Source organism: Pseudaquabacterium inlustre (genome assembly GCF_038066595.1).
GTDB classification, from domain to species: Bacteria; Pseudomonadota; Gammaproteobacteria; order Burkholderiales; family Burkholderiaceae_C; genus Pseudaquabacterium; species Pseudaquabacterium inlustre.
In genome coordinates this window covers 568,051-623,824 of record NZ_JBBUTH010000007.1, presented here as the reverse complement: position 1 = coordinate 623,824, position 55,774 = coordinate 568,051, and the positions used below count along the sequence as shown (strand labels likewise).

48 protein-coding genes (1 of these 48 cut by a window edge) are annotated in these 55,774 nt (G+C 71.0%); 20 read left to right on the top strand and 28 right to left on the bottom strand.

The window, feature by feature from the left end; translation table 11 throughout:
- On the top strand, nt 1-427 hold the 3' portion of the coding sequence (locus AACH10_RS14345) for a class II aldolase/adducin family protein (RefSeq protein ID WP_341411112.1). Its footprint begins 446 nt before the window's first position; the window shows 427 of its 873 coding nt (coding positions 447-873); its start codon lies off the left edge, out of view; it ends in the stop codon at nt 425-427.
- Between the two features lie 430 nt (nt 428-857).
- Here AACH10_RS14345 and AACH10_RS14340 read toward each other — a convergent pair whose 3' ends face one another.
- Nucleotides 858-2,483 (bottom strand): AMP-binding protein, encoded by a 1,626-nt coding sequence (locus AACH10_RS14340; RefSeq protein WP_341411111.1) that lies wholly within the window; start codon nt 2,481-2,483, stop codon nt 858-860.
- A gap of 190 nt (nt 2,484-2,673) precedes the next feature.
- Here AACH10_RS14340 and AACH10_RS14335 point away from each other — a divergent pair, with 190 nt between their 5' ends.
- Nucleotides 2,674-3,717: an NADPH:quinone oxidoreductase family protein gene (locus tag AACH10_RS14335; protein ID WP_341411110.1), complete on the top strand. Its 1,044-nt coding sequence runs from the start codon at nt 2,674-2,676 to the stop codon at nt 3,715-3,717.
- Nucleotides 3,718-3,795: 78 nt separating this feature from the next.
- Nucleotides 3,796-4,266 (top strand): MarR family winged helix-turn-helix transcriptional regulator, encoded by a 471-nt coding sequence (locus AACH10_RS14330; protein WP_341411109.1) that lies wholly within the window; start codon nt 3,796-3,798, stop codon nt 4,264-4,266.
- Between the two features lie 19 nt (nt 4,267-4,285).
- Here AACH10_RS14330 and AACH10_RS14325 read toward each other — a convergent pair whose 3' ends face one another.
- Both AACH10_RS14325 and AACH10_RS14320 read right to left on the bottom strand, forming a co-directional pair.
- Nucleotides 4,286-6,952, bottom strand: a complete 2,667-nt coding sequence (locus AACH10_RS14325) for a protein kinase domain-containing protein (protein WP_341411108.1) — start codon at nt 6,950-6,952, stop codon at nt 4,286-4,288.
- An 18-nt stretch (nt 6,953-6,970) separates the two neighbouring features.
- A complete protein-coding gene (locus AACH10_RS14320) occupies nt 6,971-7,567 on the bottom strand; it encodes a nitroreductase family protein (protein ID WP_341411107.1) in 597 nt (198 codons plus the stop codon).
- Nucleotides 7,568-7,736: 169 nt separating this feature from the next.
- Between AACH10_RS14320 and AACH10_RS14315 the strand changes: the two genes are divergently transcribed.
- Nucleotides 7,737-8,765, top strand: a complete 1,029-nt coding sequence (locus AACH10_RS14315; RefSeq protein WP_341411106.1) for a sulfate ABC transporter substrate-binding protein — start codon at nt 7,737-7,739, stop codon at nt 8,763-8,765.
- 60 nt (nt 8,766-8,825) lie between these two features.
- A complete protein-coding gene (locus AACH10_RS14310; RefSeq protein WP_341411105.1) occupies nt 8,826-9,578 on the top strand; it encodes a dienelactone hydrolase family protein in 753 nt (250 codons plus the stop codon).
- A gap of 73 nt (nt 9,579-9,651) precedes the next feature.
- Here the strand turns inward: AACH10_RS14310 and AACH10_RS14305 are convergent, their stop codons facing one another.
- From AACH10_RS14305 to AACH10_RS14275, 7 genes are all read right to left on the bottom strand, one after another.
- Nucleotides 9,652-10,899 carry an acyl-CoA dehydrogenase family protein gene (locus tag AACH10_RS14305; RefSeq protein ID WP_423228608.1) on the bottom strand — a complete coding sequence of 416 codons (1,248 nt, stop codon included), beginning with the start codon at nt 10,897-10,899 and terminating at the stop codon, nt 9,652-9,654.
- 135 nt (nt 10,900-11,034) lie between these two features.
- Complete coding sequence (locus AACH10_RS14300; RefSeq protein WP_341411103.1) at nt 11,035-11,844, bottom strand: SDR family oxidoreductase; 810 nt, start codon at nt 11,842-11,844, stop codon at nt 11,035-11,037.
- 31 nt (nt 11,845-11,875) lie between these two features.
- Nucleotides 11,876-13,351, bottom strand: a complete 1,476-nt coding sequence (locus AACH10_RS14295) for a VWA domain-containing protein (RefSeq protein WP_341411102.1) — start codon at nt 13,349-13,351, stop codon at nt 11,876-11,878.
- A gap of 28 nt (nt 13,352-13,379) precedes the next feature.
- Nucleotides 13,380-14,357, bottom strand: a complete 978-nt coding sequence (locus tag AACH10_RS14290) for an AAA family ATPase (RefSeq protein WP_341411101.1) — start codon at nt 14,355-14,357, stop codon at nt 13,380-13,382.
- 87 nt (nt 14,358-14,444) lie between these two features.
- Nucleotides 14,445-15,575 (bottom strand): acyl-CoA dehydrogenase family protein, encoded by a 1,131-nt coding sequence (locus AACH10_RS14285; protein WP_341411100.1) that lies wholly within the window; start codon nt 15,573-15,575, stop codon nt 14,445-14,447.
- Nucleotides 15,576-15,588: 13 nt separating this feature from the next.
- Nucleotides 15,589-16,767 carry an acyl-CoA dehydrogenase family protein gene (locus AACH10_RS14280; protein ID WP_341411099.1) on the bottom strand — a complete coding sequence of 393 codons (1,179 nt, stop codon included), beginning with the start codon at nt 16,765-16,767 and terminating at the stop codon, nt 15,589-15,591.
- Between the two features lie 19 nt (nt 16,768-16,786).
- Nucleotides 16,787-17,395, bottom strand: coding sequence for a DUF2889 domain-containing protein (locus tag AACH10_RS14275; protein WP_341411098.1), 609 nt, complete (start codon nt 17,393-17,395; stop codon nt 16,787-16,789).
- Nucleotides 17,396-17,638: 243 nt separating this feature from the next.
- On the opposite strand from AACH10_RS14275, the gene AACH10_RS14270 reads away from it, so the two are divergent.
- From AACH10_RS14270 to AACH10_RS14250, 5 genes are all read left to right on the top strand, one after another.
- Nucleotides 17,639-18,670, top strand: a complete 1,032-nt coding sequence (locus AACH10_RS14270) for a sulfate ABC transporter substrate-binding protein (RefSeq protein ID WP_341411097.1) — start codon at nt 17,639-17,641, stop codon at nt 18,668-18,670.
- 31 nt (nt 18,671-18,701) lie between these two features.
- A complete protein-coding gene (cysT, locus tag AACH10_RS14265) occupies nt 18,702-19,532 on the top strand; it encodes a sulfate ABC transporter permease subunit CysT (protein WP_341411096.1) in 831 nt (276 codons plus the stop codon).
- Nucleotides 19,533-19,544: 12 nt separating this feature from the next.
- Nucleotides 19,545-20,408 carry a sulfate ABC transporter permease subunit CysW gene (gene cysW / locus AACH10_RS14260; RefSeq protein ID WP_341411095.1) on the top strand — a complete coding sequence of 288 codons (864 nt, stop codon included), beginning with the start codon at nt 19,545-19,547 and terminating at the stop codon, nt 20,406-20,408.
- A complete protein-coding gene (locus tag AACH10_RS14255; RefSeq protein ID WP_341411094.1) occupies nt 20,405-21,493 on the top strand; it encodes a sulfate/molybdate ABC transporter ATP-binding protein in 1,089 nt (362 codons plus the stop codon). Before cysW ends, AACH10_RS14255 begins: the two co-directional genes overlap by 4 nt.
- A gap of 143 nt (nt 21,494-21,636) precedes the next feature.
- Nucleotides 21,637-23,607 (top strand): acyl-CoA synthetase, encoded by a 1,971-nt coding sequence (locus AACH10_RS14250; RefSeq protein WP_341411093.1) that lies wholly within the window; start codon nt 21,637-21,639, stop codon nt 23,605-23,607.
- Between the two features lie 21 nt (nt 23,608-23,628).
- Here the strand turns inward: AACH10_RS14250 and AACH10_RS14245 are convergent, their stop codons facing one another.
- The 3 genes from AACH10_RS14245 to AACH10_RS14235 form a co-directional block, all read right to left on the bottom strand.
- Entirely contained in the window at nt 23,629-24,585 is a 957-nt protein-coding gene (locus AACH10_RS14245; RefSeq protein WP_341411092.1) for a CysB family HTH-type transcriptional regulator, read from the bottom strand.
- 110 nt (nt 24,586-24,695) lie between these two features.
- A complete protein-coding gene (locus tag AACH10_RS14240; RefSeq protein ID WP_341411091.1) occupies nt 24,696-26,360 on the bottom strand; it encodes a rhodanese-like domain-containing protein in 1,665 nt (554 codons plus the stop codon).
- A gap of 7 nt (nt 26,361-26,367) precedes the next feature.
- Nucleotides 26,368-26,994: a cysteine dioxygenase family protein gene (locus AACH10_RS14235; RefSeq protein ID WP_341411090.1), complete on the bottom strand. Its 627-nt coding sequence runs from the start codon at nt 26,992-26,994 to the stop codon at nt 26,368-26,370.
- Nucleotides 26,995-27,087: 93 nt separating this feature from the next.
- Here AACH10_RS14235 and AACH10_RS14230 point away from each other — a divergent pair, with 93 nt between their 5' ends.
- Nucleotides 27,088-28,734, top strand: a complete 1,647-nt coding sequence (locus tag AACH10_RS14230) for a GGDEF domain-containing protein (protein WP_341411089.1) — start codon at nt 27,088-27,090, stop codon at nt 28,732-28,734.
- Nucleotides 28,735-28,743: 9 nt separating this feature from the next.
- Here AACH10_RS14230 and AACH10_RS14225 read toward each other — a convergent pair whose 3' ends face one another.
- The 8 genes from AACH10_RS14225 to AACH10_RS14190 all read right to left on the bottom strand — a co-directional run bounded on the left by AACH10_RS14225 (nt 28,744) and on the right by AACH10_RS14190 (nt 38,319).
- On the bottom strand, nt 28,744-29,625 hold the full coding sequence (locus AACH10_RS14225; protein ID WP_341411088.1) for a polysaccharide deacetylase family protein: 882 nt from the start codon (nt 29,623-29,625) through the stop codon (nt 28,744-28,746).
- Nucleotides 29,625-30,530, bottom strand: coding sequence for a glycoside hydrolase family 16 protein (locus tag AACH10_RS14220; protein ID WP_341411087.1), 906 nt, complete (start codon nt 30,528-30,530; stop codon nt 29,625-29,627). The genes AACH10_RS14225 and AACH10_RS14220 overlap by 1 nt, the downstream gene beginning before the upstream one ends.
- Nucleotides 30,531-30,592: 62 nt before the next feature.
- A complete protein-coding gene (locus AACH10_RS14215; RefSeq protein ID WP_341411086.1) occupies nt 30,593-31,870 on the bottom strand; it encodes an ABC transporter substrate-binding protein in 1,278 nt (425 codons plus the stop codon).
- 1 nt (nt 31,871) lies between these two features.
- Nucleotides 31,872-33,224 (bottom strand): GH1 family beta-glucosidase, encoded by a 1,353-nt coding sequence (locus AACH10_RS14210; RefSeq protein WP_341411085.1) that lies wholly within the window; start codon nt 33,222-33,224, stop codon nt 31,872-31,874.
- 35 nt (nt 33,225-33,259) lie between these two features.
- Nucleotides 33,260-34,099 (bottom strand): carbohydrate ABC transporter permease, encoded by an 840-nt coding sequence (locus tag AACH10_RS14205; RefSeq protein WP_341411084.1) that lies wholly within the window; start codon nt 34,097-34,099, stop codon nt 33,260-33,262.
- On the bottom strand, nt 34,096-35,049 hold the full coding sequence (locus AACH10_RS14200) for a carbohydrate ABC transporter permease (RefSeq protein ID WP_341411083.1): 954 nt from the start codon (nt 35,047-35,049) through the stop codon (nt 34,096-34,098). The genes AACH10_RS14205 and AACH10_RS14200 overlap by 4 nt, the downstream gene beginning before the upstream one ends.
- 647 nt (nt 35,050-35,696) lie before the next feature.
- Nucleotides 35,697-36,887, bottom strand: coding sequence for an ABC transporter substrate-binding protein (locus AACH10_RS14195; RefSeq protein WP_341411082.1), 1,191 nt, complete (start codon nt 36,885-36,887; stop codon nt 35,697-35,699).
- Nucleotides 36,888-37,038: 151 nt separating this feature from the next.
- Nucleotides 37,039-38,319 (bottom strand): acyl-CoA dehydrogenase family protein, encoded by a 1,281-nt coding sequence (locus AACH10_RS14190; protein WP_341411081.1) that lies wholly within the window; start codon nt 38,317-38,319, stop codon nt 37,039-37,041.
- A 349-nt stretch (nt 38,320-38,668) separates the two neighbouring features.
- On the opposite strand from AACH10_RS14190, the gene AACH10_RS14185 reads away from it, so the two are divergent.
- Nucleotides 38,669-41,020, top strand: a complete 2,352-nt coding sequence (locus tag AACH10_RS14185; protein ID WP_341411176.1) for a YgiQ family radical SAM protein — start codon at nt 38,669-38,671, stop codon at nt 41,018-41,020.
- A gap of 8 nt (nt 41,021-41,028) precedes the next feature.
- Here AACH10_RS14185 and AACH10_RS14180 read toward each other — a convergent pair whose 3' ends face one another.
- Nucleotides 41,029-42,126, bottom strand: coding sequence for an NAD(P)-dependent alcohol dehydrogenase (locus tag AACH10_RS14180; protein WP_341411080.1), 1,098 nt, complete (start codon nt 42,124-42,126; stop codon nt 41,029-41,031).
- Nucleotides 42,127-42,482: 356 nt separating this feature from the next.
- Between AACH10_RS14180 and AACH10_RS14175 the strand changes: the two genes are divergently transcribed.
- Entirely contained in the window at nt 42,483-42,827 is a 345-nt protein-coding gene (locus AACH10_RS14175; RefSeq protein WP_341411079.1) for an H-NS histone family protein, read from the top strand.
- 90 nt (nt 42,828-42,917) lie between these two features.
- Here AACH10_RS14175 and AACH10_RS14170 read toward each other — a convergent pair whose 3' ends face one another.
- The gene (locus AACH10_RS14170) at nt 42,918-43,829 is read right to left on the bottom strand and encodes a DMT family transporter (RefSeq protein ID WP_341411078.1); all 912 of its coding nucleotides are present in this window, start codon (nt 43,827-43,829) and stop codon (nt 42,918-42,920) included.
- 31 nt (nt 43,830-43,860) lie between these two features.
- On the bottom strand, nt 43,861-44,538 hold the full coding sequence (locus AACH10_RS14165) for an NADPH-dependent FMN reductase (protein ID WP_341411077.1): 678 nt from the start codon (nt 44,536-44,538) through the stop codon (nt 43,861-43,863).
- A gap of 213 nt (nt 44,539-44,751) precedes the next feature.
- On the opposite strand from AACH10_RS14165, the gene AACH10_RS14160 reads away from it, so the two are divergent.
- From AACH10_RS14160 to fahA, 5 genes are read left to right on the top strand one after another with little or no spacing between them, the layout of a single operon-like run.
- On the top strand, nt 44,752-45,765 hold the full coding sequence (locus AACH10_RS14160; RefSeq protein WP_423228605.1) for an MBL fold metallo-hydrolase: 1,014 nt from the start codon (nt 44,752-44,754) through the stop codon (nt 45,763-45,765).
- Between the two features lie 29 nt (nt 45,766-45,794).
- Nucleotides 45,795-46,340: a VOC family protein gene (locus AACH10_RS14155; RefSeq protein ID WP_341411075.1), complete on the top strand. Its 546-nt coding sequence runs from the start codon at nt 45,795-45,797 to the stop codon at nt 46,338-46,340.
- Nucleotides 46,341-46,358: 18 nt separating this feature from the next.
- On the top strand, nt 46,359-48,032 hold the full coding sequence (locus AACH10_RS14150; RefSeq protein ID WP_341411074.1) for an FAD-dependent oxidoreductase: 1,674 nt from the start codon (nt 46,359-46,361) through the stop codon (nt 48,030-48,032).
- A 37-nt stretch (nt 48,033-48,069) separates the two neighbouring features.
- The gene (locus AACH10_RS14145) at nt 48,070-48,321 is read left to right on the top strand and encodes a DUF2783 domain-containing protein (RefSeq protein ID WP_341411073.1); all 252 of its coding nucleotides are present in this window, start codon (nt 48,070-48,072) and stop codon (nt 48,319-48,321) included.
- A complete protein-coding gene (gene fahA / locus AACH10_RS14140) occupies nt 48,318-49,646 on the top strand; it encodes a fumarylacetoacetase (protein ID WP_341411072.1) in 1,329 nt (442 codons plus the stop codon). The genes AACH10_RS14145 and fahA overlap by 4 nt, the downstream gene beginning before the upstream one ends.
- A 73-nt stretch (nt 49,647-49,719) precedes the next feature.
- Here fahA and AACH10_RS14135 read toward each other — a convergent pair whose 3' ends face one another.
- Nucleotides 49,720-50,706 carry a TerC family protein gene (locus AACH10_RS14135; protein ID WP_341411071.1) on the bottom strand — a complete coding sequence of 329 codons (987 nt, stop codon included), beginning with the start codon at nt 50,704-50,706 and terminating at the stop codon, nt 49,720-49,722.
- A gap of 128 nt (nt 50,707-50,834) precedes the next feature.
- On the opposite strand from AACH10_RS14135, the gene AACH10_RS14130 reads away from it, so the two are divergent.
- Nucleotides 50,835-51,728 (top strand): LysR family transcriptional regulator, encoded by an 894-nt coding sequence (locus AACH10_RS14130; RefSeq protein ID WP_341411070.1) that lies wholly within the window; start codon nt 50,835-50,837, stop codon nt 51,726-51,728.
- A 98-nt stretch (nt 51,729-51,826) separates the two neighbouring features.
- Here the strand turns inward: AACH10_RS14130 and AACH10_RS14125 are convergent, their stop codons facing one another.
- Complete coding sequence (locus AACH10_RS14125) at nt 51,827-52,288, bottom strand: TerB family tellurite resistance protein (RefSeq protein ID WP_341411069.1); 462 nt, start codon at nt 52,286-52,288, stop codon at nt 51,827-51,829.
- Between the two features lie 188 nt (nt 52,289-52,476).
- On the opposite strand from AACH10_RS14125, the gene AACH10_RS14120 reads away from it, so the two are divergent.
- On the top strand, nt 52,477-53,091 hold the full coding sequence (locus AACH10_RS14120; RefSeq protein WP_341411068.1) for an exopolysaccharide biosynthesis protein: 615 nt from the start codon (nt 52,477-52,479) through the stop codon (nt 53,089-53,091).
- Nucleotides 53,092-53,115: 24 nt separating this feature from the next.
- Here AACH10_RS14120 and AACH10_RS14115 read toward each other — a convergent pair whose 3' ends face one another.
- Together AACH10_RS14115 and AACH10_RS14110 are read right to left on the bottom strand one after the other, a co-directional pair.
- A complete protein-coding gene (locus AACH10_RS14115) occupies nt 53,116-54,291 on the bottom strand; it encodes an MFS transporter (protein ID WP_341411067.1) in 1,176 nt (391 codons plus the stop codon).
- Nucleotides 54,292-54,296: 5 nt separating this feature from the next.
- The gene (locus AACH10_RS14110) at nt 54,297-55,766 is read right to left on the bottom strand and encodes a M28 family metallopeptidase (protein WP_341411066.1); all 1,470 of its coding nucleotides are present in this window, start codon (nt 55,764-55,766) and stop codon (nt 54,297-54,299) included.
- Nucleotides 55,767-55,774 lie beyond the last annotated feature (8 nt).

Here is a 55,774-nt window from a genome sequence, read left to right as displayed (position 1 = left end):
CGCCCATTCGGTGTACGGAAAGGCCTTCAGCGCGCTGGGTGTGCCGCTGGACCCGCTGACCCAGGACAGCTGCGCGTTCTACGAGTGCAACACCGTGATCGCCGACCATGGCGGCGCGGTGGTGTTCGAGGAACAGGCCGGCCGCGACTTTGCCACCGCTTTTGGCAGCAACCGCGCCGCCATCCACCAGAACCACGGCCACTTCACCGTGGGCGCCTCGGTGGACGAGGCGGTGTTCTGGTACGTGTGCTTCGAGCGCTGCGCCCAGGCCCAGCTGCTGGCCATGGCGGCGGGCACGCCCAAGCACATTCCGCATGCATCGGCGGTGTACACGCGCGAGAACGCCGGCAGCGCCCAGGTGGGCTGGATCCACTTCCAGCCGCTGTGGCAGGAGATCTGCCGCACGGATCCTGAACTGTTCGAGTGAGTTGGCGGGTGCCGCGGCGGCTTGCGGCTTGCGGTTGGGCTTTCCCATGGTTCGGGGCAGCCCGCCGGTCTCGCCCGGCCGGCGAGGTCCTTTCTTGTCGCGACAAGAAAGGACCCAAAGAAACGCTTCCTGAACTTTCCGGTGACGCCCTGCTGCCCGTCCACCACCGAGGCGGGCGCCTCGCCCGCCCGGCGGGCGCCTCGCCCGCCCGGCGGGCTCGAACAGGCTGCCGGACAAGGGCTGGGTGACGGAGGCGTTGCCGCCGATGGCAAGACCGTCGCCTCGCACCGTTCTGGCAGCCCCCGTGCCCTGCGGCGTTCCGCGCGCAAGTTTTGATCGGGGTCGCCCGCCGGGGCGACATCCCGGCGCGCTGCAAGGCGCCATGGGAACCCGCGCCGCAAGCGCTCTCGCAGTTGCAAGCAGGGTCTGATTACCCCGCCGGCCCCTCGGCCTCCAACATCACCCGCAACTGCGCCTTCGCCACCTTCTCCAGCGTCGAGCGCGGCATCGCGTCCACCAGCCGCACCGCGTGCGGCCGCTTGAAGTCGGCCAGCTGCTGCCCGCAGGCCGCAGCGATGGCGCCCCGCAGCACGTCGGCCGGCACCTGGCCGGTCGGGATCACGAAGGCCACCGGCACTTCGTCGAGCATGCGGTGGCGCTGGGCCACCACCGCGCATTCATGCACCCCCGGCACCGCGGCGATCACGCGCTCGATCTCGCTGGCAGCCACGTTCTCGCCGCCCACCTTCAGCATGTCCTTGGTGCGGTCGCCGAAACGGATCGAGCCGTCGGCCAGCAGGTCCACCCGGTCGCCGGTGCGGAACCAGCCGTCGGCGGTGTAGCTGGCGGCCGTGGCCGCGGCGTTGCCCAGGTATTCCTGGAACAGGCTCAGGCCGCGGATGCCGCGCACCAGCAGCTGGCCCGAGCCGCCCGGTGTCACCGCGCGGGCCTGGGCATGCGGCACCTCGTCGTCCTCGACGATGGCGATGCCGTACTCGGGCGCCGGGCGGCCGATGGCCAGCGACGGGCTGGGCACGCTGGGGCTGCTGACGATGCCGTGGCTGATGGTCTCGGTCATGCCCCACCAGCCCAGGGTGTGCACGCGGAAGTGCGCGTCGCTGGGCAGCGCGCAGGCGCCCGCGCCCCACAGGCGGTAGCGGTGCGCGGGCGGCACCGGGTGGGCCATCAGCGCCTTGATGCAGAACGGAATCATCGACACCCAGGTGCAGCCATGCTTCAGGCTGAGCGGCCAGAAGCGGCTGGCCGAGAACTTCGGCAGCACCACCGCCGTGGCGCCGGCCCACAGCGCGGCCAGCACCGAGTAGGCCTGGGCATTGGTGTGGAACAGCGGCAGGTGCACCAGGTGCACGTCGGTGGGGCGCAGGTCCTCGTGCACGGCGTTGATGCGCGCGCCCCACAGCGCATTGGCATGCGTCCACAGCACGGCCTTGGGCCGGCTGGTGGTGCCGCTGGTGTACTGCACGCTGCACGGCGCCAGCGGATCGGGTGCGCGGCGGGGCGCACGCTCGGCCGCCAGCAGCGTGTCGAAGCGCTGGCCGGGCTCCACCGGCTGCGCGGGCGGCTGGCCGTTGTCGGTGGCTGTCACCACCATCCAGCGGATGCCCCGGCACTGCGCCGCCACGCGCTCGGCAAACCGCGGCTGCGTGATGGCGGCCACCGCGCCGCAGTGCTCGGCGTAGTAGGCCAGCTCGTCGTCGGCGGCGCGGGCATTGGTGGTCACGGCCACCGCGCCCAGCCAGGCGCAGGCATACCAGGCCAGCAGCGCCTCGGGGCCGTTGTCCAGGTGGATCAGCACGCGCTGGCCGGCCAGCACGCCGCGCCGCGCCAGGCCGGCGGCGATACGGCCAGCCTCGTCGTGGAAGCGGGCGTAGGTCCAGGTGTCGCCGGGGCTGGCGCCTTCGTCGGTGAAGGGTTCCCACACGATGAACGGGTGCTCGGGCCGCGTGGCCGCGCGCTGGGCCAGCAGCGTGGGCACGTCCATGCCGTTGAACGGGTGCAGGTCGTGGGCGGCCAGGGCGGGGGGCGGTGTGGGCATGGCGTGGGGGGGTGTGCAAGGGCCGGCGTGGCGCATCCGATGCTGCCCAGCCCCGGCCCCAGGCGCCATGGGGCAAGTGCCCAGGCGAGGTGTCGCGCAGGCGTCGCGCCGCCGTGCTGACCGGGGCCGGCGCGGTGCCGGCGTCACCCGCGTGCCAGGGGCCGCCGGATCGGCTGGCTAGACTGGCCCGATGCCTGCCGAACCGACCGACTTCCACGCCGCCGCGCAGACCCGCGAGCCGGCCGACGCGCCGCTGGCCCTGGTGTGCGAGCACCTGGCCGACGACCTTTCCGGCCTGGTGTGGCGGCCGCAGCCGCGCCGCGCGCTGGCGCCGCGCGAGGTGCGCCTGCGCGTGCTGCGCGTGGCACTGAACTTCCCCGACCTGCTGATGACCCAGGGCCTGTACCACCTGCGCCCGCCGCTGCCCTATGTGCCGGGCATGGAGGGCGTGGCCGAGGTGATCGAGGCCGGGGCCGACGCGGCCGCCACGCTGCACCCCGGCCAGCGGGTGTGCTTCGGTGCCAAGACCGGTGGCCTGGCGCAGGAAACGGTGCTTCCCGCCAGCGCGCTGCACCCCTGCCCGGCCGGCCTGTCGCTGGACGAGGCGGCGGCGTACATGGTCATCGGCCTGACCGCCTGGGTGGCGCTGGCCCGCGTGGGCCAGCTGCGCCGGGGCGAGACGCTGCTGGTGCACGGCGCGCGCGGCGGCGTGGGCATCGCCTGCGTGCAGTTGGGCCTGCACCTGGGTGCACGGGTGATCGCCACGGCGCGCGAGCCGGCGCGCCTGGCCGGCCTGGTGGCGCAGGGCGTCACCGTGCTGGCCAGTGACGAGCACCTGGCCGATGCCGTGCTGGCCGCCACCGGCGGCCGCGGTGTGGACGTGGTGGCCGACCCGGTGGGCGGCGAGGTGTTCGACGCCTCGCTGCGCTGCGCGGCCTATGGCGCGCGGCTGCTGGTGCTGGGCTTTGCCAGCGGCCAGCTGCCCAAGGTCAAGCTGCAGCGGGTGCTCAACAAGGGCCTCACGCTGCACGGCGTGCGCGCCGGCGAATACGGCCGCCAGTGGCCTGAGCGCGCGGCCGAGAACGCACAGGCCGTCACCCGCCTGGCCGAGGCCGGCGTGCTGCGCCCGCCGGTGGGCGCGGTGTACCCGCTGGCGCAGGCGCTGGACGCGCTGCGGGCCATGCGCGACCGCCAGGTGAGCGGCAAGATCGTGGTGCGCGTGGCGGCTGACTGACCGGCCCGGCGTCCGCCGGCCGATGACCCGTGCGGTGCTAGCATCCGCCGCCCGGTGTGCTCCCGTGCCCTGCCTGCGATGAAGAAGGCCCGCTCCCCCGTCGACCTCGATGCCCTGCCCGGCTTCCACATCCGCCGTTTGCAGCAGATCGCCGTGGCGCTGTTCCTGCAGGAGACCGAGGCGCACGGCATCACGCCGGTGCAGTACGCCGCGCTGCAGACCGTGCACGACACGCCGGGGCTGGACCAGCGCTCACTGGCCCGCACGATCGGCTTCGACACGTCCACCATCGCCGGCGTGGTCGACCGGCTGGAGGCGCGCGGCTGGGTGCGGCGCAACGCCTCGCCCACCGACCGCCGCGTGCGCTTGCTGACCATCACCGACGAGGGCGCGGCCCTGCTGGGCGCCGTGCTGCCCGACATGCTGCGGGCGCAGACCCGCATGCTGGCGCCGCTGCCGGCGGCCGAGCGCACCGAGTTCATGCGCATGCTGCGCGTGCTGGTGACCGCGAACAACGAGTTGAGCCGCGCGCCCAGCGACGCCGCCTGAGGGCGCGCAGCGGCCCGGCCTACTGGAACCAGCCCGCCAGCGGCCAGCCCACCGGCTGGCCGTAGGCGGCGTCCAGCGCCGGTTGCGCAGCGCGCCAGGCCTCGCCGTCGGGGGCCGCCAGCCGCGCCTGCAGCAGGCCGGCCACGGCGTCCATCGGGTGCCCGGGCGGCCAGCCGCGTGGCCGGGCCGCCTGGGCCTGGGCCAGCGCCTCGGCAGCGCGGGGCGCGCGCTGCTGCACCAGCGTGGCGGCCAGGTTCAGCCGCGCGTGCCAGGTGGCGGGCAGGGTCTTGTCGGCGTCACGTTCCAGCCATTGCACGCGCTTGCCCAGCAGCTCGGCGCTGCGCGGCAGATCGCCATGCACGCGGCGCAGTTCGCCTTCGAGCTGGTTGACGCGGCTGCCGCGCGACTCGTCGTCGCGCAGGTTCAGCGCCGGCGCGGCGGCGCGCAGTGTCTGCACCGCCCGCTCGGCCAGCGCCGGATCGCCCAGCAGCAGGCCGGCGCGGCCGAGCGCGATCCAGGTGTCCACCGCCAGCGCACCGATGGCCTCGCGGTGCGTGTCGGCCTCGGTGGCGATCTGGCGGGCTTCGGCGCGCAGCGCCGCCGGTGGCGCCGCATGCGCCAGCGCGCGGGCCAGCAGGCGCGCGGCCCGCGCCGGCACCTGGCCGGTGCGCAGCGCCGCGGCATCGGGATTGCCGGTGTCGATCACCGCGTCGCGGTGCACCAGGGCCTTGGCATGCTCGCCGCGGTCGGCATGCCAGCGCGCCATCTCGCTGTGCAGGCTCAGTGCCAGGCCGCTGCGCGGCCCCAGCAGCTGGTCGATCTGCGTGAACAGCGCGGCGGCGCGGGCCTCGTTGTCGTCGATCTCGCCCAGCCGCTGCTGCATGGCCAGGGTGTTGCGTCGCAGCACCAGGGCCAGGCGGCGGTCGGCGGGGTCGGTGCTGCGCTGGAAGACGGCGGTCTTGCGCAGCTCGTTCAGGGAGTCGCGGGTGCGGCCCAGCTCGGAGTACAGCACCGACAGGTGGTTGTGGTGCTCGGCGGTCTGGTGGCTGTCGTCGCCGTAGATCGCACGCGTGACCCGGCCGCCCTGCAGCAGCGTGGCCTCGGCCTCGGCCAGGCGGCCCACCTTCACGTAGGCCGCGCTCAGGGCGTACAGCAGCTGCCGCGTGGGCTGGGTGTTCAGCCCGTGCTCGGCGATCACGCTGTCGCGGATCGGCTCCAGCAGCGCCACCACCTTGTCCCACGGGCCCAGCGGCGCATACACGCGGGCCAGCATCAGCTGGGCGTCGAGCGTGGCGCGGGCCCGCGGGCCGAGGCGCTGGCGCGCATCGTCCAGCGCGCGCTCGGCCAGCGGCAGCGCCAGGTCGTAGCGGTTCAGCGAGATGTAGGTGTCGGCCATCACGTCCAGCAGGCGCAGGCGGGTGTCCGGCGCGTCGGCGAACTGGCGGTCGATGTCGGCGCGGCTCTTTTCCAGCAGCTGCAGCACATTCGGCCATTGGCCGCCATGGGCGTCGGGCCCGGCGCTGGCCAGCAGGTCGGTGAGGTAGCCGGTCACCTGGTCGGACAGCTGCGCCGCGGCCTCGGCCCGCCGCCACTGCTGCACGCTGACCGCCAGGCCGGTGGCCAGGGCCAGCACGGTGGCCGCCGACAGGCCGGTGATCAGCGCATTGCGCTGCAGCCACAGCCGGGCGCGGTGGCGCCAGTCGTCGCGCCGCGCGCTCACCGGCAGGTGCTCGCGCCAGCGCTGCAGGTCGTCGATCAGCGCACGCACGCTCTCGTAGCGGTCTTGCGGCCGCTTGCGCAGCGCCTTGGCGACGATGGCCTCCAGGTCGCCGCGCACCACGCGGGCGGCGTCCTGCGGGCGGTCGGGCGGCTGCGCGCGGCTCTGGCTGGCGCGGCGCGGCGGCTCGTGCAGCACCGCATGTTCCAGCTCGGTGCGCGGCGCGTCGTTGCGCGAGAACGGCAGCTCGCCGGCCAGCAACTCGTGCAGCATCACGCCCAGCGAGAACACGTCGCCGGCCACGCCCACGCTGCCGCCGGTGATCTGCTCGGGCGGCGCATACCCCAGCGTGTGGCCACGCCCGGTCATGCGCGTGAGCTGGCTGCTTTCCTCGTCATCGTCGTCCAGCATCGCGGCGATGCCGAAGTCCAGCAGCTTGGGCACGCCCTCGGGCGTGACCATCACGTTGGTGGGCTTCAGGTCGCGGTGCACGATCAGCTGTGCATGGGCATGGGCCACCGCCTCGGCCACCTGCATCAGCAACGCCACGCGCTGCGCCACCGTGGGGCAGCGCCGGCGCACATGGGTGTGCAGCGCCCAGCCCTCCACGTACTCCAGCACCAGCCAGGCCTGGTGGTCGTCGGTGATGCCGGCGTCCAGCAGCTTGGCAATGTGCGGATGGTTCAGCCGCGCCAGCACGCGCCGCTCGCGTGCAAAGCGTGCGGCCAGGCGGGCGCGTGGCAGGTCGCTGCGCAGCAGCTTGATCGCGGCCTCGGCCTGGTACAGGCCGTCGGCACGCCGGGCCAGCCACACCTCGCCCATGCCGCCCTCGCCGATCTTGGCCTCCAGCTGCCACGGGCCCAGGCGGTCGCCGGCGCGTGGCGGCCGGGCGTCGGCGGGCGGCGCAGGGGCCGGCATGGCGTCCGCGTGGGCCGGTGTGGGCTCGGTCGGCGGGTGGCCGGCGGGCATGGTGCAGCTGCGCGGGCGTCAGCCGCCGAAGCTGAAGCGGCCCTCGGCCGCCCACTCGGTCTGCGGCCGGCGCGGGCTGGGCACCTCGCGCGCGCGCAGCGCCTCGGGCAGCGTGGCGGCGTCGCCCAGGCGGCCGATGGCCACCATGGCCTGCAGCGCATGGGTCTCGGGCACGCCCAGCGCGGTGCGCAGGCGGTCGCGGTCGAAGCCGCCCATGGCATGCGTGTGCCAGCCCAGGGCCTGCGCCTGCAGCGCCAGCAGGGCCCAGGCCGCGCCGGCGTCGAAGGCATGCGAGCCCAGGGCCTGTGGCTCGGTCTTGCACGCAGCGGTGAACTGCGTGGCCGAGATCACCGCCACCAGCGCGCCGGCACGGTGCGCCCAGGCCTGGTTGGCCGGCGCCAGGGTGTCGAACAGGGTGGCGAAGGCCGGCGTGCCGGCCAGGCCGTAGACGAAGCGCCAGGGCTGGGCATTGAAGGCCGAGGGCGCCCAGCGCGCGGCCTCGAACAAGCTTTGCAGCGTGGCCAGTGGCAGGGCTTCGCCGGTGAAGGCGCGGGGCGACCAGCGCTCGGTGAACTGGGCCTGGATCGGGTGCTCGGCGGTGCGGGTTGGGCTCATGGTGTCGGAACGGCAGATCGGCTGGGTGACGGGATGCCCCGGAGTGTCGCAGCCCGGCGCCCGCTTATGCGCAAAGCAAGGATCGATGCGCCCAAGCCTTCGTTCCGGCCGCCGAGGTGGCTGCCTAGCATGACCGGCATTCCCTCCACTGGCTTCCGTCGGGTCCGTCATGCATGCTTCCACCCTGTCTTGGCTGCGCCGCAGCCTGGTCCTCGCCCCGCTGGCCATCGGCCTGCTGGCCGCCGTGCTGCCGGTGTCGGCCAAGGACCTCACCCTGCTGAACGTCAGCTACGACCCCACGCGCGAGCTGTACCAGGATTTCAACAAGGCCTTTGCTGCGCACTGGAAGAGCAAGACCGGCGACACCGTGAGCGTGAAGCAGAGCCACGGCGGCTCGGGCAAGCAGGCACGCACCGTGATCGACGGCCTCGATGCCGACGTGGTGACGCTGGCCCTGGCCTACGACATCGACGAGATCTCGGACAAGGCCAGGCTGCTGCCCCCCGACTGGCAGAAGCGCCTGCCGCACGGCAGCGCGCCCTACACCAGCACCATCGTGTTCCTGGTGCGCAAGGGCAACCCCAAAGGCATCAAGGACTGGGACGACCTGGTCAAGCCCGGCGTCGGCGTGATCACGCCCAACCCCAAGACCAGTGGTGGCGCGCGCTGGAACTACCTGGCCGCCTGGGGCTTTGCCAAGAAGAAGTACGGCAGCGACGACAAGGCCCAGGCGTATTTGCAGAAGCTCTTCGCCAACGTGCCGGTGCTGGACACCGGCGCGCGCGGCGCCACCGTCACCTTCGTCGAGCGCGGCATCGGCGACGTGCTGCTGGCCTGGGAGAACGAGGCCCTGCTGGCGCTGAAGGAGCTGGGCCCGGGCAAGTTCGACATCGTGGCGCCGCCGCTGTCCATCCTGGCCGAGCCGCCGGTGGCCGTGGTGGACAAGGTGGTCGACAAGAAGGGCACGCGGGCCGTGGCCCAGGCCTACCTGGAGTACCTGTACACGCCCGAAGGCCAGAAGATCGCCGCGGAGAACTACTACCGCCCGATCGACGCCAAGGTGGCCGCGCAGTTCGCCAGCCAGTTCCCGAAGCTGGAGCTGTTCAAGCTGGACAGCGTGTTCGGCAGTTGGCGCGAGGCGCAGAAGACCCACTTCGCCGATGGCGGCATCTTCGACAAGGTGGTGACGCGGCGGTGACCACGGCCGGCCAGGCAATCCCCGAGAGGCGCACCGGGGCCGGTGGGCGATGATGACACCATGATCGAACACCACCTCGACCTGATCAGCGATGGCAGCCCGATGGCCACCTTCATCGTCCACCCCGATGTCGGGCCCGGCGAAGGCGGCCCGCACCCGGTGCTGCTGTTCTACATGGACGCGCCCGGCAAGCGCGAGGAACTGCACGGCTTCGCGCGCCGCCTGGCCAGCGCCGGCTACTGCGTGCTGCTGCCCAACCTGTACCACCGTCAGCGTTACGCGTATGAGCTGAAGGAGCGCACCGAGCCGCAGCTGCAGGAGATGTTCGGCCTGATGCACAGCCTGAACCGCGACACCAACCGCGCCGACACCCAGGCCCTGCTGGACTGGGTGGACGCAAACCCGCAGGTGGCCGACGCCCAGCGCATCGGCATCCTGGGCTACTGCATGAGCGGCCCGTTCGTCGTGTGGGCCGCGCTCGACTTCGCCGACCGCATCCAGGCCCTGGCCGCCATCCACGGCGCCAACTGGGTCACCGATTCGCCCGACTCACCGCACCGGGTGGCTGCGGGCCTGCGTTGCGAGGGCTACTACGGCTGCGCCGAGATCGACCAGTGGGCCTCGCCCGAGCAGATCGCGCAGCTGGAAGCCGGCCTGAAGGCCAGCGGCGCGCCGTACCGCATCGAGTGGTATGCCGGGGCGCAACACGGCTTCTCGTTCCCGCAGCGGGCGGTGTATGAGCGGGCGGCGTCGGAGCGGCATTTCGAGCGCATGCACCGGCTGTTCGGGCGGGTGCTGAAGCCCTTCGCTTGAGCGGTTGAAAGCACAGCGGGCGCACCGTCTCGCGACAGTGCGCCCGCTGCTTGGTGCTTCTGATCAGCTCAGATCACGAACGCCACACCATCGAGCCCTGCATCTCCTCGGCCGCGCCCTCTGTAGCACGCACCTCGCTGCGGCCCACCACCATGTGGTGCACCTCGTCGGGGCCGTCGGCCAGGCGCAGCGTGCGCTGCTGGCTGTACATGTGGGCCAGCGGGGTGTGCTGGCTGACGCCGAGTGCGCCATACATCTGGATGGCCTGGTCGATGATCTTGCACACGCGCTCGGGCACCATGGCCTTGACCATGTGCACCCACAGGCGGGCTTCCTTGTTGCCCAGCACGTCCATGGCCTTGGCGGCCTTCAGCACCATCAGGCGCATGGATTCGATCTCGATGCGGGCGCGCGAGATGATCTCCACATTGCCGCCCAGCCACACCAGCTGCTTGCCGAAGGCCTGACGCGACAGGCCGCGCTTGACCATCAGATCCAGCGCCACTTCGGCCGCGCCGATCGAGCGCATGCAGTGGTGGATGCGGCCCGGACCCAGGCGCAGCTGGCTGATCTCGAAGCCTCGGCCTTCGCCCAGCAGCATGTTGCTGGCCGGCACGCGCACGTTGTTGAAGCGGATGTGCATGTGGCCGTGCGGCGCATGGTCTTCGGCAAAGACATGCTGGCCGCCGACGATCTCGACCCCCGGCGTGTCTTTCGGCACCAGGATCATGCTCTGCTGCTTGTGCGGCGGCGCGTCGGGGCTGGTGCGCACCATGGTGATCAGGATCTTGCAGCGCGGGCTGCCAGCGCCCGAGATGTAGTGCTTCTCGCCGTTGATGACCCATTCGTCGCCTTCCAGCACGGCGCTGGTGGCCACGTTGCGGGCGTCCGAGCTGGCGTGGTGCAGCTCGGTCATCGCGTAGGCCGAGCGGATCTCGCCCTTGAGCAGCGGCTCCAGCCACTGCGCCTTCTGCGCCGGCGTGCCCACGCGCTCCAGCACCTCCATGTTGCCGGTGTCGGGGGCCGAGCAGTTCATGCACTCGCTGGCCATCGGGCTCTTGCCCAGCTCGCTGGCGATGTAGGCGTAGTCGAGGTTGGACAGGCCTTCACCGGTCTCGGCGTCGGGCAGGAAGAAGTTCCACAGGCCCTCGGCCTTGGCCTTGGCCTTGGCGGCGTCCAGCAGCTCCAGCTGGCCGGGGGCGTAGCTCCAGCGGTCGGCACGGTTGCGGCCCAGCTTCTCGTACTCCACGGCCATCGGATCGACCGTTTCCTTGATGAAGCGCTTGACGTGTTCGTACAGCGGCTTGGCCTTCTCGGACATGCGCAGGTCGTTCAGCGGATCGCTGGGGTCCAGGCTGAAGGCGTTGGCGGGAATCTGGGGCTGACTCATGGTCGGGGGTCTCCGGGAAAGCCTGCTTTTTACAGGCAGGAAGGATGGGAAGGAATCGGGGGGAATTCAGAGCGAGGCGACGATGCCGCCATCGCTGGCGATCGTCTGGCCCACCACGTATTCGCCGGCGCGCGAGCTCAAGAAAATGGCCAGGCCGGCGATGTCCTCGGGCGCGCCCACCCGGCCGCTGGGGTTGCTCTGGGTCACGGCGCTCCAGTCGACGCCATCGGTGGCGCCGCCGTGGCCCACGCCGGTGGACAGCATCCAGGTGGGGTACGGCCCCGGTGCGATGGCGTTGACCAGGATGCGTTCGGGCGTCAGCCGCTTGGCCAGGAAGCGGGTGAGGTGGTGCACGGCGGCCTTGGACGCGCCGTAGCTGAAGCTGTCGAAGGTGGCCGACTTGATGCCGTCGATCGAGCCGATGTTGATCACGCGCGCCGGGGCGCCATCCTTCGCCGCCGCGCGTAGCAGCGGCAGGCATTGCTGGGTGAGGAAGAACACGCCCTTGACGTTGGTGTCCATCACCTTGTCCCAGCCCACCTCGGGGAAGGTTTCGATCGGCGCGCCCCAGGCGGCACCGGCGTTGTTGACCAGGATGTCGAGCCTGGCTTCCCGCTTCGCCAGTTCGGCCGCCAGATGGGTGCAGCCTTCCACCGTGGACAGGTCGGCCGGCAGCGCGATGCAGGTGCCGCCGGTGCCTTCGGAAAGTCGCTTGGCCGTGGCCTCGCACACCTCGGCCTTGCGCGACGAGATGTAGACCTTGGCGCCCTGCGCCAGAAAGCCCGCGGCGATCATCTCGCCGATGCCGCGCGAGCCGCCGGTGACCAGGGCCACCTTGCCGCGCACCGAGAACAGGTCTTGGAAGTTCGTGTTCATGGTCTCCTCTCTTCGTGGGTTGTTGATGGCTTCAGCCATACGCGGCCAAGGCTTCGTCAATGGCCCGCTCAAGATCCGCCGCACTCGCCACATGCGTGGCCAGCGTGCAGAACGGCGCGTACTTCGGCATCACGCTGTCGCCGCTGCCCCAGCGGCTCTTCGGCTCCGGGCACAGCCACATCACGCGCTTGGCGCGGCTGGCGATCTCGGCCAGGATGTCCACGCGCGGCTCGGCATGGTTGCTGCGGCCGTCGCCCAGGATGATCACCGTGGTGCGGCGGTCGATCACGTCCCAGAACTGGTCCTGCAGGTCGGTGAAGGCCTGGCCGTAGTCGGTGCTGCCGGCGTGTTCGTGCAGGATGCGGTCGAAGGCTTCATCAAACGGCAGGTTCTCCAGCAGCGGGCTCACATCGCCCAGCTGGTTGGCGAAGGCGAAGCTGCGCAGGTCGGCCACCGAGCCGTGCAGCGCATACAGGAACAGCAGCAGGAAGCGCACATGCGCGGCCACCGAGCCCGACACATCGCAGATGGCCACGAACTTGGGCTTGTCCTTGCGGCGGTATTTGAACCGCAGCCGGTGCGGCACGCTGTCATGGCCCGCGCTGCCGCGGATCATGCGGCGGAAGTCGAGCTGGCCGCGCAGTTGCACGCGGCGGCGGCGCGAGTGCTTGACCGCCATGCGCTTGGCCATGCGCGCCACCACCACGCGCATGCGCTCCATGTCGTGCGGGGCCAGGCGCCCCAGCGTGCGCTGGGCCACCACGTCCTGCATGAAGGCCTCGGTGGCCGGTCGACCGTAGAGCTCGAAGCGCTGCTCCACCAGCGCACGGGCGGCGCGGCGCAGTGATTCGCGCGCGGCCTGCAGCGTGGCCAGCTCGGCCTGCGGGTCGGGTGAGCCGCTGCTCTGCGGCTCCAGCAGCAGCTGGCGCACGCGGGCGTCCAGCGGGGCGATGCCCAACTCTTCGAGCAGGCGGCGGGTCAGCGGGCCGACCTGGGTGTGGAACTGGATGTCGTCGACGTTGGCCGCTTCGGCAGCACGGTTCAACGCCGGGCCCAGCGAGGGCATGCGCTCGCCGCTGGCGCCGCCGCGGGCCTCGGCGGCCATCGCGATCAGCTGCTGCAGCGCGTCGCCGCCGCTGGCGGCGGTGGGCGATGCCGGGCGATCGGCGTGCGGGCCGCCGCCGGCGTCCTGGCCGGGCTGACCGGGTTGGCCGGATGCCGCGCCCGCGGGCTGGGCGTCCTGGAGATCGGATGCACCGCGCTTGCCTTCGCTGCGCGCCTCGGCCGATGCATCCACGGCGCCGAAGAACTGGTCGAACACCCGCTCGTGGATCAGCTTCTCGGCCGGCGTCTTGGCCAGCACCACGCCCAGGCCGTCCTTCAGTTGGCGGCGGTCGGCATAACCCAGCAGCGCCACGGCGCGCGCGGCGTCGATGCTCTCGGCAATCGACGCGTCGGCCCCGGCCGCGCGCAGTGCGCGAACGTAGTTGACCAGGGTGCGGTCCATGGACGGAGGGGCCTGTGGATGAGGGGCGTCAGGCGGACAGCGCGTCGCGCGTCAGCTGCGGCAGCCGGGCCTGCACGGCCTGGATGTCGCTCTCGCGCTTGAGCAGCACGTTCAGCGTGTCGCGCACCAGGGTTTCGTCCAGCGCGCCGGCGTGCAGCAGCAGCAGCGTGCGCGCCCAGTCCATGCTCTCGGCCACGCTGGGCGGCTTGCGGATGTGTTCCTGGCGCAGCGCCTGGACGAAGTGCACCAGCTGCTTCAGCAGCGCTTCATCAATGCCCGGCACGCGGGCACGCAGCACCTGCTGCTCGAAGGCAGGCTCGGGGAAGCCGATGTGCAGGTGCAGGCAGCGGCGCTTGAGCGCATCGCCCAGCTCGCGCGTGTTGTTGCTGGTGAGGATGACCAGCGGCGGCACTTGGGCCTTGATGGTGCCGATCTCGGGCACCGTCACCTGGTAGTCGGCCAGCACCTCCAGCAGCAGGGCCTCGAAGGACTCTTCGCTCTTGTCGATCTCGTCGATCAGCAGCACGCTGCCGCCGGCCTGCTCCATGGCCTGCAGCAGCGGGCGGGGTTGCAGGAAGTCGCGCGAGAAGAACAGGTCTTGAAACCCGGTGAGCTTGGTGTAGGCCTGGCCCAGGGTGTCGGCATCGGCCATCAGCTGGCCGATCTTCTCCTTCAGGATCTGCGTGTAGAGCAGCTGCTTGCCGTACTGCCACTCGTACAGCGCACGGCTGTCGTCCAGGCCCTCGTAGCACTGCAGGCGGATCAGCGCATGGCCCAGCGCCTTGGCGGCCGAGACGGCCAGTTCGGTCTTGCCCACGCCGGCCGGGCCTTCGATCAGCACCGGCTTGCGTAGGTGGTGGGCCAGGTACACGGCCGTGGCCACCTGCCGGTTGGCGATGTAGCCCACCGAGGCCAGCGCGGCGGTGATGGCCTCGATGGACGACAGCGCGGCCGGGGCGGTGACAGGGGTGCTGGCGATGGCGGCCGGAGCTACGGGTGCATTCATGCAGCCAGTGTGCGCAAGACAGGCGGGTGGCGCTATTGCCTGTGCGACACCGGCGGCCCCGGGTTTTCACCCGAGGTCCGCCGGCCTTCAGCTCACGCGGGCGAAGCGCGCCAGGTGGTGATCCGCATCGCCAAAGCGCTGCGCCAGCATCGTGAGCCGGCGGAAGGTGTGCGAGACCTTCATCTCCTCGGTCATGCCCATGCCGCCGTGCAGTTGCACGGCCTCCTGGCTGACCAGGCGGGCGGCGTCGGCGATCTTCACCTTGGCGGCCGAGACGGCCCGCTGGCGTTCGCGCACCGCCGCCGGGCTGGCATCCGTGCCGTCCACGCGGCTGGCGGCCAGGATGGCCATCGAGCGCGCCTGCTCGGTGTGGATGTGCATCTCCACCATGCGGTGCTGCAGCACCTGGAAGGACGCGATGGCCACGCCGAACTGCTTGCGGGTCTTGGTGTACTCCAGCGTGGCGTCCACGGCGTAGCGCATGGCGCCCACGGCCTCGGCGCACAGCAGCGCGGTGGCGAAGTCCAGTGCCTCGTCGATGGCGGCTTGTGCGCCGCCCGCCGTGCCCAGCAGCGCGTCGGCACCCAGGCGCACACCCTCGAAGCGCAGGTCGGCCGCGCGCTGGCCGTCCACCGTGCGGCAGGGGCTGGCTGCCACGCCGGTCGCGGCCGGATCGACGATGAACAGGCTGGCGCCCTCAGGCGTGGCGGCGCTGACGATCAGCGTGTGCGCCAGCGGCGCGCCAATGACCACGGTCTTGGCACCGTTCAGCACCCAGCCATCGCCATCGCGCTTTGCGGTGGTGGCTTGCGGATCGGCCGCATAGCGCCGGCCCGGCTCCAGGTAGGCGAAGGCCAGGCGGCGCGTGCCGTCGGCCAGGCCGGGCAACAGTGCGGCGCGCTGGGCCGCACTGCCGGTGCGCGCCACCAGGCGGCCGGCCAGGCCCACGTTGTCCAGCAGCGGCTCCACCACCAGGGCTTCACCGCAGGCTTCCATCGCGGCCATCAGGTCCACCGCACCGCCGCCGAAGCCGCCGTCTTCCTCGGGCAGCGCGATGGCGGTCAGCCCCATCTCGGCAAAGGTGGCCCAGACGGAATCGCTGGCGCCGCTGGCCGAATGCACGATGGCCTTGCGCTGGTCGAAACCGTACTGCGCGCCCAGGAACTTGCGCAGCGATTCGGCCAGTTGCTGCTGTTCGTCGGAGTAGTTGAAATCCATGTGCTGCTCCTGCTCACAGACCCAGGGTGGCCTTGGCGATGATGTTGCGCTGGATCTCGTTGGATCCGGCGTAAATGCTGGTCTTGCGGTAGTTGGCGTAGCGCGGTGTCAGGCGCGAGGCCAGCGCGTCCACCTCGCCGCCCTCCACGGCCATGAAGGGCTGGGCCTGCGGGCCCACGGCCTGCATCATCAGCTCGGTGATCGCCTGCTGCAGCTCGCTGCCGCGGATCTTCAGCATCGACACATCGGCGCCCGGTGGCTGGCCGCTGCGGCGCATCTGATCCAGGAAGCGCATCGACGTGAGTTCCAGCGCCTCCAGCTCGATCTCCACGCGCGACAGCCGGTCGCGAAAGCGCGGATCGTCCATCAGCGAGCGGCCGTCCACCTGCTGCTCGGCGGCCAGGCGCTTCAGGGCCGCCAGTTCGCGCTTGCTGCCACCCACATTGCCCGAGCCCATGCGCTCGTGGCCCAGCAGGTACTTGGCCACCGTCCAGCCCTTGTTCTCCTCGAAGATCAGGTTCTCGGCCGGCACCTTGACGTCGTCGAAGAACACCTCGTTCACCTCGTGGCCGCCGTCCATCAGGATCAGCGGGCGCACGGTGATGCCGGGCGTCTTCATGTCGATCAGCAGGAAGCTGATGCCCTCCTGCTTCTTGGCCGCAGGGTCGGTGCGCACCAGGCAGAAGATCCAGTCGCCGTAGTGGCCCAGCGTGGTCCAGATCTTCTGGCCGTTGACGACGTAGTGGTCGCCCTGCTTCTCAGCTCGGGTCTTGAGCGACGCCAGATCGGAGCCCGAGCCCGGCTCGGAATAGCCCTGCACCCAGAAGTCCTCGCCCGAGCGGATGCCGGGCAGGAAGCGTGCCTTTTGCGCCTCGGTGCCGAAGTGCAGCAGCACGCTGGCGCACATGTGCGGGCCGAAGGCGGGCAGTGCCGGTGCGCCGGCCAGGCCGAACTCTTCCTGGAAGATGTAGCGCTGGGTGATGTTCCAGCCGGTGCCGCCCCAGGCCTCGGGCCAGTGCGGCACGCTCCAGCCCTTGGCGGCCAGGATGCGGTGCCAGCGCTGGTAGTCGTCTTTGCTCAGGTGCTGGTAGCCCGTCACCTTGTCGCGGATGTCGGCCGGCAGGTGCTCGGCCAGCCAGCTGCGCACCTCGGCGCGGAAGGCCTGTTCTTCGGGGGAGTAGTGGAGGTCCATGTCGTTTCCTCTGGGAAATTCAGCCCTGGCGGGCGGTGCCTGCCTTCAGCTGGGCGATCACCGGTCCGTCGGGGCGGTAGGAATGGCAGGTGCCGAGCAGCGCCTCGATGCGGAACACGCGCGGCGGCGCCGGCTCGCCGGCCGGGCGCGGCGCGTAGACGTTGGAGGCGAAGGTCTGCACCGCGGCGCCGGCCACCGCTTCCATCATCGCGATCACATGGGTACAGCCCTGCGTGCCGCCCAGGCGCTCGTACAACGCCTTCTTGAAGCCCTTGCCCAATGACAGGCCCACCAGCACCTGGAAGTTGGGCTGCACGCCGGCGCAGCTTTCATACGGCGTGCTCTTCATCGCCGAGGCGATGGCCACGATGTGGCGCTGCCGGTCCATGGTGACGCGCAGCTGCAGGTTGTGCAGGGCCGAGCCGGCGGCGCAGCGGCCGCGGAAATCGCTGTCGTAGTCGAACGGCCGGGTGTCGATGAAGCGCGCGTCGATCTCCATCAGCCCGTCGTCGCGGCGGAAGCTGCGGCAGACGATGCTGCGCGTGTGCACCGCCGTGCGCGGCGCGGGCGGCGGCAGCAGCCAGCCGTCGTCCAGCGCGGCGTGCAGGGGTTCTCCAGGGGACATCATCGGGATGAGCAGCGGGCGAAGAAGAGCGGTCTGGGGGATGCTCGCACGCCACCCGTCGGCCCGACTTGCACCCTGGCGACAGGCGGCTGGCCGGGTTTTCGCGGATCGACAGCCGGGCCGGCGGTGTCGGCTTCTGCGAAAAACGCATAAGCAAACGACAAAACTGTGGTTTGAGCGCAGACGGGCCGGCCCTAGCATCGCGGGCTTCGCCGTTCCGCGGCGCCTTTGCCTGCCCCTCCGCACATGCCTCACGACGCTCGCACCCCTGCCGATTCCCGCCGCCGTGCCCTGCTGGCCTCACTGGGCGCCGCCACGCTGGCGGTGGCCACCGCGCTGCCCGCCTTCGCCGCCGGCCCCACGCTGCTGAACGTCAGCTACGACGTGGCGCGCGAGTTCTACAAGGACTACAACAAGGCCTTTGCCGCACACTGGAAGAAGACCGCCGGCGAAGACCTGACGCTGAACCAGAGCCACGGCGGCAGCAGCAAGCAGGCGCGCAGCGTGATCGAGGGCCTGGAGGCCGACGTCATCACGATGAACCAGGCGCTGGACATCGACATGGTGGCCGATGCCGGCTTCATCGCCGCCGACTGGGCCAAGCGCCTGCCCAACAACGCGGCGCCCACCTCGTCGCTCACCGTGTTCATGGTGCGCAAGGGCAACCCCAAGGGCATCAAGGACTGGGCCGACCTGGCCAAGCCCGGCGTCAGCGTGATCATCCCCAACCCCAAGGTGACGGGCAACGGCCGCTACGGCTACCTGGCGGCCTGGGGCGGCGGCCTGAAGAACGGCCTGACGCCCGCGCAGACGCGCGAGCAGGTGCAGAAGATCTTCGCCAACGTGCCGGTGTTCGACGGCGGCGGCCGCGCCGCCACCACCACCTTCGCACAGCGCCAGATCGGCGACGTGCTGGTCACCTTCGAGAGCGAGGTGCAGAGCATCGTCGAGGAGTTCGGCAAGAACTACGACATCGTCTATCCGAAGTTCACCGTGCTGGCCGAGAACCCGGTGGCGGTGGTCGACAAGGTGGTGGCCAAGAAGGGCACGCGCAAGCAGGCCGAGGCCTACCTGCAGTGGCTGTGGAGCGACGAGGCCCAGGAGATCGCGGTCAAGCACAACCTGCGGCCGGTGAGCGCCAAGATCCTGGCCAAGTACCCGAACGAGTTTCCGAAGCAGGCCACGTTCACGGTGGACGAGGTGTTCGGCGGCTGGAAGAAGGCCCAGGCCGAGCACTTCAAGGACGGCGGCATCTACGACCAGCTCCTGAAGAAATGATCCCTCGCAGCGCGGTCCGTCTGCCTCTCTGATGTTTTCCCGCCTCCTTCTCAAGCGCCACACGGTGCTGCCCGGCTTCGACCTGGCGCTGGGCTTCACGCTCACCTACCTGAGCCTGATCGTCCTGATCCCGCTGGCGGCCGTGTTCCTGAAGACCGCCACGATGGGCTGGCCGGCCTTCTGGGATGCAGTGGCCGCGCCGCGGGTGCTGGCCAGCTACCGGCTGACGTTTGGCGCGTCGTTCCTGGCGGCGCTGGTCAACGCCCTGTTCGGCCTGATCATCGCGTGGGTGCTGGTGCGCTACGAGTTTCCGGGCAAGCGCATCGTGGATGCGCTGGTCGACCTGCCGTTCGCGCTGCCCACCGCGGTGGCCGGCATCACGCTGACCGCGCTGTATGCGCAGAACGGCTGGATCGGCCAATACCTGCCGTTCAAGGTGAGCTTCACGCCGCTGGGCGTGTTCGTGGCCCTGCTGTTCATCGGCCTGCCCTTCGTGGTGCGCACGCTGCAGCCGGTGCTGGAAGACCTGTCGGCCGAGTACGAGGAAGCCGCCGCCACGCTGGGCGCCACGCGCGGCCAGACCTTCCGCCTGGTGATCCTGCCCATCCTGCTGCCGGCGCTGACCACCGGCTTCGCGCTGGCCTTCGCCCGCGCGCTGGGCGAGTACGGCAGCGTGATCTTCATCGCCGGCAACATCCCGATGGTCAGCGAGATCACGCCGCTGATGATCATCAGCAAGCTGGAGCAGTACGACTACACCGGCGCCACCGCCATCGCGGTGGTGATGCTGGTGGCCAGCTTCACGATGCTGCTGGTGATCAACGGCCTGCAGGCCTGGGCGCGCAAGCGCCAAGGACAGTGAAGGAGCGATGACATGAGTTCACACGCTCCCGTCAAGGTGGCCACCAAAGAACCGGCGTGGCTGCGCTTCACGCTGATCGGCGTGGCGCTGGCCTTCCTGAGCTTCTTCCTGTTCGTGCCGCTGGTGGCGGTGTTCGTCGAGGCGTTCAAGAAGGGCGTCGAGGTCTACCTCGAGGCCATCCGCGAGCCCGATGCGCTCAGCGCCATCTGGCTGACGCTGATCGCCGCGGCCATCAGCGTGCCGCTGAACCTGGTGTTCGGCGTGGCCGCCTCGTGGGCCATCGCCAAGTTCGAGTTCCGGGGAAAAAGCCTGCTGCTCACGCTGATCGACCTGCCGTTCTCGGTCAGCCCGGTGATCGCCGGCCTGATCTACATGCTGGTGTTCGGCCTGCAGGGCTGGTTCGGGCCCTGGCTGCAGGCGCATGACCTGAAGGTGATCTTCGCGGTGCCGGGCATCGTGCTGGCCACGGTGTTCATCACCTTCCCGTTCGTGGCGCGCGAGCTGATCCCGCTGATGCAGGCCCAGGGCCGTGAGCAGGAAGAGGCCGCCGTGGTGCTGGGCGCCAGCGGCTGGCAGGTGTTCCGCCGCGTCACGCTGCCCAACATCAAGTGGGCGCTGCTGTACGGCGTGATCCTGTGCAATGCGCGGGCGATGGGCGAGTTCGGCGCGGTCAGCGTGGTGTCGGGCCACATCCGCGGCCAGACCAACACCATGCCGCTGCACATCGAGATCCTCTACAACGAGTACCAGTTCGCGGCCGCCTTCGCCGTGGCCAGCCTGCTGGCCGGCCTGGCGCTGGTGACGCTGGTGCTCAAGCTGTGGGTCGAGCGCCGGCTCGAGCAGCAGCTGCGGGCTGCGAAGGAAACAACAGAATGAGCATCGAAGTCCGTGCGCTGAACAAGCAGTTCGGCCGCCTGAAGGTCTGCGACAACCTGAACCTCACCATCGGCTCGGGCGAGCTGGTGGCACTGCTGGGCCCGTCGGGCTCGGGCAAGACCACGCTGCTGCGCATGATCGCGGGGCTGGAGGTGCCCGACAGCGGCCAGGTGCTGTTCCATGGCGAGGACGCCACCACCGCCGACGTGCGCGACCGCAACGTGGGCTTCGTGTTCCAGCACTACGCGCTGTTCCCGCAGATGAACATCTTCGAGAACGTGGCCTTCGGCCTGCGCGTGCGGCCCAAGGCGACACGCCCTACCGAGGCCCAGATCCGCGCCAAGGTGATGGAGTTGCTGAAGCTGGTGCAGCTGGACTGGATCGCCGAGCGCTACCCTCACCAGCTGTCGGGTGGCCAGCGCCAGCGCATCGCACTGGCCCGCGCGCTGGCGGTCGAGCCCAAGGTGCTGCTGCTCGACGAGCCCTTCGGCGCGCTGGATGCCAAGGTGCGCAAGGAGCTGCGCCGCTGGCTGCGCCGCCTGCACGACGAGATGCACGTGACCAGCGTGTTCGTCACGCACGACCAGGACGAGGCCATGGAAGTGGCCGACCGCATCGTGGTGATGAACGAAGGCCGCATCGAGCAGGTGGGCAGCCCCGACGACGTGTACGACCGCCCGGCCACGCCCTTCGTGCTGCAGTTCCTGGGTGACGTGAACCTGTTCCACGGCCGCGTGGGCCATGGTGCGCACCCGCCCGGCGGTGCCGCCGGCGCGGCCGACGGCGACGTGCGCTATGTGCGCCCGCACGAGCTGGACGTGCTGGCCGCGCCCGATGCCGAAGGCGAGGCCTGGCCGGCCGAGCTGGCGCAGGCGCTGACGCTGGGCCCGGTGACGCGGCTGGAGTTCCGCCGCGACGACGGCAGCTATGTGGACGTGGAACTGCCCCGCGCGCGCTGGCAGGCACTGCGCGACAGCCTGAACCTGGCCCCCGGCCAGCGCGCCTGGCTGAAGGCACGGCGCGTCACGCGCTTCGTCGCCGGCACCGACGGCGCCGTGGTGGACGATCCGGCCGCGGCGATCTGAACGCACGGCGCCGCCGCCGTGGCGGCGCCGGCGTCCCGGCGGCGACAGGGTGCGCCCGGGCAAGCCGCAATGGCGGCGCGCAGGCACACGCGCCTAAGCTGGCGGATCAGAGGCCGAGCCCCGCCGGCCGCCCCCCGGATGCCATGACCTCGCCCACCCCGCTGGCCCAGCGCGCCCACCCGCTCGACACCGTGATCGGCGCGCAGTGGCCCGATCTGTCCACGCCCGAGGCGCTGGCCGCCTTCGAGGCTGTGCCTTATGCGCAGCGCATCGCCGCGCACAGCACCTGGCAGGCGCTGCGCATCGGCCGTGACAGCGCGCCCGACGCCCCGGCCATCGTGTTCCTGCCGAACGCGCGGGCCGACGACACGCCGGTGGTCATCCCGCACCGGCGCTTCTTCGCCCAGGTGACGCAGGCGGCCAATGCCTTCCACGCGCTGGGCGTGCGCCCCGGCGGCGCGGTGAGCCTGCTGCTGCCGCTGCTGCCGCAGGCCTTCACCGCGCTGTTCGGGGCCGAGGCGGCCGGCATCGCCAACCCGGTGAACCCGCTGCTCGAGCCCTGGCAGCTGGTGGAGATCCTGCGCGCGGCCGGCACCCAGGTGCTGGTGACCGTGGGCCCGCTGCCCGGCACCGACCTGTGGGACAAGATCGCCCAGGTGCGCGAGCAGGTGCCCGGCCTGCGCGCCGTGGTGGCCGTGGGCGGCGCCGGCGTGGCCACCGCACAGCCAGGCGAGGCGCCCGCCGCTGTACCCGCCAGTGGCGGCCCGGTGCCCATCTACGACTACGACGCGCTGCTCGCCGCCCAGCCCGACGACCACCTGGTCAGCGGCCGCGAGATCGCCGAGGGCGACGTCGCCGCCTACTTCCACACCGGCGGCACCACCGGCACGCCCAAGCTGGTGCGCCACACCCATGGCAACCAGGTCTACCAGGCCTGGGTGATCGGGCTGATGCTGCGCGTGCAGCGCGGCGGCAGCATGCTGTTCGGCCTGCCGCTGTTCCATGTGGGTGGTGCGCTCACCCAGGGCCTGGGCATCCTGGCCAATGGCGGCCATGTGGTGGTGCTGTCGCCCGCGGGCTGGCGCAACCCGGCGGCGCAGCGCGAGGTGTGGGGCCTGGTGCGCCGCTGGCGGCCCGAGACCTTCGGCGGCGTGCCCACGGTGCTGGCCGCCGCGCTGCAGATGCCGCACACGGCCGACGACCTGGCCTCGCTGCAGCGCGTGTCGGGCGGCGGCTCGGCCATCCCCGTGGCGGTGGCGCGCAGCTACAGCCAGGACTTCGGCCTGCCGGTGCTCGAGGTCTACGGTATGACCGAGACCGCCAGCGTGCACACCATCTCCTACGTCGACCGGCCGGTGCGCCTGGGCGCGGTGGGCCATGCCGTGCCCTACAGCCGCGTACGCATCGTCAAGGTGGACGCCGAGGGCCGCGCCACGGCCGACTGTGCGCCGGGCGAGATCGGCGTGGTGGCCATGGCCGGGCCGGGTGTGTTCGGCGGCTACCTCAGCGAGCGGCACAACGCCGGCGCCTTTGCCGCGCCGGGCTGGGTGAACTCGGGTGACCTGGGCCGGCTGGACGAGGACGGCTACCTGTGGATCACCGGCCGCGCGAAAGACCTGGTGATCCGTGGCGGCCACAACATCGACCCGCTGCCGATCGAGGAGATCCTGTACCAGCATCCGGCCGTGGCGCTGGCCGCCATGGTGGGCCAGCCCGACGCCTATGCCGGTGAGCTGCCGGTGGCCTATGTGCAGCCCAAGCCCGGCCAGGCCGTGGCGCCGGACGAACTGCTGGCCTGGGTGCGCGAGCGCACACCCGAGCGTGCCGCCGTGCCGGTGGCCCTGCACCTGCTGGACGCGCTGCCACTCACCGGCGTGGGCAAGGTGTTCAAGCCCGCGCTGCGCTGGGACGCCGCGCGCCGCGTGGCCGAGCGCGACCTGGCCGATCTGGCCTGCCCCGGCCTGCAGGTGGTGGTGGACGCCCACCCGGTGCACGGCAGCCTGATCACCGTCACCGTTCCTGGCATGCCGGAGGACCAACGCGCCGTGCTGACCGAGCGCATCGGCCAGCGGCTGGGGCCGCTGACGCTGCGACACGCCATCGAGTGGCGCTGACCTGGACGCCTGGCCCCGGCCTCACAAGCCGGTGTCTTCGTCGGGCGCGGCCTGCAGCGCCTTGTGCACCAGGGCCTTGGTCAGCGGCGGCGCGAAGGTGGTGATGAAGTCGAACACGTAGTCGCGCAGCCAGGCGCCGCGGCGGATGGCCAGGCGCGTCATGTTGGCCGCGAACAGGTGGCGCGCGTCGATGGCGCGCAGGTGCAGATCGCGCTCGTCGTCGAAGGCGATGGCGGCCACGATGCCCACGCCCAGGCCCAGTTCCACATAGGTCTTGATCACGTCGGCGTCCATCGCCACCAGCACGATGTCGGGCGCGAGGCCGGCCTTGGCGAAGGCCTCGTCGATGTGCGAGCGGCCGGTGTAGCCCGATTCGTAGGTGACCAGCGGAAACTGCGCCAGTCGCTGCAGCGTCAGGCCCTGGCCGGCGGCCGCTTCGTCGGCCAGCGGGTGGCCGGGCGGCACCACCACGGTGTGCGTCCAGCGGTAGCAGGGCAGCGCCAGCAACTCGTCGTACTGGGCCAGCGCCTCGGTGGCGATGCCGATGTCGGCCTCGCCATCCAGCAGCATGCGCGCCACCTGCTGCGGCGTGCCCTGGTGCAGGTGCAGCTGCACCTGCGGCCGGCGCTGGCGGAAATCGCGCACCGCCGCCGGCAGCGCATAGCGGGCCTGCGAGTGCGTGGCGGCGATGGTCAGTGCGCCCTCGTCGCTGCGCGCGAACTCGTCGCCGGCGCGCTTGAGGTTGTCGGCCTCCTGCAGCAGGCGCTCGATGATGGGCATCACCAGCCGGCCCGGCTCGGTCAGGCCGGTCAGGCGCTTGCCGGCGCGGCCGAACAGCTCGATGCCGAGCTCGTCCTCCAGCTCGCGGATCTGCCGGCTGACGCCCGGCTGCGAGGTGTGCAGCACGCCGGCCACGGCGGTGAGGTTGAAGTTCTGGCGCACGGTCTCGCGCGCCGAGCGCAATTGCTGGAAGTTCACGAAGGCGGGCGGGAGCGACAGGGCCAGCCGATTCTGGTCGGTCCGCTTCTGCGGCCGAACCACTTTTTCGTCGGAAGCTTAGTCGCTCACCGCATAAGCAGGTCCGCCGTTCAGGCCGCCGGCAGCACCTGGAAGTGGTGCGTGCCGTCGCGCCCCAGCTGCGCCACCAGGCCGAACTCCCAGTCCAGGTAGCCCTGCATGGCCTCGCGCGGGGCGTCGGTGCCCTCGTAGGGCCGGCGGTAGCGGTCGATGCGCGGGCTCAGCAGGCTGCCTTCGCCGGTGTGCAGCGGCCGGCCGGCGGCCACCCAGGCTGCCTGGCCGCCGGCCAGCACCGCCAGGTCCAGCCCCTGCAGCACCGGCAGGGCCTGCAGATCGGCCAGCGCGAATGGCGCGATGCGGCCCTGCGGGCAGCCCAGCACCAGGCGGCGCAGGCCGCCCGGCCGCTGCGCCAGCGCGCGGCCCAGCAGGGCCGGCAGCTCGCTGCGCAGCGCCCACTGCGCACCGGGAACATGGCCGCGCACGTACTGCGCCGACGGGCCCAGGTCCAGCAGCCAGGTGTCGCCGGCGTTCAGGCCGGCGGCCAGCGTGTCGGCGTCGATCGCCGGCACCTCGGGCAGCGGCGTGTGCGCCGGCTGCCAGGGGCCGGCGTCGGTGAAGCGGTCGGGGCCGGCGTCGGTCAGCCACGCCACCTCCCAGCCCATCTGGGCCAGCCAGTGGGCGGTCATCGGCGCGCGCACGGCGTCGGTGGTGGCGCCGCCGTCGCACAGCACGATGCGCGCGCCGCGCACGGCGGCGTTGACGTCGGTCTCCTGCACCAGCTGGCCGCCGGGCGCGCTGCCAAAGCCGGGCCAGTGGCCGGCGGCATATTCCTCGGGCGTGCGCACATCCCAGCGGTACAGCGTGCGGGTGGTGTCGGCCTGCCATTGCGCGAGCATGTCGGCGTCGATGCGGCGCGCACCGGCGCGGTCGGCCAGCGCCTGCGCGGCGGCCTGGGCGGCGGCCAGGTTTGGCGCGCTGGGGCGCGAGGCGCGGTCCTGGAAGCGGCGCTGCTGGCCATGGTCCAGCGTCTGGCCGGCCAGCAGCCAGCCGATGGTGCCGTTGCGCAGCGCGGCCACCGGGTTGGGGATGCCGGCGTTCACCAGGCTTTGCGTGCCGATGATGCTGCGCGTGCGGCCGGCGCAGTTGACGATCACCCGCGTGGCCGGGTTCGGCGCCAGCTCGCGCACGCGCAGCGCCAGCTCGGCGCCCGGCACGCTGGTGCCGGTGGGGATGCTCATCGTGGCGTATTCGTCGAAGCGGCGCGCGTCCAGCACCACCATGTCGGTGCCGGCGTCGATCAGCGCCTTCACCTCCTCGGCCGCCAGCGAGGGCGTGTGACGCTCGTGCTCCACCAATTCACCGAAGGACTTGCTGGGCACGTTGACGTCGCGGAACAGCTCGCCGCCGGCTTCGCGCCAGACCGCCAGGCCGCTGCCGCGGCCATCGCGGCTCAAAAGGTGCACGGCGGTGTAGCCCAGCGCCTGCAGGCGGCGCGCCGCGGGCTCGGCCAAGCCTTCGCCATCGTCGTAGACGGCGATCGTCACGTCGCGGCGCGGCAGGCGCCAGGGCGCATCGAGCTCGATGCGGGTGGTGCTCAGCTGCACGGCCCACAGCGGGTGGGCCTGGGCGAATGGGTCTTCCTCGCGCACGTCGATCAGCGCGATCTCATCGCGGGCCAGCAGCGCGGCGCGCACCTGGGCGGGGCTCAGTTCGGGCAGTCGGGAGGCGTGGTTCATGAGGCGGTCAGGCGTTTTCTTTCGATCGGTCCCACAGATTGGGCACCCAGGCGTGGCTGTAGCCCGAGACGAAGGGCTTGCGCGTGCCGTCCTCGGCATACACGCTGCGTTGCACGGCGCCGATGTTGGCGCCGTAGACATGGATGCTGATCGAGGTGCGGTCGGCAAAGGCGTTGCTGACCTGGTGCACATCGCCCAGCGTGGGCGACACGGCCTCGATCTGGCCCGGGCGAAGTCGCGTGGCCGGGCCCTGCGGCACCCAGCGGCCCTGCGCATCGCGGCCGAAGGGCTGGGCGATCTCCTCGCCGCGCAGCATGCCGATCAGGCCCCACACGGTGTGGTCGTGGATCGGCGTGCGCTGGCCGGGGCCCCAGACGAAGCTGACCACCGAGAAGCGCTCCAGCGGATCGCAGTGCAGCAGGTACTGCTGGTAGTACTGCGGGTGCGGCTGCGCCAGGGCCTCGGGCAGCCAGTCGTCGCGGGCGATCAGCGTGGCCAGGGCCTCGCGAACCACCGGCAGCAGCCGGGCCTCGTCGGTGCCGTGCCCGATGGCCTGCGTGACGGCCGTGACGAAGGCGCGCAGCGGTGCAGCCGGCGCGGGTGCCGGGTCGGGTGTGGATGCGGGTTCGGGCATGGCCGGGCCTCGGTGGGTCGATGTCAGCTGCATTGGATCACTGCTGCGCGATACTGCCACCGCGCCCGCTCCGTTTGTCTGCACAAGCCCAGGATGACGCCCGCCCTCGATCCCGCTGCGTGCATGGCCACCGCCTGGCAGGTGGCGCCCGATCTGCCGCTGCGCCTGGTGGTGGTGGCGGCGCTGGCGGCCGTGGCGGGCTGGGCCGATGCGCAGCGCTACTTTCCGGGCAAACGTGCGTTCTTCTGGCTCAACACGGTGCTGGTGCTGTGGATCGCCGGCACCACGGCCGAGCATGCCGCCGTGGCCGCCGAGTGCAAGGCCACCGTGGCCCTGCTGTGCTGGCCCTTCATCATGACGCTGCCGGTGCTGTGGTCGCTGTTCCTGCAGCGCTATGTCAGCGCCGACACCCAGCCGCCGCGCACCAGCGTGGTGACGGCCACGGTGCTGGCGCTGGCGCTGCAGGTGCTGGGCGCCTTCAGCAACGGCTGGCATGGCGGCTTCTATGGCGCAGGCAGCGCGCTGGGCCCGGCGGTGCTGGGCCTGCCACGCATGCGCTACCAGTACGGCCCGCTGTTCGTGCTGGCGGCCGTGTGGGGCTATGCCTGGCTGGTGCGCGCCACGGTGGTGATCGCCCGCGCGGTGCACGACTGCGCGCCCGAGGACCGGCCGCTGTGGCTGGCCTTCCTGGTGATGATGGCCGTGCCCTGGGCCGCCAACGTGGCCTATGTGCTGTTCGGCCTGCGCCTGCTGGGCGGCGACCCCACGCCGCTGAGCTTTGCCGTGGGCGCGGTGGGCTTCGGCTGGCTGATCCGCAACAGCAGCCTGCTGCGCGTGGTGCCGATGTCTCGGCGGCTGCTGTTCACCGCCCTGCCCGATCCGGTGCTGGTGCTCGACTCGCTGAACCGCGTGATCGACTGCAACCGCGCCGGCGAGCGCCTGGCCGGCCAGGCCGTGCCGCGCGGCGTGCCCTTGCCGCAGTTTCCGGTGGCCGGTGCCGCGCTCACCGAGTTGCTGGCGCGGGCGCCGCATGGCGAGGGCACGGTGGTGATCGACCAGCCGCCGCTGGTGCTGGACGTGCGCGCCACCGACATCGGCGGCGACGGCCAGCGCATCGGCCGCATGCTGCAGCTGCGCGACGTGACCGAGCGCCACCGCACGCAAACCCGCCTGGCCGCTGCGCTGGCCCAGCGCGACAGCCAGCTGGCCCAGGTGGCGCAGCTGGAGGCCGAGCTGCGCGAGCAGACCCTGCGCGACCCGCTGACCGGCCTGCACAACCGCCGCGCGCTGGGCCAGCGCTTCGCGCACGAGCGCCAGCACCAGCAGGCCACGGCCCAGCCGCTGACCCTGGTGCTGCTGGACGTGGACCACTTCAAGCGCGTGAACGACAGCCACGGCCATGCCATGGGCGACGCCGTGCTGCAGGCGCTGGGCGGTGTGCTCACCGAGGGCCTGCGCGCCAGCGATTCGGTGTTCCGCATCGGCGGCGAGGAGTTCGCGCTGCTGTTGCCCGGCGCCGATGCCACCCAGGCCCTGCTGCGTGTGCAGGCGCTGCGCGAGCGCGCGGCGGCGCTGGACGTGCCGCCCGACGACGGCCGGGTGCGCTTCTCGGCCGGCATCGCCACCTGCGAGCGCGGCACGCTGAGCCTGGACGACCTGCTGCGCCGCGCCGATGCTGCGCTCTACCTGGCCAAGGCGGGCGGGCGCAACCGCAGCGAGCTGGGCGCGGCCGGGCCCTGAGGCGCGGCCTCAGCGCACCGGCTGGGCCTGCCGGGCTTGCTGGGCTTGCCGGGCTTGCCAGGTGCGCAGCTGCCGCACCACGTTCACCGCGCTGTCGGTCCAGTACAGGTGGCGGTGCGTGGCCAGGTGGTGCAGCAGTTCGTCATGCGCCGCGCGGCTGACGCTCAGGTACTCGGCGCCCACGCCGTGGAAGGTGAAGCTGACCAGCGTGCCGCGCGCGGCCGCGGCCTGCACGCGGGCGATGAGCTCGGCGCCGCTGAGGTTCTCGATGCCCTCGGTGCCCAGCTCGGCCGGCTTCAGGCGTGCCAGCGCATCGCGGCTGGGCACCAGGCCACCGGCGCGGGTGCGCATGCCGGCGAACACCGGCGCCAGCGCATCCACGTAGTTCTCGCCCCCGGCCGCGGCCAGGTCCAGGCAGGGGGGCGTGTAGGTGCGCTCGGTGCGGCCGTCGATGGCCTGCAGTGCGGTGTTGGCCAGGCGCACCTGGTCGCGCGCCTGCTCGGCCGTCATGCGCGCCAGGTCGCGGTGCGGCTGCACCCAGCCGCGGCCGGGCAGATGCCCCAGGCAGGGATGCACCAGGCTGTGGTTGCCCAGCTCATGCCCGGCGGCGGCCACGGCGCGCCAGTCGGCCAGGCGCCGCGGCAGCGTGGGGCTGGACAGCGGCAGGTAGAACGTGGCGCGCAACCCCAGCCGGTCGAGCAGCGGCGCCACATGGTCGAGGTGGCTGTCCAGGCCGTCGTCATAACCCAGGCTCACCGCGGCACGCGCGCCGCCGGGCCAGGGGCCGTCGGCCACCGGCGTGCCCTCCGCGGCCGGCACCGGCAGCGCCAGCGCGGCCGCGGCCCACAGGCCGAACCACCGGGTGAGCGCGGCGCGACGGGGCCGGGCCATCACGGCGCCTGGTACACGCGCACGTGCTCCACTTCCATGCGCACCGGGAAGATGCTGTCGTCCACCGGCCCGCCCAGGTCACCGCCGATGGCGATGTTCAGGATCAGGAACTGCGGCTTGTCGAACGGCCACTGCGCGCTGCCCGCGCCCTGGTTGCGGTAGACGTGGTGGGTCTGCCCGTCCATGCCGAAGCGCACCTCGGTGGGCGTCCACAGCATCTGGTAGTTGTGGAAGGCGCTGCAGGCGTCGTTGACCGTGATGTGGTTGCCCGAGCCATTGCCGCCGCTGCCCGACGTGGTGTGCACGGTGGAGAACACGTTGGTCGGGTTGCTGCCCACCTGCTCCATGATGTCGAGCTCGCCGCCGGCCGGCCACACGCCGGCGCTGTTGAGCATCCAGATCGCCGGCCAGGTGCCGCGGCCGCAGGGCAGCTTGGCGCGCACCTCGAAGAAGCCGTAGGTCCAGTCCTTCTTGCCCAGCGTGATCAGCCGCGTGGACGAGTAGGCCTGGCCGCCCCAGTCGGACTGGTCGCTGCGCGCCTCCTTGCGCGCGGTGATCACCAGCTTGCCGCCGGACACCACCGCGTTCTCGGCGCGCGGGCCGCTGTAGTACTGCAGCTCGCGGTTGTGCCAGCCCTGCTTGTTCATGCCGGTGTCGTAGGCCCATTTGCCGGCGTCGGGCAGGCCGTCGGTGTCGAACTCGTCCGCCCACACCAGGCGGTAGCCGGTGGGCAGTTGCAGCGGCCCGGTGCTGGCGGTGCTGCCGCTGTTGCCGCCGCTGCTGCCGGTGGCGGTGCCTGCATCGGCTGCCGTGGCCGAGCCGCCGCCACAGGCCGCCACCACGCCCAGCGCCATCAGGCCGGCCAGCAGCGGCAGGCGGGCGAGCAGTCGGGGGGCATGGGGCATGGTGCAACTCCGGAAGGGGGTGTGGGGTGGGTGGGGCGTGAGGGGAACGGGCCGCCGCCGCTTCAGCGCAGCGCGCGGCGGGTGAGCAGCTTCTGCGCATCGGCCAGGGCCTGGCGGATGGTTTTGCGGCCGGTGAGCACGTTGTCGAGCTCGGTGCTCACCACCTCCTCGGCAAACGCGTTCTGGCGGTGCACCGGCATGGCCTGGATGCGGCCCGCCGCCTCGCGCCACAGCCGGCGCGCCGGTTGCCCGGCCAGGAAGGGCACGGGCGCATCGAAGAAGGGGTCGTCGTGTGTTTCGCGCAGGGCCGGAAAGGCGTCCTGCTGCTTGAAGGCGGCCAGTTGCTGCGCGGCGTCCAGCGTCATCAGGCGGATGTAGTCCCAGGCCAGCGCGCGGCGGCCGGCATCGGCCTGGCGCGGCAGCGCGTAGAAGGTGCCGCCATAGGCCGCGTTGGCACCCTCGGGCAGGTGGGCGGCGCGCCACAGGCCGCGCGTGTCGGGCGCCACCCAGTTGGCCAGCTGGCCCACCAGCCAGGCGCCTGAGAGCGCCGTGGCCAGCGTGCCGCGCTTGAAGCCCTCGGCCCACTCGTTGGTCCAGGTGGTGAGCTTGGCGTCCAGGCCCAGCTGGCGCGCGCGCAGCGCCACCTCGAAGGCCCGCTCGAAGCGCGGCGTGTCGGCCAGCGCGCGCGAGTCCTGGTCGTAGTACAGGCCCTCGCCGGCCTTGAGCCCGCTGCGGATCAGGATGTCCTTCATCTCCACCACGGTGGAGACCAGGAACGCGCCGGTGGTGGCCTTGATGCGCTGGCCGGCGGCGATGTAGTCGTCCCAGCTGCGGCCGATGGCCGCGCCATCCACGCCGGCGCGCTGCAGGATGTCGGCGCGCCACAGCATGGTGCCGGGGCCGATGTCGGTGGGCATGGCCACCATCGCGCCTTCGCGGGTGATGGCCTGGTCGTAGGCGTAGCGCACCAGGCGCTCGCGGTACTGCGCCGCGCCGAAGGGCGCCTGGTTCAGATCGAGCAGGCCGGTGCCGCGCGCGAAGCGGGCCACGAAGCTGGATTCCAGCGCCATCACGTCGGGCAGGCCGCGCGCGGTGGACAGCGCGGTGGTCATGGCCGTGTGGTGGTCGACGTACTGGCGCGTGAGGATGCGCAGTTCCACATCGGGATGCAGCGCCTGCCAGCGCGCCTTGGCCGCACGGCCGATCTCGTCGACCAGCGGAAAGGCGGCCACCGTGAGCACCTCGCGCGGCGGCGCGCCGGTGGCGGCCGTGATGGCGGCCGGCCACACGGTGAGCGCCACGGCCCCGGCGGCACCGCCCAGCAGCCCGCGCCGGTCCATGTCAGCCTTGTGCGGCGTGCTGCCGCTGCGTGTCGAGGAACGCCCGGTACCAGCGCGCGCTGCGCTTGGGCGTGCGCGCCAGCGTGGTGTAGTCCACATGCACGATGCCGAAGCGCTTGGCGTAGCCCGAGGCCCACTCGAAGTTGTCCATCAGGCTCCACACCATGTAGCCGGCCATCGGCACGCCGGCGGCTATGGCGGCGCCCACCGCACTGATGTGGCTGGACAGGTAGCTGCAGCGGTCGTCGTCGGCCACCTCGCCGTCGTGCCAGGTGGTGTCGGGGAAGGCGCCGCCGTTCTCGGCGATGACCAGCGGCGGCACGTCGTAGTCGCGCTTCAGGCGCACCAGCAACTCGGTCAGGCCCTGCGGGTAGACCTCCCAGCCCATGTCGGTGAGCGGCAGGCCGCTTTGCTTGACATCCCAGGCGCCGCTGGCACTGACCACGGCGCGCGAGTAGTAGTTCAGGCCCAGCCAGTCCAGCGGCTGGGCGATGGCCTGCATGTCGCCGGGCTGCACCGGCGGGGCGTCGTCGCCCAGCGTGGCCAGCACGTCGTCGGGGTAGCGGCCATGGAACAGCGGGTCCATGTACCAGCGCACCAGCTTGCCGTCTTCCAGGCGCGCGGCGGCGGCGTCTTCGGCGCTGTCGGTGGCCGGCTGCACGGGGCTCTGGTTCAGCACGATGCCCAGCTTGCCGCCGCCGCCCTGGGCGCGCAGCGCCTGCAGCGCCAGGCCGTGGCTGAGCAGCAGGTGGTGGGCCACCGCGGTGGCAGCGCGGCGGCTTTGGATGCCGGGCGCGAAGATGCCGGTCTCGTGCCCCAGCGTGGCCACCACCCAGGGCTCGTTGTGCGTGGCGGTGGAGGCCAGGCGGTCGCCCAGGCGGGCGTTGATGCCCTGGGCATAGTCGACGAAGCGTTGCACCGTCTCGCGGTTGCGCCAGCCGCCCTGGTCCTGCAGGGCCTGCGGCAGGTCCCAGTGGTTGAGCGTGAGGTGCGGCTGCAGGCCGCGCGCCAGCAGGCCGTCGACCAGACGCTCGTAGAAGTCCAGCCCGTGCGGGTTCCAGGCGCCCTGCCCCAGCGGCTGCACCCGCGGCCAGCTGACCGAGAAGCGGTAGGCGTTGACGCCCAGGCTGGCGATCAGGTCGAGGTCGGCGTCGAGCCGGTGGTAGTGGTCGCAGGCCACCAAGCCGTTGCTGCCATCGGCGATGGTGCCGGGCTGCGCGCAGAAGGTGTCCCAGATCGACGGGCCCTTGCCATCCTCGGCGCCGGCGCCCTCGACCTGGAAGGCGGCGGTGGCCACGCCCCAGATGAAATCGGCGGGAAAGCGGTGCGTGGGCAGCGGAGCGGAATGGGTCATGGGCGAATCGGGGGAAGACGGGAGAACCGGAGGGCTCACTTCACGGCGCCGGCGGTGAGCCCGGCGATCAGCTGCCGCGACGACAGCGCGAACAGCACCAGCAGCGGCACGGTGGCGATGGCCGAGCCGAGCATCAGCGCGCCCCACTGCGTGTCCAGCGGGCTTTGCAGGTTGCGCAGTGCCAGCGGCAGGGTGTACATCTCGGGGCTGCGCATCACGATCAGCGGATCGACGAAGTTGTTCCAGCTGGCGATGAAGGTCACCAGGCCCAGCGTGCCGAGCGCGGGCCGCGTGAGCGGCAGCACGATGCGCCACCAGATGCCCAGCTCGCCGCAGCCATCGAGCCGCGCGGCTTCGATCAGGTCCATCGGCACTGAAGCCGCGATGAACTGGCGCATCAGGAAGATGCCGAAGGCGCTGGCCGCGCCGGGGATGAAGAGGGCGTGCGGCTGGTCGATCCAGCCGAGCGCGTCCATGATCATGAAGCTGGGAATCATCTTCATGAAGGTGGGCAGCATCATTGTGCCCATCACCAGCATGAACAGGCCCTGCTTGCCCTTGAACTCGAAGCGCGCGAAGGCATAACCGCCCATGCTGCAGAACAGCAGCGTGAGCGCGGTGCTGGCCAGCGCCACATACAGGCTCCAGCCCAGGTTGCGCCAGAACGGCAGCTTGGTGGTGAGGATGCGCAGGTTCTCCAGCGTGCCGCTGCCAAACCACAGCGGCGGCGGCAGGCTGAAGATGTCGGCGCGCAGCTGCGTGGCGAACACGAACATCACGTAGAACGGCGCCAGCATCAGCAGCGCGCCCACGCCCACCAGCGCGTAGGCGGCCACGGTTGCGCTGCGCTGGGCGGCAGTCGTGCGGGCCGTCATGCGCTGCCCTTCTCGCGGAACGCGCGGTTGGTGGCCCAGGTCAGGCCCACGACGATGGCGCACAGCACCCAGCTCATGGCGCTGGCGCCGCCGAAGTCGTTGAAGTCGAAGGCCAGGCGGTAGAGGTACATCGCCGCCGTCATGCCGGCCTGGTCGGTGCCGCCCTTGCCGTTGGTCAGCACGAAGGGCTCCTCGAACAGCTGCAGCCCGCCGATGACGCTGAGCGTGACGCCGAAGTAGGCCATCGGCTTGATGCCCGGCAGCGTGATGTGGCGGAACTGTGCCCAGGTGCCGGCGCCGTCCATGCGCGCGGCCTCGTACAAATCCTTCGGGATGGTCTGCAGCGCCGCCAGGTACAGCACGGTGTTGAAGCCCACGTAGCGCCAGAAGACGATCAGCGCGATGGCCGGGCGCAGGTGCTCGGGCCGGTTGATCCAGTCGATGGCCTGCTGCGGCAGCAGCGCGCTCAAGCCCGGCAGGCGCGCAGCCACCGCCAGGCCCTGGTTGATGAGGCCGAACTCGGTCGAGAACAGCGCGCTGAACAGGATGGCGATGGCCACCGTGCTGGTGATGTAGGGCAGGAAGTAGGCGCCGATCACCGCATTGCGCAGGCGCTTGAAGCGGGTGTGGATGAACACCGCCAGCGGGATGGCCACCGCATGCTGCGGCACGCCCGAGGCCAGCGCCAGCCAGGCGGTGTTGCCCAGTGACTTCCAGAACCACTCGTCCTGCAGCGCGAAGGCGAAGTTGTCCAGGCCGACGAAGTGCATCGCGCCCAGGCCGCTGGTGGGCTCCCAGCTCTGGAAGGCCAGGTACAGGCTGAAGCCCAGCGGGAACAGCCCGAACACCGCGAACAGTGCCAGAAAGGGCAGCAGCAGCACGTGGGGTGCCTGGCGCGGGCCCAGGCGGGGCGGCCAGCGGCGGCGTGCCGGGCGGGTGCTGGCCTGCATGGGCGGGATGGACGTGTGGGTGGTCTGCATCATTGAAAGCGCTTTCACACTTTACCTGCACTGGGCGGTGCGTTGACAAAGGGTAAATGCGGAGGCCTTTAGCCGGTGCCTGCCGGCTGGGGTGTCCCATGGTTCGGGATAGCCCGCCGGTCTCGCCCGGCTGGCGAGGTCCTTTCTTGTCGCGACAAGAAAGGACCCAAAGAAGCGCTTTTTGAACTTTCCGATGAGGCCCTGCTGCTTCTCGATCATCGAGGCGGGCGCCTCGCCCGCCCGGCGGGCTCGAACAGGCTGCCGAACAAGGGCTTGAGGAAGTCGCCAGGGCCGCCGATGGCAAGACCGTCGCATGGCTGCGCTCTGGCAATTGCCGTGCCCTGCGGCGTTCCGCGCGCAAGTCTTGACCGGGGGTGCACGGCCGGTGAGTTGTCCGTGGCGTTTCCGACTGGCTATGTTCGAGCCCGCCGGGCGGGCGAGGCGCCCGCCTCGATGCGCTTCAAGCGCGAGGTGGTGTCGGAAAGTTTGGAAGGCGCTTCTCTTTGCCTACTTTCTCTTTCGCCGGAAAGAGAAAGTAGGTCGCCCGCCGGGGCGAAATCCCGGCGCGCTGCAACGAGAAATGGGAAACGCCAGCCGTCAGCCGAACCTCGGCCAACTCAGGCGAATTCCCAGACCGTCCCGTTGAACCGCTGCAACTTCAAATACTCGATTACCCGGTAATCCGTCGGACTGGTGTTGATCAGGCTCCCCGGCAGCAAGGCCGGATTGCGCCAGTCCTTCAGGTTGGCCGCCTGGCGCATGATGTTCTCACGCGTCAGGTCGTCACCGCACTGCTTCAGCACCTGCTCCAGCGTCTGCGCATAAGCCCAGCCCGCCAGGTTCAGCGAATCGGTGATGTTCGCGTCGGGCATGTACTTCTTGAACCACTCGAAGAAGGGCTTCAGCTCGGCATCGTTGGCCCATTGCGGATCGGTGGCGTCCTTCATGAAGCCACCGGTCTTGATGCCCACCGACTTGTCCAGCCCGGCGGGCTTGAGCGTGGCGCCTACCGAGGCCGAGCCCAGGTGCAGGTAGGTGTCGGGCTTCCAGCCCAGGTCGGCGTTCTTGCGGATAGCCTGCGCCGCCTGCTTGGCATAGGTGAACAGCATCAGCGCATCGCAGCCGGCGCCCTTGATCGAGATGAGCTGCGAATCCACCGTCGGGTCGGTGGCCTGGAAGCTCTCGGCCGCCACCACCATGCCGGCCTTGGCACCCAGGCCCTCCTTCAGTCCGGCCAGCAGTTCCTTGCCGAAGTCGTCGTCCTGGTAGAGCACGCCGATCTTGGCGTTGGGGTGGTTGGCCAGCAGGTGGCGCGCGTAGAAGTTGGCCTCCACGCGCAGCGTGGGCTGCCAGCCCATGGTCCACGGAAACTTGTCGGGCTGGGCAAAGCCCTCGGAGCCGGCAGCGATGAACAGCTGCGGCACCTTCTTTTGGTTCAGGTAGGGCCGCGTGGCCGTGTTCAGCGGCGTGCCCAGCATGCCGAACATCAGCGCCACCTCTTCCTGCTCGACCAGGCGGCGCGTCTGCTCCACGGCCTTGGGCGGGCTGAAGCCGTCGTCCACTGAGATGAAGTTGATCTTGCGGCCGTTGATGCCACCCCGGTCGTTCACATACTTGAAGTAAGCGGCCTCGGCACGGCCCAGCGCGCCATAGGCCGAGGCCGGGCCGCTGTAGGCGATGGTCTGGCCGACCTTGATCTCGGTGTCGGTGACACCGGGGCCGTACCTCTTCTGCGCGCGGGCGGCGCCGGGCAGCAGCGCCGCAGCGCCAGCGGACACGATCAGGTTGCGGCGGTTCAGATGGCTCATGCGTTTGTCTCCTGGGACAGGCGATGGCAATCGCGACGGAATTCGCCTGAGGATCCCGTCGCGAGCGGGTCGAGGTGGTGTCGAGGAGCGCAGCCGTACTCCCGTACGGCGAGCACCGCAGGCACCAGATCGGCCCGCGCAGCAGGGAGCGTCAGGCGAATTTGTTGGGCCCCATGTAGCCGAAGAGGAAGCCCGCCACCTTGCGCATCTGGATCTCCTCCGATCCCTCGGTGATGCGGTAGCGGCGGTGGTGGCGGTAGATGTGCTCGAAGGGCTTGTGGCGGCTGTAGCCGATGCCGCCGTGCACCTGCATGGCCCGGTCGGCCGCCTCGCACACCAGGCGGTTGGCCCAGTAGTTGCACATCGAGACCTTGTCGGAGAGCTTCTTCTCCACCTCGGGGTGGGGCATCTGGTCCATCTCCCAGGCCGTCTTGCGGATCAAGAGGCGCAGCATCTCGATTTGCGTGGCCAATTCCACCAGCGGGAACTGGATGCCCTGGTTGCGCGCCAGCTCCTCGCCGAAGGGCTTGCGCTCGCGCGCGTACTTCACGCTCTCCTTCACGCAGAAGTCGGCCGCGCCAAGGCTGCTGGCCGCCTGGCGGATGCGGTTCTCGTGCACGAAGCTCTGGGCCAGCGGCAGGCCGCGGCCTTCCGGCCCGAACATGGCCGAATCGGGCACCCACACGTCGGTGAAGCTCACGCGCGGGTGGTCGGTCGGCATGTTGAAGGTCCAGAGGTATTCCTCGATCTTCACGCCTGGCGTGTCGCAAGGCACCAGAAAGCAGGTGATGCCGCGCGCATCGCCGGCCGCGCCGCTGCTGCGGGCGAACAGCGCGCAGTGCGTGGCCGTGTGCATGCCGGTGGTCCACATCTTCTCGCCGTTGATCAGCCAGCCGTCCTGGCCGTTGCGCGCCTGGCGCACGGCCTTGGTCTCCATGTGCGTGGCGTCGCTGCCATGGTTGGGCTCGGTCAGGCCGAAGGTGATGCGGGTCTCGAAGGTCAGCTGGCCCTTGATGAACTGCTCCTTCTGCGCTGGCGTGCCGAAGTCGCGCAGCATCACGATGACGGGGAAGTTGCCGACCACCGAGTGCTCGTTCTGCAGGTCGTTGAACAGGCCCAGGCCCTTGGCTGCAAGGTGGTCGCGGATCACGCTCATCCACAGATTGCCGACCTCTTGGCCGCCGAACTCCTTGGGCAGGCTCAGGCGGTAGAAGCCGGCCTTGTCTGCGCGCTTCTTGCATTCCAGCAGCAGCGCCTCCCATTCGTGGCGCGGCAGGCCGCCGGCCTCGAAGTCGGTGCGCGCCCATTCGCGGCGGTGGTCGAAGAAGCGTTCGTTGTCGTCCTGGGCCTGCAGCGGCCGGATCTCCTGGTCGATGAAGCGGTCGAGGTTCTTCAGGAACTCGGTCAACTCGAATGGCAGGTTGAAGTCCATGCGCGGTGTCTCCTGCGGCAGTCTGGGAAGGGTTTGCCGTCGACGCTAAGGGCAGGTCTGCGGGGGCACAGTCCCGGCGGCGACAAGGCGCGGGTGCCATCCCACGGGGCAAACCCGTGCCATGCGTCGCGCCGGCCCGGTGTCCCCACGGTGCACTGGCGGTGCGCCGGCGGCCGTCCGTCACGTGGCGGACAACCCTGGTGCGCGCGTGCCGGCGTCACAGCGGCGACAATCACAGGTTGCCCATTTCCCGCCCGGCCTGCCTCGCCGCCGCTGCACCGTGTCTGCCCAAGCCCCCGCCCGCCCTGCCCCTGGCACCGCTGCCCCGTCCGTCGGCAGGGGCGCCGCCCTGCCCACGGCCAAGCCGCTGACCAGCTGGAAGCCGTTCTGGGCCAAGCGCTTCGGCACCGCGCCCTTCCTGCCCACCACCCGGGCCGAGATGGAAGCCCTGGGCTGGGACCGCTGCGACATCGTCATCGTCACCGGCGACGCCTACGTCGACCACCCGAGCTTCGGCATGGCGGTGATCGGCCGGGTGCTCGAGGCGCAGGGCTTTCGCGTCGGCATCCTGCCGCAGCCCGACTGGCACAGCGCCGACGCCTTCCGCGAGTTCGGCGCACCGGCCCTGTTCTTCGGCGTGGCCGCCGGGAACATGGATTCGATGATCAACCACTACACGGCGGATCGAAAGATCCGCAGCGACGACGCCTACACCCCGGGCGACGTGGCGGGCAAGCGCCCCGACCGCGCCACGCTGGTTTACACCCAGCGCTGCCGCGAGGCCTTCAAGAACGTGCCGGTGGTCATTGGCGGCATTGAAGCCAGCCTGCGCCGCATCGCCCACTACGACTACTGGAGCGACACCGTGCGCCGCTCCATCCTGGTCGACAGCAAGGCCGACCTGCTGGTGTACGGCAATGCCGAGCGCGCCATCGTCGAGATCGCCCACCGCCTGGCGCAGCGCCAGCCAGTGGAAAGCCTGACCGACATCCGCGGCACCGCCTTCCTGCGCAAGCTGGACGACCCGGCGCTGCACGGCTGGTTCGAGCTGTACTCCAACGAGGTGGACACCCCGGGCCACATCGACCAGCTGCTCAACCCCTACGAGATGCAGCCCGAGCCGGCCGCCACCGACGACGGCGCGCCGCCGCCCTGCGCCACCGGCGCCACCGGCACCGCGCCGGCTGAAGGGGCACCGGCGCCAGCCGCCGAGGTCAAGCCCATCCGCCTGGTGCGCCAGCCGCTGCTGCGCGACGGCAAGCGCGCGGTGATCTCGCCGCGCGACAAGACCTTCATCCGCCTGCCGGCCTTCGAGAAGGTCAAGAACGACCCGGTGCTCTACGCCCACGCCAGCCGCGTGCTGCACCTGGAGACCAACCCCGGCAACGCCCGCGCGCTGGTGCAGCGCCATGGCGAAGGCCCGGCCGCGCGCGAGCTGTGGGTGAACCCGCCGCCCATCCCCCTCAGCACCGAGGAGATGGACCATGTGTTCGACCTGCCCTACGCCCGCAGCCCGCACCCGCGCTACGCCGACGAGGACGGCCGCCACGACCGCGCCACCAAGATCCCCGCGTGGGAGATGATCCGCTTCAGCGTGAACATCATGCGCGGCTGCTTCGGTGGCTGCAGCTTCTGCTCGATCACCGAGCATGAGGGCCGCATCATCCAGAGCCGCTCGGAAGACTCGGTGATCCGCGAGCTCGAGCAGATCCGCGACAAGGTCGAGGGCTTCACCGGCGTGGTGTCGGATCTGGGCGGCCCCACGGCCAACATGTACCGCCTGGGCTGCAAGAGCCCGGCCATCGAGGCCGCCTGCCGCAAGCCCAGCTGCGTGTGGCCCGACATCTGCAGCAACCTCAAGACCGACCACGACCCGCTGATCGCCATGTACCGGCGCGCGCGCAAGCTGCCGGGCATCAAGAAGGTGCTGATCGGCTCGGGCCTGCGCTACGACCTGGCCGTGCGCTCACCCGAGTACGTCAAGGAGCTCGTCACGCACCACGTGGGCGGCTACCTGAAGATCGCCCCGGAGCACACCGAGGCCGGTCCCTTGAGCAAGATGATGAAGCCGGGCATCGGCACGTACGACCGCTTCAAGGCCATGTTCGAGAAGGCCAGCGAGCAGGCGGGCAAGAAGCAGTTCCTGATCCCCTACTTCATCGCGGCCCACCCCGGCACCACCGACGAGGACATGCTGAACCTGGCGCTCTGGCTGAAGCGCAACGGCTTCCGCGCCGACCAGGTGCAGGCCTTCTACCCCAGCCCGATGGCCAGCGCCACGGCCATGTACCACTCGGGGTTGAACACGCTCAAGGGCATCCACCGCGACCGGCGGGCCGAGAAGGTGGCGGTGGTCAAGGGCGAGCGCCAGCGCCGCCTGCACAAGGCCTTCCTGCGCTACCACGACCCGGCCAATTGGCCGCTGCTGCGCGAGGCGCTGAAGGACATGGGCCGCGCCGACCTGATCGGCAACGGCAAGCAGCAGCTGATCCCGACCTTCCAGCCCAGCACCGAGGGCGGCTACCAGGCGCCGCGGCGCGCCAACTCCACGCCGGTGAAGCCCGCGGCCAAGGCGGCCGCCAAGCCAGGCAGCAAGCCGGTCAAGGGCCGCGTGCTGACCCAGCACACCGGCCTGCCGCCGCGCGAGGGCACGGCGGGTGGCAAGCCGCGCGCGCCAGCCGTCAAGCGCGGCCGGCGTTGAGCCCAGCCTTAAGGCTTGATCGCCACCTTGAGGACACCGTCCCGCTGGTGCGAGAACAGGTCGTAGGCGTCCACGATGTCGGCCAGCTTGTACTGGTGCGTCACCAACAGCCCCAAGTCCAGCCGGTTGGCGGCCAGCACGTTCATCAGCCGGCGCATGCGCTCCTTGCCGCCGGGGCACAGCGCGGTGACGATGCGGTGATCGCCCAGGCCGGCGGCAAAGGCGTCCAGCGGAATCTTCAGGTCGCTGGAGTACACGCCCAGGCTGCTGAGCGTGCCACCGGGCTTGAGCACCCGCAGCGCGCTCTCGAAGGTGCTTTGCAGGCCCAGGGCCTCGATCGCTGAGTCGGCGCCGCGGCCGCCGGTCAGCTTCATCACCTCGCTGACCACGTCGCACTTGTTGAAGTTGAGCGTGATGTCGGCGCCGAGCTTCTTCGCGATTTCCAGCCGGTGGTCATTGCCATCCACGCCGATGATGGTGGTGGCGCCCAGCAGCCGCGCGCCGGCCGTGGCGCACAGGCCGATCGGGCCTTGGGCAAACACCACCACCGTGTCGCCCAGCCTGATGTTGGCGTTCTCGGCGCCCTTGAAGCCGGTGGACATGATGTCGGGGCACATCAGCACCTGCTCGTCGGTCAGGCCATCGGGAATGGGCGCCAGATTGGCCTGGGCGTCGGGCACCAGCACATACTCGGCCTGCGTGCCGTCGATCAGATTGCCGAACCGCCATCCGGCCGTGGCCTTGTAACCATGGCAGCCGCAGCGGCCACTGGCCACCAGGTAACTGCCGTCCTGGCTGGGGGCGCCGTCCTGAGCGGCATAGCTGTTGAAATTGGGGCAAATGGCGCCGGCAATCACGCGCTGGCCTTCCACATAGCCCTGCACCGCACTGCCGAGTTTCTCGATCACGCCCACCGGCTCATGGCCCACGGTGAGGCCTTTGGCCACCGGGTATTCGCCTTTGAGAATGTGCACATCGGTGCCGCAAATCGTGGTGGTGGTGATGCGCACCAGCGCATCGTTGGGGCCCACGGCGGGAATGGGCTTGTCGGCGAGTTCAATGCGGCCGGGCTCGACGAACACGGCGGCGGTCATCATGGCGGGCATGGCAATGGGCTCCTGGTGGTGAAGGCTTCGGCGGGGCATCCGTCCGATGCCTCACGATGCGCCCGAGTGAGCGCAAGACGCCATCCCCACGCGGGCTTCCATTGCGCTGCGTCAATGGCCGCCGCCGGTGCCACGCAATGCCACGCATTCACGCCATTGGCCGGTGAAATGCCACGCGCAATGCGCCGGCATTCGCGATCAATGGGTATGGCATTCCATTCGGATACCGATCCGAAACCTTCTCGGAGTAAAGTGCGGCTGTGTTTCGGGCTCGGCGTGGATGCCTCGCGCAGAACCCGAAATCGCGCTCACCGATCAAACCCAGGCTGGTTCTGCCGGCCTTTTCATGGAAACCCATGGCACGCACCCTCGCCCAGATCCAATCCCAGATCGACAAGCTGCAAAAGGAGGCCCAGGCGCTGCGCGCCAAGGAAATCTCCGGCGTGGTGGCCCGCATCAAGGAAGCCATTGCGCATTACGGCCTGACGCCGCAGGAGTTGTTCGGCGAGACGGCCTCCAAAAAGCCGCGCGGCAAGGTGGCCAAGGCCAGCGGCAAGGCCGTCGCCAAGAAGCCGGCCACGCCGCCCAAGTACCGCGACGACGCCGGCAACACCTGGACCGGCCACGGCAAGCGCCCGAACTGGTTCAAGGCCGCGCTGGCTGCCGGCAAGACGGCGGCCGATCTCGAAATCAAAGGCTGATCAGCGACGGCCAGCGCCCGGCCGCCCGAAGCAGGCCGGCGAACCCGCGCGGCGGGTGGCCTCGCGTCACCGCGAGGCCGGGTGCTCCATCTACCTCCGCCCCAGGCCGAGCCAGATCACGGTGGCCACCACCAGCAGGCCACCCGCCACCTGCATCGGCGCAATGGCCTGCCCCAGCAGGGCCCAGGCCAGCACCAGCGCGAACACCGGTTCCACGTTCATGATCGCCGAGTTGCCCACCACGCCCAGGCGCGGCAGCACGGTGAACATGATGGTGAAGGCGGTGCCGTACAGAAAGGTCAGCGCCATCAGCCCGGCCCAGCCGGCCGGCGCATCGGGCAGGTGTAAGCCGCCCTGCCAGGCCACGCCGGCCAGCGCCAGCAGGCCCACCTGACCCATGGTGCTGGCGGTGCGCACGCGGCCGTCCACATCGGCCGCCTCGTGCTGCGTGACCACCAGCGCCAGGCCGAACACCGCGGCCGCCGTCAGCGCGAAACCCACGCCGGCGCCGATCTGGCCCCAGTGCGCGGCCGCGCCCAGGCCCGAGCTGGCGCCGAGCACGTCCAGTGCCAGCGCCAGGCCCAGCAGCATCACCGGCATGGCGCGCAGCATGCGCGGATCGGGCCGGTGGCGGTAGACCAGGCGTGCCCACAGCGCCGTCCACAGCGGGTAGCTGTTGAAGGCCAGCAGCGCCAGCGCCACCGGCAGCCGCGCCACGGCCGAGTACAGGCAGATGCTCTGCACACCGATCAGCGCACCAATGGCCGGCAGGGCGAAGCGGTGGCGCGGCGTGAAGCGCAGCGGCACGCGCTGCACCGCCACCAGCAGGGCCACGGCCAGCGCCGTGACGCCGCTGCGGAACGCCACCGCGGTGGTCACGTCCACGCCGTGGTTGAAGGCCAGGCGCGCTGCCACATGGTTGGCGCCCATCATCAGCGCGATGAGCAGCAGCACGGCGAAGGCAGCGCCCGACAGGGGGCGCGAGACAGCAGGTGACGACATGCGCCGATTGTGGCGGCGCCGCGGTGTGCGCTCAGGACGGGCGCACGATGCCGCCCGCCGCCTCGCGCTGTGGCAGCGGCCAGGCCGCCTGGCCCGGCCGGCCGGGCAGGCCTGACGGCAGCGCGGCAGGGTGGCGCTGGTCGAAGGCCTCGGCCTGGCGCACCAGGTGCGCCACGGCACCTTCGATCTCGGCCTCCATGCGCGGGCTGAAGCCGAAGCCGTCGGCGCTCCAGGTCTCGGCCGCGCGCGGCAGGCTCACCGTGGCGCCCAGCACCAGGGCGCCCACATGGCCGAACAGCGCCCGCGCATTCGGGATCACGGCGGGCTCGCCGTCCCAGCGCTCGCGCGTGGCGCTGCACAGCAGCACTGGGCGGTCGAGGAAGGCGTTGGTGGCGTGGCGGTCCACCTCGGGCAGGCGTGCCACCCAGTCCACCAGGTTCTTCAGGTAAGGCGTCAGCTGGCCGTTGTAGGCCGGGCTGGCCACCACCAGGCCGTGCGCGGCGGCAAAGCGCCGGTGCAGCGCGCGCACCTGGGCCATCACGCCCGGCTCGGCCTCGAGGTCCTGGTCGAACAGCGGCAGGCCCACCTGCCGGGGCAGCAGCATGTCCACCTCGCAGCGGCCATGCAGGCGTTGGGCAATGTCGCGCAGCAGGCGCAGGTTGAACGAGCCTGCGCGCAGGCTGCCGGGCACCAGAAGCAGTCGGGTCATCGTCGGGGCGGGTACGTCAGTGCCCGGCATCTTCAGGCCGCGGGGCCGCGGCTGAAGGCCTGAAAAGCCGGCCGGATCGTGGCCGTCATGACCGCCGCGCCGGCCGCCGCACGCGGCGGCGGCCAGCGGTGCGGCTGGTTGATCTGCGCCAGGTGATTTGTTTTAGACAAATCAGTTTGACAAGAGATAACGCCACGCCGGATACTCCGGCCTATGCCGCGAGCCGCGCGGCCCATCCCTGCCCCGCACCGGAGACCCCCGCCCGTGAGCACCAAGACCTTCGCCAGCCAGGCCGATCTGGAAGAGAAGAAAGTCAGCTTCACCCAGCTGTCGCCCAACGCCTACGCCTACACCGCCGAGGGCGACCCCAACACCGGCATCATCATCGGCGACGACTGCGTGATGGTGCTCGACACGCAGGCCACGCCGGTGATGGCGCAGGACGTGATCCGCCGCATCCGCGAGGTCACCGACAAGCCGATCAAGTACGTGCTGATGACCCACTACCACGCGGTGCGCGTGCTGGGTGCCAGTGCCTACGGCGCCGAGCACATCATCGCCAGCGAAGACACGCGCGACCTGATCGTCGAGCGTGGCGAGCAGGACAAGGCCAGCGAGATCGGCCGCTTTCCGCGCCTGTTCCGCAATGTCGAGAGCGTGCCGGCCGGCCTGACCTGGCCCACCCTCACCTTCCGCGGCAAGATGACGCTGTACCTCGGCAGCCTGGAGGTGCAACTGCTGCAACTGGGCCGCGGTCACACCAAGGGCGACACGGTGGCCTGGCTGCCGCAGCAAAAAATCCTGTTCTCGGGCGACCTGGTCGAGTTCGACGCCACGCCCTACGCCGGCGACGCCTACTTCAAGGACTGGCCGCAGACACTGGACAACATCGCCGCGCTGCAGCCCGCGCAGCTGGTGCCCGGCCGCGGCGCCGCACTCACCACGCCCGAACAGGTGCAGGCGGGGCTCGCCGGCACGCGCAGCTTCATCGCCGACGTGTACGAGAACGTCAAGGCCGGCGTCGCCGCCGGCGAAGACCTCAACACCGTCTACAAGCGCTGCTACGCCGCGATGGCGCCCAAGTACAAGGGCTGGGTCATCTTCGACCACTGCATGCCCTTCGACGTGACCCGCTGCTACGACGAGGTGACGCAGTACCCCGATCCGCGCATCTGGACCGCCGAGCGCGACGTTGAGATGTGGAAGTCCTTGGAAGACCAGCACTGATCGCACCCCCCACGACAGGAGACATCGACATGGCCATCCAACGCATCCACCACGTCGCCTACCGCTGCCACGACGCCAAGCAGACGGTGGAGTGGTACCGCGACCACCTGGGCATGGACTTCGTGCTCGCCATCGCCGAAGACCAGGTGCCCAGCACCCATGCGCCCGATCCGTACATGCACGTGTTCATCGACGCGGGCGGCGGCAACATCCTGGCCTTCTTCGAGCTGCCCAACTCGCCCACCATGGGCCGCGACGAGGCCACGCCCAACTGGGTGCAGCACATCGCGTTCAAGGTCGATTCGGTGGCCGAGCTGGAGGCCACCAAGGCCCGGCTGCAGGCCAAGGGCATCGACGTGGTGGGCGTCACCGACCACACCATCTTCAAGTCGATCTATTTCTTCGACCCCAACGGCCACCGGCTGGAGCTGGCCTGCGACACCAACACGCCCGAGATGGACCGCAAGCTCGACGACGTGAAGTGGGACATGCTCAATGAATGGGCCCAGACCAAGCGCGCACCCAAGCACGCCGCCTGGATGCACGAGAAGGAACTGGGCCAGGGCACGGCCTGACCCCGCACGCGACAGGCCATGCTGAGCACCTACACCTACCCCCGCTACGCCTACCAGCGACCACCCGAGCTGGACGCCCCCGGCACCGTGCCGCGCCACCCGGTGGTGGTGGTGGGCGCCGGCCCGGTGGGCCTGGCCGCGGCCATCGACCTGGCCCAGATGGGCCAGCCCGTGGTGCTGCTGGACGACGACGACACGGTCAGCGTCGGTTCGCGCGGCCTGTGCTACGCCAAGCGCGCGCTCGAGGTGCTGGACCGCCTGGGCGTGGGCGACGCCGTGGTGGCCAAGGGCGTCACCTGGAACGTGGGCCGCACCTTCCACGGCGATGCCGAGGTGTTCCGCTTCAACCTGCTGCCCGAGGCCGACCACGAGCGCCCCGGCATGGTCAACCTGCAGCAGTACTACCTCGAGCAGTACCTGGTCGAGCGTGCGCAGCAGCTGCCCAACCTGACGCTGCGCTGGAAGCACAAGGTCACGGCCGTGCAGCCCAACGCGCAGGGGGCGCGGCTGTCGGTCGAGACGGCCGATGGCTCGTTCGAGCTCGATGCCGACTGGCTGGTGGTGGCCGATGGCGCACGCAGCCCCATCCGCCGCATGCTGGGCCTGGACATCGAAGGCAAGGTCTTCCAGGACCGCTTCCTGATCGCCGATGTGGTGATGAGAGCCGACTTCCCGGCCGAACGCTGGTTCTGGTTCGATCCGCCCTTCCATCGCAATCAATCGGTGCTGCTGCACCGCGAGGCCGACAACGTCTGGCGCATCGACTTCCAGCTGGGCTGGGACGCCGACCCCGAGGCCGAGAAGCAGCCCGAGCGGGTGATCCCGCGCATCCAGGCCATGCTGGGCCCTGACCACGCATTCGACCTGGAATGGGTCAGCGTTTACACCTTCCAGTGCCGGCGCATGACGAGCTTCCGCCACGGCCGCGTGCTGTTCGCGGGTGATGCGGCGCACCAGGTGTCGCCGTTCGGCGCGCGTGGCGCCAACTCGGGCCTGCAGGACACCGACAACCTGGTGTGGAAGCTCGATCTGGTGATGCGGGGTCTGGCGCCCGAGGCGCTGCTGGACAGCTACAGCGCCGAGCGCGTGGCCGCGGCCGACGAGAACCTGATGAACTCGACGCGCTCCACCGACTTCATCACGCCCAAGAGCCAGGTCAGCCGTGATTTCCGCAATGCCGTGCTGACGCTGGCCGGCGAGCACGCCTTTGCCCGCGCGCTGGTCAATTCCGGGCGGCTCAGCGTGCCGGCGCACCTGCTGGACTCGGCGCTGAACACGCCCGACGCCGCCCCGTTCGAAGGCCTGATGCGGCCCGGCGCGCCCATGGCCGATGCCCCGGTGCAGCGCCAGGGCCGGCCCGGCTGGCTGCTGCGCGAGGCAGGCAACCGCTTCCAGCTGATGCTGTTCGTGCCGACGGCCGAATCGCTGTCGGCCGCGCAGCGCGAGGCCATCGCCCGCCTGGCCGATGCGCCGATCCCGGTGCACACGCTGCTGGTTGCCGAGCGCGATGGCGTGGCCCCGGCCGGCGCCACGCTGGTGGTGGATGCCACCGGCACCGCCCGCCACCGCTACGATGCCCGGCCCGGCACCGCCTACCTGCTGCGCCCCGACCAGCATGTGGCGGCCCGCTGGCGCCAGCTGGATGCGGCGGCCGTGCGCGCCGCCGTGGCCCGCGCCACCTGCCAAGACTGACGTCAAGCCTGACGCCACGCCCGACGCCCCGACGACCATGGCCCACCTCAACACCCAGCCCCATTTCGGCCTGCCCGGCCAGACGCCGCTGCACGCCTTCAGCCCCGGCGATGATTTCTACGAAATGCTGATCGACACCCACCGCAACCTGAGCGACGAGGCCAGCCGCCTCGTCAACGCCCGGCTGATCCTGCTGCTGGCCAACCACATCGGCGATCTGCGCGTGCTGAAGGAGGCGCTGGCCGCCGCCCGCGCCGGCGTCGCCCCCACCGAAGGAGCCAGCGCATGACGCTCGACCGCAGCCACGACGCCCAACGCAGCAGCTGGGTGGCCTCGGCCCAGGCCGACGGCACGGATTTCCCGATCCAGAACCTGCCCTACGGCCGCTTCCGCCGCGCGGGCAGCCAGGAGCCCTGGCGCATCGGCGTGGCCATCGGCGACCAGATCCTCGACCTGGCCGCCGCCCGCCCGGCACCCGGCTGGCCGGCCGAGCTGGCGCCGCAGCTGGATGCGCTGGCCGGCGGCGACCTGGCGGCCGTGATGGCCGCGCCCAAGGCCACGCGCGTGGCGCTGCGCCTGGCCCTCAGCGATGCGCTGGCGGCCGGATCGACCCAGCAGGCCGCACTGGCCCATGCGCTGGTGCCGCAATCGGCGGCCGAGATGACGCTGCCCTGCCCGATCGGCGACTACACCGATTTCTACGCCAGCATCCACCACGCCACCACCATCGGCCGCATGTTCCGGCCCGACAACCCGCTGCTGCCCAACTACCGCTGGGTGCCCATCGGCTACCACGGCCGCGCGTCGTCGATCAACGTCAGCGGCACGCCGATCCGCCGCCCACTGGGCCAGACCAAGCCCGCCGGCAGCCCGCCCGAGGCGCCGCCGGTGTTCGGCCCCTGCCAGCGGCTGGACTACGAGCTGGAACTGGGCGCCTTCGTGGCCCAGGGCAACACCCAGGGCGAGCCGGTGCCGCTGGCCCAGGCCGAAGACCGCCTGGCCGGCATGGTGCTGCTCAACGACTGGAGCGCGCGCGACATCCAGGCCTGGGAATACCAGCCGCTGGGCCCGTTCCTGTCGAAGAACTTCGGCAGCACCATCTCGCCCTGGCTGGTCACGATGGAGGCGCTGGCGCCGTACCGCGTGCCTTTCGTGCGCGCCGCCGGCGAGCCCGATCCGCTGCCCCACCTGGACAGCCCGGCCAACCGCGAGACCGGCGCCATCGACCTGACGATCGAGGTGTGGCTGCAGACCGCCGCGATGCGCGAGCGCGGTGAGGCTGCCGTGCGCCTGTCGCGCGGCAACTTCAAGGAGTCGTACTGGACGCTGGCGCAGCTGCTCACGCACCACGCCAGCAACGGCTGTAACCTGGCCACCGGCGACCTGCTGGGCACCGGCACGCAAAGCGGACCGAAGCCCGAGGAAGCTGGCTCGCTGCTGGAACTGTCGATGGGTGGCAAGACGCCCGTGGCCTTGCCCGGCGGCGAAACGCGCAGCTTCCTGGCCGATGGCGACACGCTGACGTTGCGCGCCTATGCGCAGAAGCAGGGCGGCCCGCGCATCGGCTTTGGTGATTGCAGCGGTACCGTGCTGCCGTCACCCAAGCTCGGCTGAAGAGCACCGACGATCCGCCGAAGAACAAGGGCCGGCATTGCCGGCCCTTTGTCATGTCAGCGTCGCAGCGTGATCAGCGTGGAACGTCCGGCGCCGGCAGGGACGGAGCGGTCGAGATCTTCGGCGCCGTGCGCACCGACAGCCACATCGTCACCGCCAGGATGCCCACCACCACGCCCAGCGAGGCCAGCACCGGGATCTTCACCAGGTCGATCAGCATCATCTTGGTGCCGATGAAGGCCAGGATCACCGCCAGGCCGTAGCTCAGCAGGTGGAACTTGGCCGCCACCGCTTGCAGCAGGAAGTACATCGCGCGCAGGCCCAGGATGGCGAAGATGTTGGACGTGAGCACGATGAACGGGTCGGTGGTGATCGCGAAGATCGCCGGGATCGAGTCCACCGCGAAGATCACGTCGGTGATGCCCACCAGCGCCACCACCAGCAGCAGCGGCGTGGCGATGCGCGTGCCGTTTTCCACCGTCCAGAACTTCTCACCGTCGAAGCCGCGGCTGACCGGCATCACGCGCTTGAGCAGCTTGAGCGCCGGGTTGTCGTCCAGGTTGGCCTCCTTGCCGGCGGCCCACCACATCTTGATGCCGGTGATCAGCAGGAAGGCGCCGAACACGTACAGCACCCAGTGGAACTGCGTGATCAGCCACGAGCCGGCCAGGATCATCAGGCTGCGCAGCACGATGGCGCCGACGATGCCGATCATCAGCACCCGCTTCTGGTACGCCGGCGGCACCGCGAAGTAGGTGAAGATCATCAGGAAGACGAAGATGTTGTCGACCGCCAGGCTCTTCTCGATCAGGTAGCCGGTCAGGAACTCGAGTGCCTTGGTGTTGGCCACGGCCTGGCCGTGGTCCTGCGCCACCGCCCACCAGAACAGGCCGTTGAACGCGAAGCTGGCGGCCACCCACACCACCGACCAGCGCACGGCCTCGCGCACCGAGACCTCGTGCGCGCCCTGCTTGCGCAGCACGACGAAGTCGACGAACAGCGCCACCAGCACGGTGGCGACAAAGAAGATCCACAACCAGGTGGGTGCGATCGTGTCCATGGGTCAGGTCCTTTCGAATGGCGCGATTCTGGGCAAGCTTGGTGCATCGTTGTTTCGACAGGATCTGGCGGAACCTTCGGAAAAAGCGAAGATCCACAGCGCATGCCCACACCGATGGCCACGCCCCGATGAACCTGAACTACCGCCACCTCTACTATTTCTGGCTGGTCTGCAAGGAAGGCGGCTTCACCCGCGCCGCCGAGCGCCTGGACATGGCCGTGCAGACCATCAGCGCCCAGGTGCGCGAGCTGGAGAAGTCGCTGGGCCACCAGCTGCTCAAGCCGGCCGGGCGCGGCGTGGCGCTCACCGAGGCCGGCCAGGCTGCGTTCGCCAAGGCCGACGAGATCTTCCAGATCGGCCAGAGCATTGGCGAGCATGTGCGCGAGGCCGCCACGCAGCCGGTGCAGCGCCTGGCCGTGGGCCTGGTGGACGGCATTTCCAAGCAGGCCGCGCACGCGCTGCTGGCGCCGGTGCTCGATGAACCCCAGCTGCGCCTGGTGTGCCACGAGGGCGAGCAGGGCCAGCTGCTGGCCGAACTGGCGATGCACCAGCTGGATCTGGTGCTGGCCGGCCAGCCGGCGCCGTCCAACCCCAACCTGCGCCTGGCCAGCGAGCGCCTGCTGGCCGCGCCGGTGCAGTGGCACGGCCCGGCCGGCCTGGTGCGCGCGGCCGAGGTGGCGCGCTTTCCGCAATGCCTGAACGAGCTGCCGGTGCTGCTGCCCACGGCGCATTCACCGCTGCGGCCGCGGCTGGAGCAGTGGTTCGACGCGCAGGGTCTGGCGCCGCGCGTGGTGGGCGAGTTCGAGGACAGCGCGCTGCTGTCGCTGTTCGCGGCGCGCGGGCTGGGCGTGTTTCCGCTCAGCGCCGCGGGCGCCGACGATGTGGCCATCACCCGCGGCCTGAAGCTGCTGGGCGAGACGCCCGAGGTGCTGGACGAGGTGCATGCCATCCGCACCCGGCGCAGCCAGCACCACCCGCTGGTGCAGCGGGTGATGCAGGCGGCGCGGGCGGCGGGCGGCTGAAATGGGGCGGTCGTGCTCAGGTGAGCGCCGGGCCGCCCCAAGCCGCCTGAGCACCCGCCCGGCGGGTGGGCGCCGTACCCGGCGACCGGGTGTCCCACTCAGGCCGCGGCCTGCAGCACCGCCGCGCCGCCGCTGCGTGCCAGGGCCTGCGTCACCGGCTGCACCTCGCCAGCATCGAACAGGCCCCAGCGCACGATCATCGAGCCCAGCAGCGACAACTCGCCCTCGGCCGCGTGGCCATCGGCGCGGGTGGCGGCCATGGCCAGCTCGAACACCTGGCGCTGCAGCGCGGGGTCGTCCACCTCGTCCAGCAGGGCCAGCACGGTGTCGTCGTCCAGCGCCTGCGCCAGGCCGGCCGCGGAGGGGGCGGCGGCCAGCAGGTCGTCGCACAGCTGGTGCAGCAGCTGGGCCAGCGCGCCGGGCGCCAGGCCCAGACGCCGCTCGGCCTGCTGGGCCTGCAGGCCCTCCAGCTCGGAACGGCACACATGGCCATCGGCCATCACCACCAGGGCCAGCAAGCGGCCGGCGGCCTCGGGGCTGTTGCGGGGAAGCGAGCGCATCGGGAAGTCCTCCTTGGACATCGGGTGGCACAAGCGCCGGGCTGCGGGATGCGGCCTGGCGTGGGGCGAAATCTCGGGCCGCAGGGCCGCGGTCGCAAGCAGGCCGGCCCGCATCCAGGCTTCGAAGGAACCGAAGCATCCGGCACCGATTTGCAGCTTCAATGCGGGGCTTGCCTGAGCCCTTGCCGATGAACCCTGCCGACGACCCACCGCGCCCCCTGTCCACCCCGCACGCGCCGGGCGCTGGTGAGCCCCCCGACCTGACGCTGGACGAACTGCTGCAGCACCAGGGGCCGGCCAGCAGCCCGATGCTGCTGCTGGTGCTGGCCCTGCTGTGCGTGCTGCCGGTGGCTGGCGTGGGCACGCTGCTCAGCGGCGCCATCGCGCTGCTGGCGCTGGGCTGGGCGCGCGGCGCGCCACCCCCGGCGCTGCCGCGGCGGCTGGGCGGCTTCCGCCTCGGGCCGGTGTGGTCGCGCCGCGTGCTGCGCGCACTGCAGGCGGTGCATGCGTTGCGTCAGCGCTGGTTCCGCGCGCGGCTCAGCCTGCTGGCGCATCCGGCCACGGCGCTGTTCTGGGCCGCCTGGATCGCGCTGATGGCGCTGATCATCTTTCTGCCCCTGCCGCTGGGCAATGTGCTGCCGGGCCTGAGCCTGGTGTTGCTGGCGCTGGGCTGGATGGCCCGCGACGGCCTGGCACTGCTGCTGTCGGCGGCCAGCGGCGGCGGCGCCATCGCCATGCTGCTGTGGCTGGGCGATCTGGCCTGGGCCACGCTGGCCAACCTGGGCCAGGGCCTGCGCGTGTGAGCGCGTGCCCGGTGGCGCAGCGGGTCAGCGCGCCACGCGCCGCGCCGTCAGCGGCACCAGGCCCATCAGCGCGGCCAGGCCCCAGAACACCGCCGGCAGGCCGATCTGCTGGCTGACCAGGCCCACCAGCGCCGGGCCGCTGAGGTAGCCGGCATAGCCGATGGTGGTGAGCGCCGAGACGGCCAGGGCCGGCGGCATCACCGTCTGTGCCCCGGCGCGGCGGAACAGCACCGGCACCACGTTGGCCGCACCCAGGCCGATCAGCGCGAAGCCGCCCAGCGCCAGCACCACGCCGGGCGCCGCCAGCAGGCCGAAGCCGGCCAGGGCCAGCAGGCCGCCGGTGCGCAGCACGGCGCGCTCGCCCCAGCGCGCCACCAGCGCGTCGCCGGTCAGCCGGCCAGCGGTCATGGCCACCGAAAACAGCACGAAGCCCAGACCGGCGCGCGCCTCGGGCAGCAGCGCGCGGTCGACCAGCAGCAGCGCGCCCCAGTCGAGCAGCGCGCCCTCCACCAGAAAGCATGCGGCCGCCAGCGCGGCCAGCAGGCGCACCGGGCCGCGCGGCCAGGCCAGGGTGTGGCCGCTGCCGGCATCGGGTGCCGCCCCCGCCGTACCCGCCGCCGGCTCACGCCCGGCGTCGGGCAGCAGGCCGCGGGCGGCCAGCCACAGCGGCAGCAGCAGCGCCAGCGCGCAGGCCCCGGCGGCGGGCAGCGGCGCCAGGCCGTGGTCGAGCAGCGCGGTCATGGCCGCCGCGCCGGCAAAGCCGCCCAGGCTGAACAGCGCATGGAAGCCCGACATCTGCGGCCGGCCAGCGGCGCGTTCCACGGCCACGGCGTGCACGTTCATCGCCACGTCCAGCGAGCCCAGCGCGGCGCCGAAGGCCAGCAGCGCCAGGCCCAGCGCAAGGCCGGTGCCGGTCCAGGCCAGCAGCGGCAGCACCAGCAGCATGCCGAGTGCGCCGCCCAGCACCACCGGCCGGCAGCCGTGGCGGGCGCACAGCGGGCCGGTGCGCAGCATGGCCGCCACCGAGCCGATGCCCAGGCACAGCAGCAGCAGGCCCAGCGTGGCCTCGCCCACCTGCAGGCGCTGGCGGGCAAAGGGGATCAGCGGCGCCCAGCCGGCCACGCCGAAGCCGGCGATCCAGAAGGCGGCGCGGGTGGCGGTCGCGGCGCGTTGTGCCGCGCCGCGGTCCGCGTCGTTCACCGCGCTCACCGCGCCGGCAGCGGAAAGCTCGCCAGGCTGGCGTGGCCGCGCGCCGAGACGGCCTGCACGCCGAACACCACGTTGTCCTTGCTGACCGGCACGGTGACGCGCGTCACCGCTGGCCCCACGTCGAGGGCGTGCTGCCACACCGCGGCATCGGTGCGGCGCCACACCACGCGGTAGCCGGCCAGTTGCGCGGCCGGCTCGGGGTTGGCGGCCCAGCGCAGCGTGCTGTCGTTGGTCAGCTCGCCGGCCTCCAGCCGCACCTCGCGTGGCGGTTGCGGCGCCAGCGCCAGCGTGGCCAGCCCGGCGGCGTTGACGCGCGCCACATCGGCCACGTAGCCGAAGTCGACGAACTCGGGCAGGTCGCCGTACTGCACATCGCCCTCGCGGCGCAGGTTCTGGTGCTGGTGGCGGAAGTTCTCGAAGGGCTCGGTGTAGCGCACGGCGGCGTAGCCGCGTTCCAGGAACGGCAGGTGGTCGCCGCCGCGCAGGTAGCGGTCGCGGCGCTGGATCAGGTTCACCGTGAAGCCAGGCAGGTGCGCCTCGGCGGCGGCCTTCAGGTGGCGGCCGAACTGCAGCGTGGGCAGGTCCTCGCTGCCGCCGGCCAGTGCGATGGCCTGCAGCGCGGCGCGGGTGGCGGCATCGGGGCGGTTGACGTCGGCGGCCGGGTCAGCCTCGGCCGCATCCATGGCATTGGGCCGGTTGGCCTGGGCCTGCACCAGCAGGCGCAGCAGCGGATCGACGCCATCGGCGAACAGGCGGATCTCCTTGGGCGCGCGCTGGCCGAAATCGCCCACCGGGCTGCCGACGATGTCGTTGGTGATCATGCCTTCCACGCGCAAGCCCTGGCGCCGGGCTTCGCGCGCCCAGTGCGCGGCGCCCAGCAGGCCCTGCTCCTCGCCCGGCACGGCCAGGAACACCAGCGTGGCGTCGAATCGCTGCGCCGCCATCGTGCAGGCCAGCTCCATCACCACTGCGGTGCCCGAGGCGTCGTCGTCGGCGCCGGGCGCCTCGCCCTGGGCGTCCATCACGTCGCTGTTGCGCGAGTCGTAGTGGCCGCTGACGACCAGCAGGCGCGCCTGGCCGGTGGCCGATGTGCCGGGCAGCGTGGCCACCACGTTGACCAGCTCGGTGGGCGCCGCCAGGCGCTGGCCGGCCGGCTCGGTCCACACCTGTGTGCCCACCTGCAGCTGGCCGCCGGTGGCGGCGCTGCAGGCGCGCAGCTCGCGCTCGATCCAGCGCCGCGCGGCGCCGATGCCGCGGCTGTCGGATCGCGTGTCGGACGCCGTGTGCCGCGTGCCGAAGCCCACCAGCGTGCGGATGCGCTGCTCGATGCGCGCCGGCGACACGGCGGCCAGCACCGCGGCCACGGCCGGGTCTTGCGGTGGCGCCGGAACGGGCGCGGGCGTGAACGGCGCCTGGGCCTGCGCCGGCAGCGCGGCCAGGCCAGCGGCCAGCAGCGTCGCGGTCAAGGTGTGCG

What these genes read in the sequence shown, in the direction of transcription:
- AACH10_RS14340 (WP_341411111.1), bottom strand. Translation starts at nt 2,483, where the DNA reads ATGCCCACACCGCCCCCCGCCCTGGCCGCCCACGACCTGCACCCGTTC.
- AACH10_RS14335 (WP_341411110.1), top strand. Translation starts at nt 2,674, where the DNA reads ATGCCTGCCGAACCGACCGACTTCCACGCCGCCGCGCAGACCCGCGAG.
- AACH10_RS14330 (WP_341411109.1), top strand. Translation starts at nt 3,796, where the DNA reads ATGAAGAAGGCCCGCTCCCCCGTCGACCTCGATGCCCTGCCCGGCTTC.
- AACH10_RS14325 (WP_341411108.1), bottom strand. Translation starts at nt 6,952, where the DNA reads ATGCCCGCCGGCCACCCGCCGACCGAGCCCACACCGGCCCACGCGGAC.
- AACH10_RS14320 (WP_341411107.1), bottom strand. Translation starts at nt 7,567, where the DNA reads ATGAGCCCAACCCGCACCGCCGAGCACCCGATCCAGGCCCAGTTCACC.
- AACH10_RS14315 (WP_341411106.1), top strand. Translation starts at nt 7,737, where the DNA reads ATGCATGCTTCCACCCTGTCTTGGCTGCGCCGCAGCCTGGTCCTCGCC.
- AACH10_RS14310 (WP_341411105.1), top strand. Translation starts at nt 8,826, where the DNA reads ATGATCGAACACCACCTCGACCTGATCAGCGATGGCAGCCCGATGGCC.
- AACH10_RS14305 (WP_423228608.1), bottom strand. Translation starts at nt 10,899, where the DNA reads ATGTCCGAGAAGGCCAAGCCGCTGTACGAACACGTCAAGCGCTTCATC.
- AACH10_RS14300 (WP_341411103.1), bottom strand. Translation starts at nt 11,844, where the DNA reads ATGAACACGAACTTCCAAGACCTGTTCTCGGTGCGCGGCAAGGTGGCC.
- AACH10_RS14295 (WP_341411102.1), bottom strand. Translation starts at nt 13,351, where the DNA reads ATGGACCGCACCCTGGTCAACTACGTTCGCGCACTGCGCGCGGCCGGG.
- AACH10_RS14290 (WP_341411101.1), bottom strand. Translation starts at nt 14,357, where the DNA reads ATGAATGCACCCGTAGCTCCGGCCGCCATCGCCAGCACCCCTGTCACC.
- AACH10_RS14285 (WP_341411100.1), bottom strand. Translation starts at nt 15,575, where the DNA reads ATGGATTTCAACTACTCCGACGAACAGCAGCAACTGGCCGAATCGCTG.
- AACH10_RS14280 (WP_341411099.1), bottom strand. Translation starts at nt 16,767, where the DNA reads ATGGACCTCCACTACTCCCCCGAAGAACAGGCCTTCCGCGCCGAGGTG.
- AACH10_RS14275 (WP_341411098.1), bottom strand. Translation starts at nt 17,395, where the DNA reads ATGATGTCCCCTGGAGAACCCCTGCACGCCGCGCTGGACGACGGCTGG.
- AACH10_RS14270 (WP_341411097.1), top strand. Translation starts at nt 17,639, where the DNA reads ATGCCTCACGACGCTCGCACCCCTGCCGATTCCCGCCGCCGTGCCCTG.
- cysT (WP_341411096.1), top strand. Translation starts at nt 18,702, where the DNA reads ATGTTTTCCCGCCTCCTTCTCAAGCGCCACACGGTGCTGCCCGGCTTC.
- cysW (WP_341411095.1), top strand. Translation starts at nt 19,545, where the DNA reads ATGAGTTCACACGCTCCCGTCAAGGTGGCCACCAAAGAACCGGCGTGG.
- AACH10_RS14255 (WP_341411094.1), top strand. Translation starts at nt 20,405, where the DNA reads ATGAGCATCGAAGTCCGTGCGCTGAACAAGCAGTTCGGCCGCCTGAAG.
- AACH10_RS14250 (WP_341411093.1), top strand. Translation starts at nt 21,637, where the DNA reads ATGACCTCGCCCACCCCGCTGGCCCAGCGCGCCCACCCGCTCGACACC.
- AACH10_RS14240 (WP_341411091.1), bottom strand. Translation starts at nt 26,360, where the DNA reads ATGAACCACGCCTCCCGACTGCCCGAACTGAGCCCCGCCCAGGTGCGC.
- AACH10_RS14235 (WP_341411090.1), bottom strand. Translation starts at nt 26,994, where the DNA reads ATGCCCGAACCCGCATCCACACCCGACCCGGCACCCGCGCCGGCTGCA.
- AACH10_RS14230 (WP_341411089.1), top strand. Translation starts at nt 27,088, where the DNA reads ATGACGCCCGCCCTCGATCCCGCTGCGTGCATGGCCACCGCCTGGCAG.
- AACH10_RS14225 (WP_341411088.1), bottom strand. Translation starts at nt 29,625, where the DNA reads ATGGCCCGGCCCCGTCGCGCCGCGCTCACCCGGTGGTTCGGCCTGTGG.
- AACH10_RS14220 (WP_341411087.1), bottom strand. Translation starts at nt 30,530, where the DNA reads ATGCCCCATGCCCCCCGACTGCTCGCCCGCCTGCCGCTGCTGGCCGGC.
- AACH10_RS14215 (WP_341411086.1), bottom strand. Translation starts at nt 31,870, where the DNA reads ATGGACCGGCGCGGGCTGCTGGGCGGTGCCGCCGGGGCCGTGGCGCTC.
- AACH10_RS14210 (WP_341411085.1), bottom strand. Translation starts at nt 33,224, where the DNA reads ATGACCCATTCCGCTCCGCTGCCCACGCACCGCTTTCCCGCCGATTTC.
- AACH10_RS14205 (WP_341411084.1), bottom strand. Translation starts at nt 34,099, where the DNA reads ATGACGGCCCGCACGACTGCCGCCCAGCGCAGCGCAACCGTGGCCGCC.
- AACH10_RS14200 (WP_341411083.1), bottom strand. Translation starts at nt 35,049, where the DNA reads ATGCAGGCCAGCACCCGCCCGGCACGCCGCCGCTGGCCGCCCCGCCTG.
- AACH10_RS14195 (WP_341411082.1), bottom strand. Translation starts at nt 36,887, where the DNA reads ATGAGCCATCTGAACCGCCGCAACCTGATCGTGTCCGCTGGCGCTGCG.
- AACH10_RS14190 (WP_341411081.1), bottom strand. Translation starts at nt 38,319, where the DNA reads ATGGACTTCAACCTGCCATTCGAGTTGACCGAGTTCCTGAAGAACCTC.
- AACH10_RS14180 (WP_341411080.1), bottom strand. Translation starts at nt 42,126, where the DNA reads ATGCCCGCCATGATGACCGCCGCCGTGTTCGTCGAGCCCGGCCGCATT.
- AACH10_RS14175 (WP_341411079.1), top strand. Translation starts at nt 42,483, where the DNA reads ATGGCACGCACCCTCGCCCAGATCCAATCCCAGATCGACAAGCTGCAA.
- AACH10_RS14170 (WP_341411078.1), bottom strand. Translation starts at nt 43,829, where the DNA reads ATGTCGTCACCTGCTGTCTCGCGCCCCCTGTCGGGCGCTGCCTTCGCC.
- AACH10_RS14165 (WP_341411077.1), bottom strand. Translation starts at nt 44,538, where the DNA reads ATGACCCGACTGCTTCTGGTGCCCGGCAGCCTGCGCGCAGGCTCGTTC.
- AACH10_RS14160 (WP_423228605.1), top strand. Translation starts at nt 44,752, where the DNA reads ATGCCGCGAGCCGCGCGGCCCATCCCTGCCCCGCACCGGAGACCCCCG.
- AACH10_RS14155 (WP_341411075.1), top strand. Translation starts at nt 45,795, where the DNA reads ATGGCCATCCAACGCATCCACCACGTCGCCTACCGCTGCCACGACGCC.
- AACH10_RS14150 (WP_341411074.1), top strand. Translation starts at nt 46,359, where the DNA reads ATGCTGAGCACCTACACCTACCCCCGCTACGCCTACCAGCGACCACCC.
- AACH10_RS14145 (WP_341411073.1), top strand. Translation starts at nt 48,070, where the DNA reads ATGGCCCACCTCAACACCCAGCCCCATTTCGGCCTGCCCGGCCAGACG.
- fahA (WP_341411072.1), top strand. Translation starts at nt 48,318, where the DNA reads ATGACGCTCGACCGCAGCCACGACGCCCAACGCAGCAGCTGGGTGGCC.
- AACH10_RS14135 (WP_341411071.1), bottom strand. Translation starts at nt 50,706, where the DNA reads ATGGACACGATCGCACCCACCTGGTTGTGGATCTTCTTTGTCGCCACC.
- AACH10_RS14130 (WP_341411070.1), top strand. Translation starts at nt 50,835, where the DNA reads ATGAACCTGAACTACCGCCACCTCTACTATTTCTGGCTGGTCTGCAAG.
- AACH10_RS14125 (WP_341411069.1), bottom strand. Translation starts at nt 52,288, where the DNA reads ATGCGCTCGCTTCCCCGCAACAGCCCCGAGGCCGCCGGCCGCTTGCTG.
- AACH10_RS14120 (WP_341411068.1), top strand. Translation starts at nt 52,477, where the DNA reads ATGAACCCTGCCGACGACCCACCGCGCCCCCTGTCCACCCCGCACGCG.